Source organism: Cognatundibacterium jejuense (assembly GCF_014284255.1).
Classification (GTDB): Bacteria; Pseudomonadota; Gammaproteobacteria; order Burkholderiales; family Burkholderiaceae_D; genus Undibacterium; species Undibacterium jejuense.
In genome coordinates, this window is record NZ_JACOFV010000009.1 from 115,344 (window position 1) to 173,014 (window position 57,671).

At 45.9% G+C, this 57,671-nt stretch carries 45 protein-coding genes (2 of these 45 cut by a window edge); 19 read left to right on the forward strand and 26 right to left on the reverse strand.

Annotated elements, in window-relative coordinates:
- Positions 1 to 180: the end of an OsmC family protein gene (locus tag H8K32_RS11010; protein WP_186912548.1), read on the forward strand. Its footprint begins 282 nt before the window's first position; the window shows 180 of its 462 coding nt (coding positions 283–462); its start codon lies off the left edge, out of view; it ends in the stop codon at positions 178 to 180.
- Between the two features lie 6 nt (positions 181 to 186).
- On the forward strand, positions 187 to 825 hold the full coding sequence (locus H8K32_RS11015) for an FMN-binding negative transcriptional regulator (protein ID WP_186912549.1): 639 nt from the start codon (positions 187 to 189) through the stop codon (positions 823 to 825).
- Between the two features lie 23 nt (positions 826 to 848).
- On the opposite strand, the gene H8K32_RS11020 is transcribed toward H8K32_RS11015, so the two are convergent.
- The gene (locus H8K32_RS11020) at positions 849 to 1,307 is read right to left on the reverse strand and encodes a tautomerase (protein WP_186912550.1); all 459 of its coding nucleotides are present in this window, start codon (positions 1,305 to 1,307) and stop codon (positions 849 to 851) included.
- 95 nt (positions 1,308 to 1,402) lie between these two features.
- On the opposite strand from H8K32_RS11020, the gene H8K32_RS11025 reads away from it, so the two are divergent.
- Together H8K32_RS11025 and H8K32_RS11030 are read left to right on the forward strand one after the other, a co-directional pair.
- Positions 1,403 to 2,374, forward strand: coding sequence for a GlxA family transcriptional regulator (locus H8K32_RS11025; RefSeq protein ID WP_186912551.1), 972 nt, complete (start codon positions 1,403 to 1,405; stop codon positions 2,372 to 2,374).
- A 75-nt stretch (positions 2,375 to 2,449) separates the two neighbouring features.
- Entirely contained in the window at positions 2,450 to 3,055 is a 606-nt protein-coding gene (locus H8K32_RS11030; RefSeq protein WP_390312096.1) for an FMN-binding negative transcriptional regulator, read from the forward strand.
- 72 nt (positions 3,056 to 3,127) lie between these two features.
- Here the strand turns inward: H8K32_RS11030 and H8K32_RS11035 are convergent, their stop codons facing one another.
- The 8 genes from H8K32_RS11035 to aptA all read right to left on the reverse strand — a co-directional run bounded on the left by H8K32_RS11035 (position 3,128) and on the right by aptA (position 13,954).
- Positions 3,128 to 3,640, reverse strand: a complete 513-nt coding sequence (locus H8K32_RS11035; RefSeq protein WP_186912553.1) for a GNAT family N-acetyltransferase — start codon at positions 3,638 to 3,640, stop codon at positions 3,128 to 3,130.
- Positions 3,641 to 3,769: 129 nt separating this feature from the next.
- Positions 3,770 to 5,020 (reverse strand): Zn-dependent hydrolase, encoded by a 1,251-nt coding sequence (locus tag H8K32_RS11040; protein ID WP_186912554.1) that lies wholly within the window; start codon positions 5,018 to 5,020, stop codon positions 3,770 to 3,772.
- Between the two features lie 24 nt (positions 5,021 to 5,044).
- On the reverse strand, positions 5,045 to 6,472 hold the full coding sequence (gene hydA / locus H8K32_RS11045) for a dihydropyrimidinase (protein ID WP_186912555.1): 1,428 nt from the start codon (positions 6,470 to 6,472) through the stop codon (positions 5,045 to 5,047).
- An 84-nt stretch (positions 6,473 to 6,556) separates the two neighbouring features.
- Complete coding sequence (locus H8K32_RS11050) at positions 6,557 to 8,032, reverse strand: NCS1 family nucleobase:cation symporter-1 (RefSeq protein ID WP_186912556.1); 1,476 nt, start codon at positions 8,030 to 8,032, stop codon at positions 6,557 to 6,559.
- A 283-nt stretch (positions 8,033 to 8,315) separates the two neighbouring features.
- Positions 8,316 to 9,587 (reverse strand): NAD-dependent dihydropyrimidine dehydrogenase subunit PreA, encoded by a 1,272-nt coding sequence (gene preA, locus H8K32_RS11055; RefSeq protein WP_186912557.1) that lies wholly within the window; start codon positions 9,585 to 9,587, stop codon positions 8,316 to 8,318.
- A 1-nt stretch (position 9,588) separates the two neighbouring features.
- Positions 9,589 to 10,947, reverse strand: coding sequence for an NAD(P)-dependent oxidoreductase (locus tag H8K32_RS11060; RefSeq protein WP_186912558.1), 1,359 nt, complete (start codon positions 10,945 to 10,947; stop codon positions 9,589 to 9,591).
- Positions 10,948 to 11,085: 138 nt separating this feature from the next.
- Positions 11,086 to 12,585 (reverse strand): CoA-acylating methylmalonate-semialdehyde dehydrogenase, encoded by a 1,500-nt coding sequence (locus H8K32_RS11065; protein WP_186912559.1) that lies wholly within the window; start codon positions 12,583 to 12,585, stop codon positions 11,086 to 11,088.
- A 58-nt stretch (positions 12,586 to 12,643) separates the two neighbouring features.
- Entirely contained in the window at positions 12,644 to 13,954 is a 1,311-nt protein-coding gene (aptA, locus tag H8K32_RS11070) for an omega-aminotransferase AptA (protein WP_246447288.1), read from the reverse strand.
- Positions 13,955 to 14,152: 198 nt separating this feature from the next.
- Between aptA and H8K32_RS11075 the strand changes: the two genes are divergently transcribed.
- The 8 genes from H8K32_RS11075 (at position 14,153) to tsaD (ending at position 27,515) form a co-directional block, all read left to right on the forward strand.
- Positions 14,153 to 15,604: an aminotransferase-like domain-containing protein gene (locus H8K32_RS11075; RefSeq protein WP_186912560.1), complete on the forward strand. Its 1,452-nt coding sequence runs from the start codon at positions 14,153 to 14,155 to the stop codon at positions 15,602 to 15,604.
- Positions 15,597 to 16,241: a TetR/AcrR family transcriptional regulator gene (locus tag H8K32_RS11080; protein WP_186912561.1), complete on the forward strand. Its 645-nt coding sequence runs from the start codon at positions 15,597 to 15,599 to the stop codon at positions 16,239 to 16,241. Before H8K32_RS11075 ends, H8K32_RS11080 begins: the two co-directional genes overlap by 8 nt.
- 245 nt (positions 16,242 to 16,486) lie before the next feature.
- Positions 16,487 to 18,604: an EAL domain-containing protein gene (locus tag H8K32_RS11085; protein WP_186912562.1), complete on the forward strand. Its 2,118-nt coding sequence runs from the start codon at positions 16,487 to 16,489 to the stop codon at positions 18,602 to 18,604.
- 129 nt (positions 18,605 to 18,733) lie between these two features.
- Positions 18,734 to 20,293 carry a sensor histidine kinase gene (locus H8K32_RS11090; protein ID WP_186912563.1) on the forward strand — a complete coding sequence of 520 codons (1,560 nt, stop codon included), beginning with the start codon at positions 18,734 to 18,736 and terminating at the stop codon, positions 20,291 to 20,293.
- A gap of 94 nt (positions 20,294 to 20,387) precedes the next feature.
- On the forward strand, positions 20,388 to 21,968 hold the full coding sequence (locus tag H8K32_RS11095) for a response regulator (protein ID WP_186912564.1): 1,581 nt from the start codon (positions 20,388 to 20,390) through the stop codon (positions 21,966 to 21,968).
- 221 nt (positions 21,969 to 22,189) lie between these two features.
- On the forward strand, positions 22,190 to 22,753 hold the full coding sequence (locus tag H8K32_RS11100) for a substrate-binding periplasmic protein (RefSeq protein ID WP_186912565.1): 564 nt from the start codon (positions 22,190 to 22,192) through the stop codon (positions 22,751 to 22,753).
- A gap of 289 nt (positions 22,754 to 23,042) precedes the next feature.
- A complete protein-coding gene (locus tag H8K32_RS11105; protein ID WP_186912566.1) occupies positions 23,043 to 26,399 on the forward strand; it encodes a PAS domain S-box protein in 3,357 nt (1,118 codons plus the stop codon).
- Positions 26,400 to 26,486: 87 nt separating this feature from the next.
- Positions 26,487 to 27,515 carry a tRNA (adenosine(37)-N6)-threonylcarbamoyltransferase complex transferase subunit TsaD gene (tsaD, locus tag H8K32_RS11110; RefSeq protein WP_186912567.1) on the forward strand — a complete coding sequence of 343 codons (1,029 nt, stop codon included), beginning with the start codon at positions 26,487 to 26,489 and terminating at the stop codon, positions 27,513 to 27,515.
- Position 27,516: 1 nt separating this feature from the next.
- Here tsaD and H8K32_RS11115 read toward each other — a convergent pair whose 3' ends face one another.
- The 3 genes from H8K32_RS11115 to H8K32_RS11125 form a co-directional block, all read right to left on the reverse strand.
- The gene (locus tag H8K32_RS11115; RefSeq protein ID WP_186912568.1) at positions 27,517 to 27,975 is read right to left on the reverse strand and encodes a cache domain-containing protein; all 459 of its coding nucleotides are present in this window, start codon (positions 27,973 to 27,975) and stop codon (positions 27,517 to 27,519) included.
- A gap of 107 nt (positions 27,976 to 28,082) precedes the next feature.
- Positions 28,083 to 28,688 (reverse strand): glycerol-3-phosphate 1-O-acyltransferase PlsY, encoded by a 606-nt coding sequence (gene plsY, locus H8K32_RS11120; protein WP_186912569.1) that lies wholly within the window; start codon positions 28,686 to 28,688, stop codon positions 28,083 to 28,085.
- A 176-nt stretch (positions 28,689 to 28,864) separates the two neighbouring features.
- Positions 28,865 to 29,359 (reverse strand): aminoacyl-tRNA deacylase, encoded by a 495-nt coding sequence (locus tag H8K32_RS11125; RefSeq protein ID WP_343067986.1) that lies wholly within the window; start codon positions 29,357 to 29,359, stop codon positions 28,865 to 28,867.
- 376 nt (positions 29,360 to 29,735) lie between these two features.
- Between H8K32_RS11125 and H8K32_RS11130 the strand changes: the two genes are divergently transcribed.
- Positions 29,736 to 32,462 (forward strand): TonB-dependent receptor, encoded by a 2,727-nt coding sequence (locus tag H8K32_RS11130; protein ID WP_186912571.1) that lies wholly within the window; start codon positions 29,736 to 29,738, stop codon positions 32,460 to 32,462.
- 1,382 nt (positions 32,463 to 33,844) lie between these two features.
- The gene (locus H8K32_RS11135) at positions 33,845 to 36,445 is read left to right on the forward strand and encodes a TonB-dependent receptor (RefSeq protein ID WP_343067987.1); all 2,601 of its coding nucleotides are present in this window, start codon (positions 33,845 to 33,847) and stop codon (positions 36,443 to 36,445) included.
- 89 nt (positions 36,446 to 36,534) lie between these two features.
- Here the strand turns inward: H8K32_RS11135 and xerD are convergent, their stop codons facing one another.
- From xerD to H8K32_RS11160, 5 genes are all read right to left on the reverse strand, one after another.
- Positions 36,535 to 37,461 carry a site-specific tyrosine recombinase XerD gene (gene xerD, locus H8K32_RS11140; protein WP_186912572.1) on the reverse strand — a complete coding sequence of 309 codons (927 nt, stop codon included), beginning with the start codon at positions 37,459 to 37,461 and terminating at the stop codon, positions 36,535 to 36,537.
- Between the two features lie 3 nt (positions 37,462 to 37,464).
- The gene (locus tag H8K32_RS11145; protein ID WP_186912573.1) at positions 37,465 to 37,965 is read right to left on the reverse strand and encodes a methylated-DNA--[protein]-cysteine S-methyltransferase; all 501 of its coding nucleotides are present in this window, start codon (positions 37,963 to 37,965) and stop codon (positions 37,465 to 37,467) included.
- A 524-nt stretch (positions 37,966 to 38,489) separates the two neighbouring features.
- Positions 38,490 to 39,455 carry a TRAP transporter substrate-binding protein gene (locus H8K32_RS11150; RefSeq protein WP_390312098.1) on the reverse strand — a complete coding sequence of 322 codons (966 nt, stop codon included), beginning with the start codon at positions 39,453 to 39,455 and terminating at the stop codon, positions 38,490 to 38,492.
- Positions 39,456 to 39,602: 147 nt separating this feature from the next.
- Complete coding sequence (locus H8K32_RS11155) at positions 39,603 to 39,965, reverse strand: 5-carboxymethyl-2-hydroxymuconate Delta-isomerase (protein WP_186912575.1); 363 nt, start codon at positions 39,963 to 39,965, stop codon at positions 39,603 to 39,605.
- A 92-nt stretch (positions 39,966 to 40,057) separates the two neighbouring features.
- Positions 40,058 to 41,029, reverse strand: coding sequence for a pyridoxal-phosphate dependent enzyme (locus tag H8K32_RS11160; protein WP_186912576.1), 972 nt, complete (start codon positions 41,027 to 41,029; stop codon positions 40,058 to 40,060).
- A 46-nt stretch (positions 41,030 to 41,075) separates the two neighbouring features.
- On the opposite strand from H8K32_RS11160, the gene H8K32_RS11165 reads away from it, so the two are divergent.
- The gene (locus H8K32_RS11165; RefSeq protein ID WP_186912577.1) at positions 41,076 to 41,756 is read left to right on the forward strand and encodes a helix-turn-helix transcriptional regulator; all 681 of its coding nucleotides are present in this window, start codon (positions 41,076 to 41,078) and stop codon (positions 41,754 to 41,756) included.
- On the opposite strand, the gene H8K32_RS11170 is transcribed toward H8K32_RS11165, so the two are convergent.
- Positions 41,747 to 42,511 carry a sulfite exporter TauE/SafE family protein gene (locus H8K32_RS11170; RefSeq protein ID WP_186912578.1) on the reverse strand — a complete coding sequence of 255 codons (765 nt, stop codon included), beginning with the start codon at positions 42,509 to 42,511 and terminating at the stop codon, positions 41,747 to 41,749. The two genes, H8K32_RS11165 and H8K32_RS11170, sit on opposite strands and share 10 nt — an antisense overlap.
- A 235-nt stretch (positions 42,512 to 42,746) precedes the next feature.
- On the opposite strand from H8K32_RS11170, the gene H8K32_RS11175 reads away from it, so the two are divergent.
- Both H8K32_RS11175 and H8K32_RS11180 read left to right on the forward strand, forming a co-directional pair.
- Positions 42,747 to 44,735 (forward strand): sensor histidine kinase, encoded by a 1,989-nt coding sequence (locus H8K32_RS11175; protein ID WP_186912579.1) that lies wholly within the window; start codon positions 42,747 to 42,749, stop codon positions 44,733 to 44,735.
- A gap of 50 nt (positions 44,736 to 44,785) precedes the next feature.
- Positions 44,786 to 45,376: a response regulator transcription factor gene (locus H8K32_RS11180; RefSeq protein ID WP_186912580.1), complete on the forward strand. Its 591-nt coding sequence runs from the start codon at positions 44,786 to 44,788 to the stop codon at positions 45,374 to 45,376.
- A 77-nt stretch (positions 45,377 to 45,453) separates the two neighbouring features.
- Here H8K32_RS11180 and H8K32_RS11185 read toward each other — a convergent pair whose 3' ends face one another.
- The gene (locus tag H8K32_RS11185) at positions 45,454 to 46,536 is read right to left on the reverse strand and encodes a calcium:cation antiporter (protein WP_186912581.1); all 1,083 of its coding nucleotides are present in this window, start codon (positions 46,534 to 46,536) and stop codon (positions 45,454 to 45,456) included.
- A 170-nt stretch (positions 46,537 to 46,706) separates the two neighbouring features.
- Positions 46,707 to 47,285, reverse strand: a complete 579-nt coding sequence (locus tag H8K32_RS11190; RefSeq protein ID WP_186912582.1) for a GNAT family N-acetyltransferase — start codon at positions 47,283 to 47,285, stop codon at positions 46,707 to 46,709.
- Positions 47,286 to 47,423: 138 nt separating this feature from the next.
- Here H8K32_RS11190 and H8K32_RS11195 point away from each other — a divergent pair, with 138 nt between their 5' ends.
- Positions 47,424 to 48,107, forward strand: coding sequence for a MarC family protein (locus H8K32_RS11195; RefSeq protein WP_186912583.1), 684 nt, complete (start codon positions 47,424 to 47,426; stop codon positions 48,105 to 48,107).
- 15 nt (positions 48,108 to 48,122) lie between these two features.
- On the opposite strand, the gene cadR is transcribed toward H8K32_RS11195, so the two are convergent.
- Positions 48,123 to 48,551, reverse strand: a complete 429-nt coding sequence (gene cadR / locus H8K32_RS11200; RefSeq protein ID WP_186912584.1) for a Cd(II)/Pb(II)-responsive transcriptional regulator — start codon at positions 48,549 to 48,551, stop codon at positions 48,123 to 48,125.
- Positions 48,552 to 48,835: 284 nt separating this feature from the next.
- Between cadR and H8K32_RS11205 the strand changes: the two genes are divergently transcribed.
- Positions 48,836 to 51,184: a heavy metal translocating P-type ATPase gene (locus tag H8K32_RS11205; RefSeq protein ID WP_186912585.1), complete on the forward strand. Its 2,349-nt coding sequence runs from the start codon at positions 48,836 to 48,838 to the stop codon at positions 51,182 to 51,184.
- Here H8K32_RS11205 and H8K32_RS11210 read toward each other — a convergent pair.
- The 5 genes from H8K32_RS11210 to H8K32_RS11230 all read right to left on the reverse strand — a co-directional run.
- A complete protein-coding gene (locus tag H8K32_RS11210) occupies positions 51,154 to 51,474 on the reverse strand; it encodes a hypothetical protein (protein ID WP_186912586.1) in 321 nt (106 codons plus the stop codon). The two genes, H8K32_RS11205 and H8K32_RS11210, sit on opposite strands and share 31 nt — an antisense overlap.
- Before the next feature lie 51 nt (positions 51,475 to 51,525).
- Positions 51,526 to 53,064: a SpoVR family protein gene (locus tag H8K32_RS11215; RefSeq protein WP_186912587.1), complete on the reverse strand. Its 1,539-nt coding sequence runs from the start codon at positions 53,062 to 53,064 to the stop codon at positions 51,526 to 51,528.
- An 8-nt stretch (positions 53,065 to 53,072) separates the two neighbouring features.
- Positions 53,073 to 54,344: a YeaH/YhbH family protein gene (locus H8K32_RS11220; RefSeq protein WP_186912588.1), complete on the reverse strand. Its 1,272-nt coding sequence runs from the start codon at positions 54,342 to 54,344 to the stop codon at positions 53,073 to 53,075.
- 148 nt (positions 54,345 to 54,492) lie between these two features.
- Complete coding sequence (locus H8K32_RS11225) at positions 54,493 to 56,415, reverse strand: PrkA family serine protein kinase (protein WP_186912589.1); 1,923 nt, start codon at positions 56,413 to 56,415, stop codon at positions 54,493 to 54,495.
- Between the two features lie 341 nt (positions 56,416 to 56,756).
- Positions 56,757 to 57,671: the end of a putative bifunctional diguanylate cyclase/phosphodiesterase gene (locus tag H8K32_RS11230; RefSeq protein ID WP_186912590.1), read on the reverse strand. Its footprint extends 1,368 nt past the window's final position; the window shows 915 of its 2,283 coding nt (coding positions 1,369–2,283); the start codon falls outside the window, past its right edge; it ends in the stop codon at positions 56,757 to 56,759.

A 57,671-nucleotide genomic window follows, 5' to 3' on the forward strand; every position in this document is an offset into this window, starting at 1 on the left:
ATGGAAAAAAATGAACGCGGACGTCTCTACATAGCACGTATAGAATTGCGCCCTGCCACGTGCTTTTCGGGTGAGAAGATGCCCACGAAGGAGCAAATCGATGCTCTCCATCATTTGTCTCACGAGCACTGTTATGTCGCCAATTCCTTGCGCGCTGATGTAACGATTATTCCGGAGTAACTCATTATGTACATGCCTGCCCATTTTTCTGAAGAACGCCTAGACGTCTTACATGATCTCATCCATCAACACCCGCTTGCCAGCATGGTCAGCATGGAAGCAGATGGCATGACTGCCAATCATATTCCGTTCATCATTACGCCACCAACGACGGAAGCACCGTTCGGTAAATTACTCGGTCACGTAGCACGCGCTAATCCGGTGTGGCAAAATCGCGAACCAGTTCTGCTGATTTTTCAGGGACCATCGGCTTACATTACCCCTGGCTGGTACGAAGAAAAAAAGCAAACAGGCGCGGTTGTTCCGACATACAACTACGCCGTTGTTCATGCGCATGGAAAAATCAACGCAGTGGAAGACAGCACTCAATTTCTGAACTTACTCACACAACTCACCGAGCATTTTGAATCAACACGCCCAAAGCCATGGGCAGTCGCAGATGCACCACCGGAATACATCGAAAATATGATGGCGCAAATCGTGGGCATTGAAATCCCCATCACACGATTAATCGGAAAATGGAAAACCAGCCAGAATAAATCGACAACCAACCGTAGCCATATTGCGGTGCAATTACGTGAAGAAAATAATATGCACGGTGCCGGTCTGGCGAAAATGATGGAAGCTCAGTTGTTTGATGTTTAAAAAAAGAAGTTTACGGCAAGAAGCTATTCATTCTTGAGCAATGTCTGTAAATGTGAAAATCCCGCTGCTCTTGCGAAGTCCGGTAATCTCCAGACATTGCCATTGGCGCCCCATGATCCATCAGTGACCTCATGCAATACAATCGAAGTTGCGAGTTGCCGCTGCTCTTCTGGTGCGAGCGCGTTGATGAAGGCTTTATGTATGTCAGCAATATAAGAAGCGCGAGTAGCACCGTCAAGCACGCCTGCGGGCAGAAAAATCATCGCAATGCAAGGTATCAGCTGAGCGCTTAAATCGATACCTCCACAAGTCCAGGATCCGGTCGCTACCTCGTCGATCGTAATCCAGCATAAGAAGCGTTTTCTTTGATCGTCCGGAATTTGTTCAGCGTTTGCTGCGGCAGCATTAAGGCTTTTTACTAGTTTCGCTTTAGCGTCATTAGAAAATGCATTGTGAGGCAATTTGATGAGCATATTTGGCATATCGAGGCACCTGATGATGAATGAGACTTCACTTTAATGCAAAATCATGGAACAATGAAGATGTCCGATTTGACATTTATAAGGCAATTTCAGCCATGCATGATTTCACCGTTTTAGTTCTCTCTAATGCCTATGCATCCAGTGTTGCGATGACACTGGACATGCTCACGGTCGCAGCATCGATTGCTTCACCGCTTGGCGTTGCCATTCCTCGATGGCGAGTAGTAAGCACGGAATCCAATGAACTCGAGTTCTCGAATGGGCTTCGTATGTTTGTACAAAAGCTGCCTAAGCGCTATCGTCCTGACAATTCAATTTTAATCGTACCCGGACTAGGATTGGATAACCCTGAATCGGTGCAAGAGCGACTTAAACAAGCGGATAGTCAAAGTGCAATCGAGTTCATCAGAAAACATGCAAATGCAGGAGGCAGCATCGCTGCATCTTGTTCGTCCGTCTTTTTATGTCAAGCGGCAGGATTGCTTTGCGATCGAAAAGCAACGACCTCATGGTGGCTCACTCAGAAGCTGCAAGAATTGGAGCCCCGATGTCGGGTTGAAGCAGAACGCATTGTCATTGCCGACGGAAATATCATCACCGCCGGCGCCGCTTTTGCTCAGATGGATTTGTTGATCCACCTGATACGACTTCGGTTTGGCGCGCCCCTTGCGGACGGTGTCTCACGTGCATTGTTGATTGATAAACGACAATCTCAGGCTTTATTCGCCATGCCAGTCGCTTTTGCCAGTGGTAATGATTTGATCGCAAGATTAACAAAGCGCGTTCGGGACTCCTTACCGCATATCCCCACTGTTGCGGCTCTCGCTGCCGAGTCTTGCATTTCTGAGCGATCATTAAGCCGGCATGTAAAAGCAATGACCGGTTCCAGTACAAAAACGCTAATTCAAAGTGTTCAGATTGGCGTTGCAAGACAATTACTCGAATCCAGCCGACTCAACGTTGAACAAGTCGCTGAGCGCGTCGGATATGCAGATTCAACGGCCCTGAGAAGAACAATGTTTCGCCACCTTGGTGCAATTCCCAGCCAAATTCGTTTGACGCGCTAAAAATTCAACGCTGGTAAGATTTTTCTTCCGCACTTAACGTTGGCCATTTAATTATTCCTCCCTCAATAAACGGACATTTCGACCAGTATGGAGCAGATCTGCCAACATCCGCTCGCCAGCATAGTCAGTATGGAAGAGGATGGTATGACGGCGAATCATATTCCTTTGATCATTACGCCACTAAGCGCAGTTGCACCGCTCGGAACCTTGCGCGGTCATGTCGCTCGTGCGAATCCGGTGTGGGAGAATAAAGATCAGTTGCTATTGATATTTCAGGGCGCCAGTGCCTACATCCGGCCAGGCTGGCATGAGGAGAGAATGAAAACGGGTGCGGTGGTGCCGACCTACGACTATGCGGTGGTGCATGGTCACGGTCATTTACGCATTGTGGATGATCATCGGGAGTTCTACGGCCTGCCGACACAATTGACCGACCATTTTGAATCGAAAAGAAAATTACCCTGGTCGGTCAGCGATGCGCCCCGGAATTTCATTGATCGCCTCATGGCTGAAATTGTGGGAATTGAAATTCCACTGATCAAACTCGTCGGAAAATGGAAAGCGAACCAGGATGATTCGACTAGTAGTCGGAGTCATATCGCACTGCAGTTGCGTGAAGAAAATAGCACACAAGGCGGCGCAATGGCAGACATCATTGAGTCTCGGTTGTTTGAGAAATGAGCAGGCGAGAATAAATGCTCCGTCTTCCTCGCCTGCCATTATCAGTCAATACGTAGAATTGAGTTTTTCGGATCAACGAAACTCGTCAGTAGTAAGTACATAAACATTTGTTTCGGGCACTGACCTGGCAGTTTCCAGCCGCATGCCCAGCTTAGTCGCCACAGCAATCGAGCCCGCGTTGCCGGGCGCGATGTGTGCTGATATTTGCTTCGCACCCACCACGTCAAAACCAAACGCCAGCGCCACTTGCGCCCCCTCTGTCGCGTAGCCTTTCCCCCAACTTTCACGCCCGAGTACCCAACCGATCTCGATATCAACAGCGCCCTCGTGTCGCATCAAGCCGAGCCGCCCTATGATGGCCCCACTATCGCGTAACTGTACTGACCAACCACCAAATCCTCGCAATGCCCAGTGACCAATTTGTCGTGCCATCATCTCAAATACCTGGTCTGCATCCATTGGCCCACCTATATGAGACATCACTTCAGCATCGCCGTATACTGCGAGGTAATTTGCCAGATGGGAGGAATCCGGTGGTACCAACGCAAGCCGGGCCGTTTTGAGTGTTGGAATATGTAATTGCATCTCACTTTCTCTACAAAAATCAAAAGGTGACAAATAGCGTTTCAATTTTTATCTAATGCTGGAATGACTCTAATCAGATTAGCATTCAATGAGCCGCTATCGCCACTATACCGACGTTGATCAAATGGGCTAGACGACGGGTTGCGCGCGCTCTAGCATTGCATGTAATAACACGTTGCATCCAGCGCTTAGATGTTCCGCCTTAGCGTCTTCAATTTCATTATGACTGATACCGTCTTTACACGGCACAAAAATCATCCCTGATGGTGCGAGACGTGCGGCGTAAATTGCGTCGTGTCCTGCGCCTGACACTACATCCATTGTGCTGTAACCAAGCTCAGCGGTAGCCTTTCGTACCGCATCGACGCACTCTGGATGAAACGGGCAAGGTGGAAAATAGGAAACACGTTCTATACTGATTTTTAATCCAGAACTTTGGCTACTGCTATCGACGAAAGCCAGAATCTCATTGTGCATGGTATCGAGCAATTCAGATGATACGTTGCGTAGATCAATACTAAATTTCACTTCACCTGGAATCACATTGCGGCTGTTCGGAAACACCTGCACCATGCCAACTGTGCCGCGTCCATACGGTGGATAGCGATTTCCGATATTCACCACCTCTTGCATAATATGTGTCGCCACTTGCAAGGCGTCTTTGCGCAATCCCATCGGGGTCGGGCCTGCATGCGCCTCCATCCCTGTAACCACGCAGTCGTACCAAGATAATCCAAGAACGCCGGGCACGACACCAATCACTTTATCGGCATCTTCCAATACCGGGCCTTGTTCTATATGCGCCTCAAAATAGGCACCAATAGGATGTTGCCCTGGTTCTTCTGTTCCGAGATAACCGATACGTGCCAGTTCGTCGGCGACGGTCTTGCCGTCGATGTCCTTTGCAGCATACGCGTGTTCAAGTGTGAAAGCACCGCAAAACACACCTGAACCCATCATGACCGGCACAAAGCGAGAGCCCTCTTCATTCGTCCAGAAGGCGACTTCGATAGGTGCTTCGGTTTGTATCTGATGGTCATTCAAAGTGCGCACCACTTCTAATGCTGCCAACACGCCGTAATTGCCATCAAATTTGCCGCCCGTAGGTTGGGTGTCAATATGACTGCCGGACATCACTGGTGGCAATGCGGCATTGCGCCCGGCTCTGTGCATGAAGACATTGCCAATTTTATCCACGGCCACCGTCATACCTGCTTGTTTGCCCCACGAAACTACTAAATCGCGCCCTTGTTTATCCAGATCGCTCAATGCCAGCCGTTTGACGCCGCCTTTTGCCGTCGCACCTATTTGAGCCAGTTCCATTAACGAAGCCCAAAGGCGATCACCATTAATCCGTAAATCACGTAATGCTACAGCCATATTGCACTCCTCATTCGTCTTTGATTAAGCCTGTTTTTCAGATTCGCGCATTTTATTCAACGCGCCAAACATCGCAGAAAATGGTGGCCGTTTGACATAGTTACCCGCAGCCGTTTGCGCCATGAGTTGACCTAGTTTGTACACCAGTTTGCCATTGCTGATGGTATAGGTTGGTATGCCTTTGACAGTGCGCCCTTCAAAGACATTAAAATCACCTTTTGAAAATTGCGTTTTTGCCGATAATGTTTTGCTCGCATGCGCGTCCCATAAAACGATGTCTGCATCAGCACCTACCGCAATCACACCCTTACGTGGGTAGATATTAAAAATCTGGGCACAATTGGTGGACGTGACTTTAACAAATTCGGATGGTGTTAAACGACCTGTATTCACACCAGCATCCCATAACACCATCATGCGTTCTTCGATGCCGCCGCAACCGTTTGGAATTTTAGTGAAGTCGTTTTTTCCGGCAGCTTTTTGCTCGGCGCAAAACGTGCAATGATCGGTTGCTGTCGTATGTAAATTACCGCCTTGTAAGCCTTGCCAGAGTGCTTGTTGGTGGCTGCTGCTGCGGAACGGCGGGCTCATTACGTGACCTGCTGCATGTGCAAAATCAGGATGTTGGTAGACGCTATCATCGATGGTCAGATGACCCGCCAGCACTTCGCCAAAGACGCGTTGTCCGCTGGCACGTGCGCGGGTAATTGCATCGAGGGATTCGCGGCAAGAGACGTGCACAATATACAGCGGTGTATTGAGTACATTGGCAATCGCAATTGCGCGTTGAGCTGCTTCGCCTTCGACGATGGGAGGGCGCGACAGTGGATGTGCATCAGGCCCGGTCTGCCCTTTTTTCAGCAACTCTTGCTGCAACAGATACACCAGCTCGCCGTTTTCTGCATGAACGGTTGGCATGGCCCCAAGTTCCAAGGCACGGCGAAAGCTTTTAACCAAAATCTCGTCGTCCGCCATGATCGCGTTTTTATACGCCATGAAATGCTTGAAACTATTCACGCCATGTTCATTGACCAGCTTGCCCATATCAGCATGCACACTGTCATCCCACCAGGTAACGGCAACGTGGAACGAGTAATCTGATGCAGATTTTTCTGCCCAACCACGCCAGGTATGGAACGCTTCCATCAGACTTTGTTGTGGATTAGGAATCACAAAATCAATAATACTGGTGGTACCACCCGCAAGACCAGCGGCGGTGCCACTAAAAAAATCATCTTGCGTGACGGTACCCATGAACGGCAATTGCATATGCGTGTGGGGGTCGATTCCACCCGGCATCACATACAAGCCATCGGCCTCAATGACCTCGACGTCCAAAGGTGTTGGCAGATGCTCACCAACGGCAATGATTTTCCCGTTATCACACAGTACATCGGCACGGAACTCTCGGTCCGCATTCACTACGACACCACCACGTATCAAGATGCTCATCGCCACTCCCCGATTCTTTACATACTCAACAACTCAGATTGCCGTTACCCATTTTGGGTAACGGCATTTTCGACATAAACCCAATTAAGAATTAGCCTGTGCCACCATCGCAGTATTCGCTTTACTCATCATTAAACCGCAATACACAACGCCCGATAAAGCCAGACCAACAAACCAAGCATAGGTATAGACGGTTTTGAGGAGCTCAGGAATATCTGGAAAAGCTGCCGGAAATGCGGCATTCAAAAATCCGGGAATATTCGGTAACACACCAATAACAAACGCAATCACTGCCGCAAAATTCCAACCATTTGTGTATTGATAGATGCCTTGTTCCAGGTACAAATCATCGACCTTAATTTGCGTCTTACGGATAAAGTAGTAATCGATAATCAAAATCCCGGCGATGGGTCCGAGCAAGGCGGAATAGCCTATCAGCCAGGTAAAAATATAACCTTGCGTGGTTTCGAGTATCTTCCATGGCATCATCACCAAAGCGATACCAGCCGTGATGTAGCCACCAGTTTTATAAGAAATTAATTGCGGGTTCAATGCAGAAAAATCGTAGGCAGGTCCAACCAGATTGGCTGCCAGATTGACCGACACGGTATCAATCAACAAAATAACCAGCGCGATCAACACCGCGCCACCCGTCATGCGACTCGCCAGATCCACCGGATCCCACAAAGCCTTGCCGTACAGAACCACGGTAGCGGAGGTCACAATCACGGCTAACAATGCCAGCAACCCCATAGGTGCAGGCAAACCGATCGTTTGTCCTAATACCTGATCACGTTGCGATTTGGCAAAGCGGGTGAAATCAGGAATATTCAAAGCCAGCGTTGCCCAAAAACCGATCATCGCGGTCAGGGACGGCCAAAATGTGCTCCAGAATTGACCTGCTTTTTTACCACCTTCGATAAACTGCGACGGCTGATCCAGGATAGGGCCAAAGCTACCGGCTTTGTTATACACCCAACCCAGCAACACAAAACAAATCAAAATCTTCAACGGTGCAGTATAGGTTTCCAGCTTGCGTATCGCATCCATGCCATGAAAAATGTACCAAAACTGTATGCCCCAAAAAATCAGAAAACATACCAATTGCGCCGCATTGATGCCAAGACCAGCAATTTTGTCTTGTCCTAAAGGATGGCCGAGTAAAACGCCACCCAGGGTATAAATCATTTGCCCACCAAACCAGGTCTGGATGCCGTACCAGCCGCAAGCGACAATTGCGCGCATCAACGCAGGCAAGCGTGCACCTCGAACACCAAATGAAGTGCGCGCTAATACTGCGTAAGGAATGCCATATTTGGCCCCCGCATGACCGATCAGCAACATAGGAATCAACACAATTGCATTGGCAATGAAGACACATAACACCGCCTGATAACCAGACATGCCGCCTTCGATCAGACTCGCTGCCAGCGTATAAGCCGGAATGCACATGACCATTCCCACCCATAATGCCGCAAAGTGATACCAGCGCCAGGTGCGCTGTGCTTCGGACGTCGGTGCCAGATCCTCATTCCATAGTTGACTGCTTTCGGTATGCATATATTCCCCTCCAGATGGATGTATTGAAAAAACTTGTACCCCGGACTTACGTCTCAATAGACTAGCAAGCTCTATTCCAGCCAAAGGGCAGGCGTTTTTCTCTTTTTTTCAGGACTTTCACAAAATCGTCCTTGCCAGATTATGACAACTTACAAGGCGAATTTTGTATGTATCCGATTTTATTTTTTTAAGCAGAACGGACGCAATACCAGGCATGGTTTTGCGTCAATTCTGGCATGCACAAGATCAAACTCAAGAATCAACAATACGAAGGAAGCTATGATTAAGTTACTGCACGTGGATTGCGTGGGTCTTGCGTCCAGTTCATATACGATTTACCGGTTGCTTGCGGAACCATGGTGATACATTGTTCTACGGGACAGGTAATCTGACATAAATTACAACCGACGCATTCTTCTGCCTTTACCTCGTAACGACGGACACCTTCAGCACCGATCAATTGGGAAATCGATTGATGCGAAGTATCTTCGCAAGCGATGTAGCACCGACCACACCGTATGCATTTATCCTGATCAATTTCAGCAATGACTTGATAATTCATATCCAGATATTTCCAGTCAGTCGTATTGGTGACGGCTTTACCAGAAAAGTCGCTGATACGTTCATAACCTTTTTCATCCATCCAGCGTGACAAACCGTCGCTCATCTCTTTGACGATACGGAAACCATGCAACATTGCAGCAGTGCACACCTGCACAGAACCAGCACCTAACGCCATAAATTCAGCAGCATCGCGCCAATTTCCAATGCCACCAATGCCAGAGATAGGCAAACCTTGGGTTGCCGGATCGCGTGCAATTTCTGCCACCATGTTCAGTGCAATCGGCTTCACCGCACTGCCGCAATAGCCACCATGCGTACTTTGCGTACCGACGATAGGGCGCGCTACCATCTGATCCAGATCGATAGAGGTGATGGAATTAATGGTATTGATCAACGACACCGCATCCGCACCACCTGCCAATGCTGCACGTGCAGGAATGCGCACGTCAGTGATATTCGGCGTCAGCTTCACAATCACCGGTAAAGAGCAATATTTTTTACACCAACGGGTAATCATTTCGACGTATTCTGGCACCTGCCCCACCGCTGCACCCATGCCGCGTTCTGGCATGCCATGTGGACAACCAAAGTTCAATTCAATCCCATCAGCGCCAGTTGCTTCTACCAACGGCAGAACACGCTTCCAGCTTTCTTCTTCACACGGAAACATCAATGAAACAATCATCGCGCGATCTGGCCAATCTTTTTTGACCTGGGTAATTTCTTGCAGGTTTAATTCCAGGCTGCGGTCGGTAATCAGTTCGATGTTATTAAAACCGATGACTTCACGATTTTTTCCATAATGCGCGGAATAACGTGAAGAAACATTGACTGGCGCAGGATCTTCGCCCAGCGTTTTCCAGACAACCCCGCCCCACCCCGCCTCGAACGCACGGACGACGTTGTACGCTTTGTCAGTCGGTGGTGCAGAGGCCAGCCAGAAAGGGTTTGGCGCTTTGATGCCAGCAAAATTAATTGAGAGATCCGCCATGTCACACCTTCGCTTTCAAGTCGTTATTGATTGCCAGCGCTGCCAGCTTGCCATGTTGTACCGCTTGCACAGTCAGATCTTGTCCCGGCGCAATGCAATCGCCTCCGGCGTAGACCTTCGATAAACTGGTGCGATAGTGATCGTCGACCCAGATTTTGTCTTTCTCGCGCTTCACGTCGTGAGCAATCGGATCGTTAAGGCTTGCTGCATCGAGGCTTTGGCCGATGGCTTTGAAAACCGCTTGAGCGGGGATATCCAATGTTTCTCCGGTGCCTTGTAATTTTCCGTTGACCTCATGCGTCTTCTCAAAGCGCATTCCCGACACGTTGCCAGCAAAATCAAACAACACCTGCTGAGGTTGTGCCCAGGTGACGATTCTGACCTGATTGGCTTTGGCGATCTCTTGCTCATGTAAAGTCGCAGACATGTGTTGTGCGCCACGGCGATACACCAGTGTGACTTGCTGCGCACCTAAACGGGCGATTTGCACCGCCATATCGATGGCGGTATTACCAGCTCCGATCACGACGCACTGCGCAGGGACGGGTAATTGACTTAAGTCGTCGGACTGACGTAATTCTGCAATGTAATCCACCGCCGCCAGCAGACCCGGCGCGTCTTCACCAGTCAAACCTAACTCTCGGCTCGTCCCTAATCCCAATGCCAAAAACACCGCATCAAAGTCGCGCCGTAATTGTTCAAGGTGCAAATTGGCACCAAGTTTTTGTTCGTGCTTGACACTGATACCACCTACCTGCAACAGAAAATCAACTTCACGTTGTGCGCTGTCGCCGGTTAATTTGTATTTCGCAATCCCATATTCATTTAGGCCACCAGATTTTTTTTGCGCTTCAAAAATTACGACCTCATGACCTAAGGTCGCCAGCTTGTGAGCGCAAGATAGGCCCGCGGGGCCCGCGCCAACAATGGCGATTTTTTTACCGGTTGCTGCGGCACGCGGAAACGGATGCTGCGTAAATTTCATATGATCTAAAGCATATCGTTGCAACAGACCGATTTTTACCGGTGCACCTTCGTCATCGTGATTGCGCACACAAGCGTGTTCACACAAAATCTCTGTGGGGCAAACACGGGCGCAACTGGCACCCAAGATGTTTTGTTGCAAAATACCTTTGGCTGCACCATTGATATTGCCGACGGCAATATTCTGAATAAAGCTGGGCACATCAATTTCAGAAGGGCATATGCGGCTACAAGGTGCATCATAACAATACAAACAACGTTCGCTTTCTATTGCCGCCTGACGGCTGTTTAATGCAGGATGAAGATCACTAAACTGCGCGGCCAGTTCTTCTGGACGCGTATTTGCTGCGGTGAGATGTTTCAGGGCTTCCAACATGGGTGGCTCCAGTTAAACAATGTTCAGATACAACAAAAAATACAAACCCGTGTTACATGCATCAATGATCCATGCAACGAATAAACAAGCTGAAGGACGATAAAAAACAGATCGATCAAGCGTTTTCCAGATCGCGGATTATTTCATTTGCGGGAAAGAGAATTCCGCCCCTTTTGACATACTGTCTGGCCAACGCTGCATCACGGCTTTGACACGTGTATAAAAACGCACGCCTTCTGGGCCATAAATGTGATGATCGCCAAACAAACTACGTTTCCAGCCACCAAAGCTATGGAAAGCCATAGGCACCGGCAGTGGAACGTTCACACCGACCATACCGACTTGTATCATGCGTACAAATTCACGAGCTGTGCCGCCGTCTGCGGTAAAGACGGCAACACCATTGCCGTATTCATGTTGATTGATCAGTTCTGCGGCGGCTGCCATATTTGGTACCCGCACCACGCATAACACCGGGCCAAAGATCTCTTGCTGGTAGATGCTCATGTCTGTTGTCACGTGGTCGAACAGGCTACCGCCAGTAAAAAATCCTTGTTCGCATCCGGGTACCACGTGGTTGCGTCCATCAACGACCAGTTTTGCTCCTTGCGCAACGCCCTCGCTGATCAGGCTTTCGATACGCTGTTTGGCAGCATGGGTAATAACGGGCCCCATCTCGGCCCCCTCCACCAAACCATTATTGATTTTGAGTGTTTTTACACGCGCCGCCATCGCATCGACCAACGCGTCAGCGGCGGAACCTACGGCCACTGCGACTGAAATCGCCATGCAACGTTCACCAGCAGATCCGTATGCCGCCCCCATCAGTGCATCCACTGCCATACTCAGATCCGCATCGGGCATCACAACCATGTGATTTTTAGCGCCGCCCAAAGCTTGTACGCGTTTGCCATTGGCACAACCACGCGCATAAATGGCTTGCGCAATGGGCGTTGAACCGACAAAGCTGATCGCCTGCACATCGGGATGATCAAGCAAAGCATCAACCACAATTTTGTCGCCCTGCACTACGTTAAACACACCTTTTGGCAAACCAGCCTCTTGCAATAATTTTGCATGCAATAAAGAAGCCGAAGGATCGCGCTCAGACGGTTTAAGGACAAAGGTATTGCCGCATGCCAGCGCAATCGGAAACATCCACATGGGCACCATCACCGGGAAGTTAAACGGCGTAATGCCAGCAACGACACCTAAAGGTTGACGCATACTGCAAGCATCAATACCGCGAGCGATCTGCTCAGAATATTCGCCTTTGAGCAACTGTGGAATGCCGATCGCAAATTCAACCACTTCGATACCGCGCGCAACCTCACCGCGTGCATCAGCAAGGGTCTTACCATGCTCTTTGGTCAGTAAATGCGCAAACTCTTCGGTATGCTGTTGCAGCAATTGCAGATAGCTCATCAGAATGCGGGCGCGGCTGAGTGCGGGAGTGTTCGCCCACGCCGGAAACGCTTGCTTAGCAGCAGCAACGGCGATCTTCACTTCATGCTCAGTCCCCAGCGCCACGGCGCCTTGCACTGTGCCGAGAGCGGGATTGAAAATATCAGCAAAGCGATTGTCGATATTTTCATGTATTTCACCATTGATATAGTGATGAACTTGATATTGGCTCATGTTGTTATATTTCTCTTCAAAATCTTCGATGGTATTCTTTGCGCTTTACTGCAAAGCCTTAGGCAGCCGCTTTTAAAATTTCTGCCAGTTTTCCAAACAATTGATCGATATGCTGTTTCTCTAAAATCAATGGTGGTGACATTGCAATAATGTCGCCGGTGGTGCGAACCAATACGCCTTCGGCAAACGCTTTTTTATAGACCGCCATCGCGCGAGCACCGACCTTACCAGGGATAGATTCAAGTTCAATTGCACCGATCAGACCGACATTGCGCAGATCAATCACATGCGGCAAGCCTTTCAATGAATGCAGCGCATCTTCCCAATACGCCGTCATGCTTTGTGCGTGTTCCAGTATTTTTTCTTCTTTAAATACCTTGAGTGACGCTAAACCAGCGGCACATGCCAAAGGATGGCCAGAATAGGTATAGCCGTGAAACAGTTCTATACCTGCTGCACTATCCATCAAGGCATCGTAAATTTTCTGATGACTAAAGACAGCCCCCATAGGCACCACACCATTGGTCAGCCCTTTAGCAGTGGTCATCAGATCGGGACGTACATCAAAAAAGTCAGAAGCAAACGGTGTCGCCATGCGACCAAATCCGGTAATCACTTCATCAAAGATCAGCAAGATACCGTGCTTATCGCAGAGCTCGCGCAAACGCTTGAGATAACCTTTCGGCGGTAAGATCACACCAGCGGAACCGGACAAAGGCTCAACAATCACCGCAGCGATGGTTGATGCATCATGTAAGGTAACGAGGCGTTCCAATTCATCCGCGAGATGCGTACCGTATTCTGGCAAGCCGCGACTAAACGCATTTTTTTCCAGATTATGGGTATGTGGAAGATAATCAACACCACCAAGCAAATTAGCAAATTGTTTGCGGTTGGCTGGCAATCCACCGATAGACATACCGCCAAATCCCACGCCGTGATAGCCTCGTTCACGACTAATAAAGCGGGTACGCTGGGCCTCACCACGAGCCCGGTGATAAGCTAATACCATTTTCAAAGCGGTATCCACCGCTTCCGAACCGGAGTTGGTATAAAACACCTGTCCGAACTTGTTACCGCTGTAGTCAATAAGTTGTTCAGCCAGCTCAAACGCCGCCGGATGCCCCATTTGAAATGCTGGTGCGTAATCGAGGGTCGCCACGGCGTCTTGCACCGCTTTGACGATAGTCGGATGGGAATGTCCGAGCGGCACACACCACAGCCCGGCCGTGGCATCAAGTATTTCGCGCCCGTTTTGATCACGATAAAACATCCCAGAGGCAGAAGCCACAATACGAGGTGCTTCCTTGTAATCACGATTGGCCGTAAAAGGCATCCAATACGAATTGAGCTGTTGCTTGCTTAGCATGTGTTTCTCCTGAAAACAATTTACCAAGTGGTAAAAATATGTTGAAATCCTAGATAAGCATATGCACTGACGACATATACAGCCAGCAAAATTTCATCCAACCGTACAGTTTTTTTGAGCAATACAGTTTTGCGATAGCGGGATAGGCATCGATGTCGACGACAAAAAACCTGCATCTAACCAAAAACGGAGACCAGCATGGAAGTTGCAAATGAAAATATCGCCCATGACCACGATTCTGAATGGCCACAGCTAGCATTAGTGAGGCGTTGCCAGTCCAGTCTGGTAGAACAAATCGTTCAGGAAGTCACACGTCTGGTGCAGAAAAATCAATTACCGCTCGGTAGCAAAATGCCGTCAGTCAGGCAATTTGCCAAGTGCAACGCGGTGAGTACCTTTACCGTAGTCGAGTCGTATGAACGCTTAATCACGCTGGGCTTATTGATCTCGCGCCGTGGTTCGGGTTACTTTGTGAGTAAGCCTGCGGCGCACCCTATGCCGGTTGCCACAGCCAATACATCAAGCTTAACGACCGTTCTGGATGCACTGAGTCCGGATCTCTATTCCGGTGTATCGACAGCTTTACCGGTTGGTTCTGGGTGGTTACCGCCGGAATGGTATGGCGACGATATTTTGTTAGATGCCCTCAAACAATCAATGCGTATTCCGACCCAGCGTTTGCGTGGCTACGGTAATCCGCTGGGTTTCCCCAGCCTGCGCCAACATTTAGCGACGCAATTATCGCAAGAATTATTCAGTGTCGACGCCGAACAAATCCTGCTCACGCACGGTGCAACGCACGGTTTTGACCTGATTTTGCGCACCCTCTGCAAACCGGGTGACACGGTGTTTGTAGAAAACCCTGGCTACAGCAATTTACTGTCGCTAATCCGTCATCATGGCTGTATTCCTATCGGGATACGCAGAGATGAAAATGGTTTGGATGTCGAAGGACTGCTGGAAAAAGCCATCCTGCACCAACCTAAAATTATGTTCGTCAATACCGTGCTGCAAAACCCTCTCGGTACCAGCTTGAGCCAAAGTCATGCGCATCGCTTATTAGCCTTGGCTGAACAATTTGATTTCTGGCTTGTCGAAGACGATATTTACCGTGAACTCTGCCCCCGTCCAGAACCATCTCTGGCGGCAATGGATGGCTTACGGCGTGTTATACGAGTCGGTAGTTTTTCAAAAACTCTGTCGCCCACGCTAAGGGTTGGTTCGGTCTGTGCGTCTCCATCTCTGATCGGTGAATTATTACGCGTGAAAATGCTGGCAGGTCTCACAACCTCAGAAATTAACGAACGCGCAGTGCTCCATGCGATCAGTTCGCGGCTGTATAGACGCATGCTTGAGAAACTCAAACGGCAGCTAGACACGTCGCGCAACAACACGTTGGACGTATTGCTGGACGTCGGTATGACGCCGTTAGCCGAACCACGCGGCGGCATGTTCATCAGCGCCGGCTGGAAAAATTCAAATCTTGATGCCAGTCATATCACCAAACAGGCATTGCAAGCGGGCATCATTCTCGCGCCAAATGAATTTTTCTCGGCAGATGCGCATACTTACCCTTGGTTCCGCTTCAATATCGCGTACGGCAATAGCGAACAACTACGCAAATTCCTCGCAGGCGTACATCATGGATAAGCGCGTAGAGCCATCGCTAAGCCAACGCGACCAGATTGAGGCACGCATACTGCAATGTGCCACTGAGGTCTTTTCCGAGTCAGGATTTGCCGGTACTTCGATTGCCACGATCGCAGAGCGCGCAGGTATTTCCAAGCAAAATTTGTTGTACTACTACGCAAATAAGCAGGTGCTTTACCAGACCGTTTTAGATCAGGTGTTGGACCAGTGGTTAGAACGCATGGATATTCTGGCTGACGCCGATCAGGAACCTGAATTTTTACTACGTAGCTACATCCGCGAGAAGCTCCGTTTTTCTCAGGAGCAACCACATGCCTCAAGGGTGTATGCGATGGAGGTCATCAGCGGAGCACAAACGTATTCCGAAAGCATGAGGGAAAAAATCATTCCTTTTCTGAAAAAAGATATAGCGGTTTTCGAAGGCTGGATTGCCAAAGGAAAAATCGCTGCCGTCAATCCTACTCATCTTTTATTTTTGATCTGGGCAATGACGCAGTCGTATGCGGATTTTAGTACGCAAATGTGCCTGGTACTCGGTCATAGTCCGCTAAAACCGGAAGATTTTAATAATGCGGAGCAACTTATCAGCGAATTAGTTTTGCAACGCTTGCAATGTTTAGGCAAATTCGTCGACTAAGCTCTAAGATTAGGACTTACGCAAAACCACCCCAGCGGCGCTATAGCTCCTAGCCGTACCCTTGTACTGTCGTCGCCATACCTTGCCGGGACAATTTTGCGTAAGTCCTTAAGATCATGAAAGCACTTAAAGTTGTAATTTTTTAAATTCAACGAATGAAGCCACGCCAACTGATTTATTATAGATAGGTCCTTGCGGACGTTCATTCATTTGCTTTGATCAACCATGTCAGCAGCTATCAACCTATGCCAAATTTTCTTAAAGATCTTTTAAGTACCTTCAAACTCAGACGCATCGGTGTGCGCCTGGTTTTAAGCTATGGCATATTGCTCACTTTATTTATTGTTGTATTAATATTGCCTTTAGGGCAAATAAACAAAATGATGCGACTAGAGGATAAATTTGCGCACGAGGATATGCGTAAGTTACTGGTCGTACAGGAACTTGGATTGCTGACCGAAAGCGTCAGTAATGCCCTACCGCTACTGCTCACAGCCGCCAGAGATAAGCGCGAACAACAATACGGCTTGGTTGATGAAAAAAATAAAAAAATTACCAGCTTGATCGCAACATTAGAACGCACACTTGACGACCCTAGCCAACAAAATAATTTAAAGCTACTCAAACAACGTCGAGATGCGTATCAAAAAATGTATCTTGACCTCGTCAACCTGCTCGAAGACGAGGGGCAGGAAGCAGCGACCAAAAATTTTTACACTGAGGTAGAACCGTCACTCAACGCCCTGTTAGCGATCTCATCCAGACTATTGCAAAATGAACAAGATTTAATTATCGAACACCAAAACCAGTCCCAACAAGATCTAAAAAAGACCGGGATCATCGCCATTTTATTATCTATTCTTGCGGTTATAGTTGCTGCATTGCTTGCCTGGATCACGACCCGCAGTGTTGTGCGTCCTTTAGAACAATTGCAAACCCGAGCATTAAAGATTGCCGCCGGTGATTATCAAACGCAAATTCCAGTCAGCAACACAGAAGAAATCGCTAAAGTCGGATTAGCATTGAATACCATGTCAAACGCAATTGCTTCTCGCGAAAAAGACATTGAACACCTGGCTTTTTTTGATGGGCTTACTGGTCTGCCGAATCGAACTTATCTTTTAAAAACCATGGGGCAAGCCAATTTAAACGAGTACACGATTATTTTGATGGATTTGGCACGCTTAAAATCGGTCAACGAAACATTGGGGTTTGATACAGGGGATTCAGTCATTCTGCATGTAGCACAACGAATTCAACACGTGATCGCTACCTCTCACATAGACTCGGTGCCCTTATTGGTCAAGTTAGCGGGTGGATCATTTGCGGTGATGATTCCTAGCAGAAATCAAACTACCATCGAAGACATTTATTTGCGTATTGATCAAGCCAACAATGAGCCCGTCAAATGTGAAAATTACGCCGTCGATGTCGATCTGGTTTATGGCTTTGCATTGCAAGCAGAAGTACCCTTGCCTTTGATCCATTTGTTAAGAAATGCCGAAGTTGCCCTTTACGCCGCGAAGCGTAGTTCAAAGAAACTTGCATGGTATAGCGACGCTCAGGAAGCGTCACGATTAAGCCATTTGAGCTTACTGTCTGACCTACGGACTGCGGTCAAGTCCAATGAATTGCAGATGTGGTTACAGCCGAAAATAAAATTCTCAACAGCACAGGTTTATGGCTTTGAAGCCCTGGTTCGCTGGCAACATCCAGCACGCGGTTTTATCTCTCCTGCAGAATTTGTCCCCTTCGCTGAAAGCACAGGTTATATAGGCATCATTTCTGATTGGATGTTAGAAAGCGCAGTCATCAAACTAGCCGAATGGAAAAACATCCATCCAGATTTAAGCATTGCCGTCAATGTCAGTACGCATGACTTAAGAGACAAAAATTTACCTGACAGAGTCGCGAGTCTATTAACGCAATATAACGTTGATCCACACCATTTGAGGATAGAAATAACCGAGAGTGGGATTATGGAAGATCCGGACAGTGCCATAGAACTGCTCCACAGATTGCGGCAGACTGGAATTAGTTTGTCGATTGATGACTTTGGCACTGGTTATTCTTCACTTGCCTACCTGCAAAAGTTACCCGTCAACGAATTAAAAATTGATCGTAGCTTTGTCACCAATATTGATCAGTTAAGTGATACACAACGCCTGGTTAAAACAATTATTGAGCTAGGTCACGGACTCAAGCTCAGCGTCATTGCTGAAGGCATAGAAACGGAACAAGAGCGGGCAATATTACAACAGCTGGGTTGCGATTGTATGCAAGGCTATCTGGTAAGTAAGCCACTTTACGGAAAGCAACTACAAGATTGGCTGGACAAGAGTTTGCAGATAGATATAATTTAAAGAAGACAACATTTTCAGTGCGTCGTACAAAGAAGTGCAAATCTTTTGAAACTGGCACCAATCAACGCTTGCGGAGATCCTTTTCAGATTAAAGGCTGATCCAAAATTCGTAGAAAAGAAAGTGCAATTATGTATTCACTTCGATTCCGCTTGATTTCACTTTTTATCTTTGTCGTCACTGTCACACTGGCTATTTTTGGTATTTATGAATACGCCCATCTTTCTGATGAGCTTGAAAAAAACTTTACTGCCCATCAAAAAGAAGTCATTTCTCGTCTCGAGACATCGCTGCCATCAACGTTGTGGAATATGGATGAATCCACGGCAGAAAAAATCACCAAAGCAGAAATCCAGAATGTCGACATCAGTGCGGTAGAGATACGTTCTACCGAAATGCCAGACGCGAGTTTTGTCCATGTCACTAAATCAGGAAATAGCAAACAAAACGGCCCGATAAGCAAAGAATTTAACCAGTATCAGATAAGTGCCAAATTATTTGCAGAGATCACCAAACGAGATGCGTCTAAAGGCAACCACAAACCTCAAGCTCTGGGTGAAGTAATTGTCACGTTTTCTCATGACTATATCGATAAGAAGTTACGTGAAAATCTGACCCTGACATTGGTACAGATATTTATCCTCGACATCATTTTGATTATTGCATTAACACTGAGCCTTAAAGTTGTCTTTGACCCAATCAGATTATTACAAAGCGCCCTGTTTGAACTAAGTTCTCACGATGCAGAAGCAGTGACTGAATTACCTGAGTCTAAAAGCCAGGAATTCGGAAAAGTGATACGAGGTTTCAATCTCGTATTGCGTAATTTAAAAAATATTATTGTTTTACAACGTCAGGCTGAAGAAGCAGCTCACGCAGCCGCCAAAGAAACAGAAGAAGCTTATATCAGTCTCAAAGCTGCGCAAAAATCTCTTCTGCAAGCAGAAAAACTGGCCAGTCTGGGTAGTCTGGTCGCAGGCATTGCACACGAAATCAATACCCCAGTTGGTGTCATCGTGACCAGCGCATCAGTGCTGTCCGAAGCCAGCCAGGAAATCAATAAAAATATGGCCGGTGGCAACATTCGCAAATCAGACATGACAGCTTTTCTCACAACTGCGACCGAGAGCACACGCTTAATCATGAGTAACGCGGCACGCGCAGCCCATTTGATACAAAGCTTCAAACAAGTTGCGGTTGACCAAACCAGCGAACAGCGCCGCGAATTCGAATTAATTGAATTTTTAAACGACGTCACTACCAGTCTTAATCCTACATTAAGAAAAGCACACGCAAGTATTGATATAACAGGTCATAGCGACATTCATATGGATAGCTATCCCGGACTACTCGCACAGGTGATCACAAATTTGACGATGAATGCCGTTACGCATGCGTTTTCAGAAGGAGCGAACGGAAAAATTCACATTGATGTGAGTTTGTCAGAGCCATCCGTCTACATTGATTTTCGGGATGAAGGTCACGGCATTCCCGAGGAATTCCTCGACAAAATTTTTGAACCCTTTTTCACGACGAAACGCGGACAAGGTGGAACGGGTTTAGGTCTCAACATTGTTTTCAATATTATTACCAAGCAACTTTGCGGTACGATCACTGTACAAAACCATCCCGACAAGGGGGCATGGTTCAGAATCTGTATCCCTCGCGTGACAGAACAATTGCAAAAATGAAACGCCCTCGAAAAAATTGACAGTATCACCTGAAAATATCGGTTTTAAGGTTTAATATACTTGTAATCTCTTTACAGCAATGTTAAGGCGTATCATGACAACGATCAATGACGACGAAGATTGGCTCAAAGAAGATGATGCTCCAGTGAGCTTGAGATCAAACAATTTTTGGCGACTTTTAATTGTTGATGATGAGCCTGACATTCATGCCGTCACCCGCCTTGCACTCAATAAAATGAGCTACAAAGGTCGTGAAATAGAAATACTTTCGGCCTATTCCGGTAACGAAGCATTTGAGATACTGTCAAAAGAATCCGATATCGGCATGATCTTGCTCGATGTCGTCATGGAAACCGAAGATGCAGGATTGATTTTAGCAAAACGGATACGTGAAGAATTGCATAACGATATCGTGCGTATCATTTTACGTACCGGTCAGCCAGGGCAAGCACCAGAACAAAGCGTCATTGTCAATTATGACATCAATGACTACAAACTTAAGACTGAGCTCACCTCTCAGAAAATGTTCACTACGGTCATCTCATCCTTACGCGCATACGAAGGTTTGAAAACGATAGAAGCGAATCGCCGTGGTTTGGATAAAATTCTTGAAGCCGCAAGCAACCTGTATCAATTAGACTCACTCAAGGAGCTGGCATCCGGCGTGTTGACACAAATCGGCGCTATCCTCGATTTTGGCACTGATGGTGTTTTATGTGTCATGGAGTCTTCTTCCGCAAAAAAAGACCTTAATCCACTGGTCATTGCCACAACCGGAAAATCGACTGAGATGTTAGGTGAAACAAGCTTGCCATCCAATCATCCCTGGACGCCAATGATACGCAAGGCGTTCGAAGAGAAAAAAAGTTTATTTACAAATGAAGTTGATGTTCTGCTGATACAAGCATCGCATGGCCATCAATTCGCAGTTGCGTTTACGCCATTGTGGCCATTGAGTGAGCTCGAATGCAGCTTACTCAGTGTGTTTTGCGACCGCATTGCTGCAGCATTCGATAATTTGCATGTATTTAATCTGCTCAAATCAACACAAGAAGCCACAGTCATTGCGCTTGCTGATCTTGCTGAATCCCGTGACGCAACGACAGGTGGACATGTACGACGCGTATGCAGACTAACAGATGCAATCGCTGCCGAATTAAAAGCGGCAGATAAATTACCACCAGAGGCTGATTCCGATTTTATGGCCTTTGTCGGCATCGCCAGCATATTACATGACGTTGGAAAAGTAGGCATACCAGACGCCATCCTTTTAAAACCAGGAAAGCATACCCCAGAAGAACGCATAGTGATGGAAGGGCATGCTTTAATCGGAGAAACCGTTTTGGCCAGAGCAGCCAAAATGGTCGAAGGTGCGAATAGCCTCAGCATTGGCGCCCAAATTGCAGGCGGCCATCATGAGCACTATGATGGCAATGGTTATCCTCGCCGATTGAAAGGCAAAGAGATCCCGCTCGCAGCACGGATCGTTGCGGTCGTCGATGTATTTGATGCCTTACTACACGCCCGCCCTTACAAACAGCCTTGGCCCTTACCAGATGTCATTGCTTATCTCAAAGAGCGCAGCGGTACGCAATTTGATCCCGACATTGTCTGGGCAATTATTAATTTTGTTGAGACAAACAATCCGGACTGGATTATTGCTGAAGGCCATTAAATCCGAGAAATAAATTTAAAAGAACATGATCACCCCGCTTGTCGTGCTGTTGCCATGTAATTTTCGTCATGAGAACCATCAAAACACTGATCTGTTTTTTTATCGTCCTGGTTTCGTCGGGAGTTAATTGCGCTGAGCTGTTAGTTTTACTGAATGAAAAAAAACATAACTCTGACAGCGCAGCATCAGAACAAAGTTTTCAAATGGAGCTGGGCGAATTATTGGCGGAACGTACCCATCGCGTGGCAAAATTTGTAATGCGTCCGCGAAAACGTCTTGCCAACGCATTAGAGATGAATGAAGCTGATATTTTATGTGGCTATTTACCCGAATGGTTACCTGGAAATTTAGACTGGAGCGTGGGCTTTGTCGATGTTGGCGATTTGCTCGTAACAACATTACGTGTTCCTGCACCGGCAAATATTGAGGATATTGCGGGTCTTACAATTGGCACAGCAATGGGCTTTACTTACCCGGAAGTTGAGAAAATTCTTGGCAACAAATTTGTACGTGATGACGGTCCTGGTGCAGAAGCAAATTTGCGGAAGTTAGCCGCAGGCCGATTTAATTACGCCATCATTAGCATGGCGACCCTGAATTATCACTTACGTGTGAACGATTTACATCTCAGCATTCACCCGCCACTCACTATCTCCAAATTTAAAAGCCAGTGCGCACTAGCAAAAAATGGCACTCTGCGAGTGAGTGAAGTCAACAAAGTAATCTCAGATATTCAACATGATGGCAGCCTTGATAAACTTCTTAAAAAATATAATTATCACTAGAACCGTGTAATATTATTCAATGTTTTATTCGATTTTTTATTCGATGTTTTATTCAATATAACTTTGAATCTGATGCTGCACGAAATGCAAAGAGTAAAGTTTGATTTTTAAAATAATAGTACTATGCAGGTTCTTATTGACGCATAGCAAGTGATCCCTATTTGAAACAAAAATAAAAGTAGCGAATGAAACCCATTTTTTAATAATGAGAGATATTCGGCATTAACTTACTTTTTTGTATGTCTAGTCCCTATGCAGCTTGTCATTTTTTTAAATAAAGTTACTTTCTATGCAATTGCCACGGCTTCCTGATGACGAAGAATATCGCGTAACTACCCTTCAGGAATGTGGACTCCTCGATACCCCACAAGAACAACGTTTTGACCGGTTGACACTGCTAGCCAAGCAAATATTCAACACACAGATCGTCTTAATTTCTTTAGTTGATGCCGATCGTCAGTGGTTTAAGTCCAGGCAAGGCTTAGAGGTATCTGAGACTAGCAGGGACATTTCTTTCTGCGGTCATGCAATTTTATCGGAAGAAATTCTTCACATTCCGGACGCACGCAATGATCTGCGTTTTTTTGACAATCCTCTGGTCGTCGGTGCCCCGCATATACGCTTTTATGCAGGAGCTCCTTTACATGCAAAAAATGGGCAACGTATAGGAACACTGTGCATCATCGACCCTGAACCAAGAACACTGAGCCAGGACGAGCATATATTACTGCGCAATCTTGCCGATTGCGTGGAACATGAGATCGGCAATTTGCAATCGCAAAGACAGCATAATGCCCTGCTGACGCTCACCAGAATTACCTCGCTGACCTTTCAGGATCCGCAAATCTTGCTACGCGAAACATTGGCACTTGGGTGCCAGTATTTAAAACTGGCTACTGGTGTCATTTCGCAATTTCAGGGTAATGAAATCATTATTCAGGTCTATCATTCGAGTATTGGCAACGTCAAAGAGGGGCAGCGCTTTCTGAAAGAATTCACTTACTCAGACCTAGTCCACAAAGATCATGACGTGATTCATACGACTAACGCAAGTCAAAGTGAATTCAGCCGACATCAGAGTTATCAGCAATTCAAACAAGAAACCTATATTGGCATTCCATTATTTTTAGAAGGAAGACGCTATGGCACCTTAGGTTTTTCAGACCCAAAAGCCAGAGCGCACGCATTCACTGAAGTTGAAATCGAATTTGTGAACGTGTTGGGAGATTGGGTGAATGGCACAATTAAACGTCAAGAACTCAATCGCTCATTGCAGCGTCAACAAAGTCTTAACGACGCAGTTGCAAAAGCACAATCACAATTTATCAAAGGTAAAGATCGCGGCAAAGGTTTCGATACACTGTTAATTAACAGCTTGAGGCTTACCCGAAGTGAATATGGATTTATCTGCGAAGTTTTGAAAAATCGCCACGGCGTTGCCTATTTAAAAGCCTATTCAATCTGCGATCTATCATGGGACGATACGACGGTAGAACTAAACAAAAGAGCTGTGCAGCAAGGACTTGAATTCCACGATCTGGATTTATTATTTGATCCCAGGTTGGATAAGAAAGCACCTGTTATTTCAAATAACCTGGCTTTTGAAAGACAAGTTGGTGACTTACCTGCTGATCATCCGCCGTTACGACATTTTCTAGCAGTACCCATACAGCATGATGGAGAAGTCGTTGCCGTCATGGGTATCGCAAATTGTCCGGATGGTTACGATAAACTGTCAGTAGATTTTCTTCAGCCAGTCACCATCACCATAGGACAATTGGTGAATGCAGCCAGAATCCAGCGCCAACATTCACAAAGTGAACAAAGGCTGGCTAACATTATTGAAGGAACAAATATCGGTACCTGGGAGTGTCATATTCCTTCTGGCGTCACGATATTTAATGAACGCTGGGCTGAAATGTTAGGTTATAGCCTTGCTGAATTAAGTCCTACGACGGTCCAAACCTGGCTGGATTTATGCCATCCGGACGATGCAAAAATTTCTGCCGAAATGATAGACAAGCATTTCAATGGCGAATTACCGTACTTTGATCTGACCAGTCGCATGCGTCATAAAGATGGTTCCTGGGTGTGGATCAGAGATCGTGGTTGCGTTGTTAGCTGGGATGAAGATGGAAGACCTTTAGTCATGTCAGGCAGCCATCAGGATGTCACCCAGGAGCGTATTGCTGAAGAAAAATTAGCCCATGCCTATGAACTGCTGGAACAATCAAACGCCGCCGCCCGCATTGGTACCTGGGAATATGATCTGTTTACCAGACAGGTGAACTGGAGTAGTGTCACCAAACAAATTCATGAAGTAGAAGCCGACTATCAATGCAATACCGAACAGGCACTGAATTTTTATAAAGGAAAAGATAGCCGGGACCATATACGTCATTTGCTGACTGAGGCCGGCACATCTGGCTCCCGTTTCGATGCCGAATTTAAAATCGTAACCGCCAAAAAAAATGAACGCTGGGTCAGAATCATCGGACTGCCTCAGTTCAAAGAAAATTCAATCCGTGGCATTTATGGCACGCTTCAAGATATCAGTGATAGCAAGGCCAATGCTCAGGCGTTGCGGGATCAGGTAGCTCACACGCAGGCGATTCTTGACAATGTACTTGATGGAATTATCACCGTGAATCATCTTGGTTTCATTGACGCCTTTAACTATGCGGCTGGCAATATTTTTGGCTACAACAAAGACGAATTAATTGGCAAGCATTTTAGTATTTTATTACCGGCTAATGATGACCAAAACAAATCTACCTTTCCTTTTAGAATCGATAATGTTTCTAAGCTGATTGGTGTGTCACAAGAAATCGATGCCCGTAGGAAAAACGGCAGCGTTTTCCCGCTTGACCTATCAGTTTCTGCAGTTAAGCGACAAGGCCGCGCTTTGTACATTGGACTGATGCGCGACATCACCGAGCGCAAACGCCTTGAACTGATTAAAAATGAATTTATTTCTACCGTCAGTCACGAATTACGTACTCCATTAACATCGATATCTGGTGCATTGGGGCTGATACTCGGTGGTGCCACTGGAACATTGCCAGAGAGTCTGACCCCTTTACTCAATATCGCTAGCAAAAATAGCCAGCGCTTAACCTTCCTGATTAATGATCTATTGGATATGGAAAAATTAAGCGCAGGTAAGATGCATTTTGATATGCAAGACTATGCGCTGGCACCATTGTTGACGCAGGCAATTGATACCAATGCTACTTTTGGTACACAAAGAGAAATTCATTTAAACCTGCATCAACCTATTCCTGACATTATTATTTCTGTTGATAGCCAGCGTTTTATGCAAGTCATGTCAAATTTACTTTCGAATGCGATTAAATATTCTCCAGTCAATGAAACAGTCGATATCCGGGTAAGTCTGAATGATGTACGTGTTCGTATCAGCGTCAACGATCACGGCAAAGGCATCCCTAAAGAATTCCGCGACCGAATTTTCCAGAAATTCGCCCAGGCAGACTCCTCTGATACCAGAGAAAAAGGTGGCACTGGCCTGGGATTAGCGATTTCCAGAGAATTGGTGGAAAACATGGGAGGAAGAATTGGATTTGACTCCGTCCTGGGACAGGGAGCGAATTTCTATTTTGAACTACCAATCGTCGCTAAAGAATAGAAATTTCCGTGAAACGCACGACAAAGTTATAATCCCGACTTGCGCAGTCTGATTGCGTCTTCACTTAATTTCTCAAAAAGTAGCTTCATGATAGTTCTCGGCGTTGAATCCTCCTGCGATGAAACAGGACTGGCCCTCTATGACACAGAACGTGGATTATTGGCGCATGCCCTACATTCACAAATTGCCATGCATCAAGAATATGGCGGTGTAGTGCCTGAACTGGCTTCGCGCGACCATATCCGGCGCACTCTTCCTCTCTTACATCAGGTCATTTCAGAAGCCCAGATTCAAAAGCAAGACATTGACGCGATTGCCTATACCCAAGGGCCGGGCTTGGCGGGTGCATTGTTGGTTGGTGCTTCATTTGCATGTGGCTTAGGAATGGCACTGGATAAGCCTATCTTAGGAGTTCATCATCTGGAGGGGCATCTGCTCTCCCCTTTATTGGCGAGTCAGCCACCGGAATTTCCCTTCATTGCCTTGCTGGTTTCCGGCGGACACACGCAATTAATGCGCGTTGATGGAGTAGGACAATACCAACTGCTAGGTGAAACTCTGGATGACGCAGCAGGTGAAGCCTTTGATAAGTCCGCCAAATTACTCGGACTTTCATACCCTGGAGGGCCAGCGATTTCTAAGTTGGCTGAATCTGGTGACCCTGCGATTCATCAATTTCCACGCCCGATGTTGCATTCCAAAGATTTTAACTTCAGCTTTTCTGGATTAAAAACAGCCGTCCTTACTGCTGTCAAAAAATACCCACCTGACATGAGCGAGTCTGACAAGGCCAATGTCGCACGCGGTTTTGTTGACGCCATCGTAGATGTTCTTGTTGCCAAGTGTGTTACGGCAATGAAGCAAAGCGGACTCAAGCGTCTGGTGATTGCAGGCGGGGTTGGCGCAAATCGCCAATTGCGCTTAGCGTTAAACGCGGCGGCTGCAAAAAAACGTTTTCAAGTGTTTTATCCTGAACTCGAATTTTGTACCGATAACGGTGCGATGATTGCCTTCGCAGGTGCAATGCGGCTGAAAAAAAATCCCACATTAGCAACGCGGGATTTTGCTTTCAATGTCAGACCACGCTGGCCACTGCACGAGTTGACTGCGGCGTAAGCTAGTTTTTTTTATAAAAACCACAGCCGACAATCACTGTTTCATATTTTTCTATATACATTGATTTCGGCTCTATTTGCTTCGTCACCGGGTTCACAAATTTGTAATCTTGCCAGCCACTGCCCTTCTTATTCGCAATTTCAATGCGCTCTCTGATGAAGTACTTTCCATCAGCATCCTTCAAATCAATCATATTTTTACCGATCATTTTCGGGTTGATCTGCGCCAGATTTTTAGCATTTAAATCATAAACAACAACGTATAAATCGCGATCCTGATAACCACCATCTTTTTTATTGATGTCTGCGATAGTATTTTCGATACCTTGCTTTTTCATTGATTCGATTGCTTTTGCGACTAATGCCTTGGCCTCTTCAGCAGTACCTTGTTCAGCAGCGAGTGCTGACAAATTTATGCAAGCAAATAGAATTACTACAATATATTTCAGTGTCGCAGTCATGAACCAGCCTCCTCAAAAAAATCAAAGAATGCCCATTTACCAGTTCATCATAGTAAAAATCACAAATTAATAAAGTAGTAATTCCACAAAACCAATATCATCTCGATTTATTTCTTTTTACTGCCTAGCCGACTCTCTTTGCCTGCCATCAAATTGGCAATATTTTGACGATGGCGATAGACCAGCAAGCCACTCATCACAAACACCGCGAGTAACTTAACGTCCGGGCCAAACAGCAAGCCGTAATACAAAGGTGCAAAGATGGCGGCAATCAGCGCTGCCAACGATGAGTAACGAAATGCAAAAGCAATAACACCCCATGTCACCAAAGTCGCCAACCCCAACCAAGGATTAATCCCGATCAGAACACCTGCCGCAGTCGCCACACCTTTACCGCCAACAAATTTAAAAAAGACTGGCCATAAATGTCCGACAAAAACGGCGATCGATACCGCTGCGATGCTGCCATCATCCAGATTAAACTGGTTTTGATATTTCATCGCCAACCATACTGCAAACCAGCCCTTCACCGCGTCGCCTAGCAAGGTCAGTACGGCTGCTGCTTTGTTTCCGCTACGCAAAACATTGGTAGCGCCAGGATTTTTAGATCCATAGGTTCGTGGATCAGATAAACCAAATAATTTGCTGACAACGACTGCAAAAGATACTGAACCAATCAAATAAGCCAGTATTGCCGCCAGAATAGTATTCATTTTTTCCCTAAATAAACGTTGGTAAGATAAAGCTCTTGCCTGGCAAAAGTTTTCAAATTAATTATTTACATACAAAAAGCGTTGGCATTTTTTACTTACTTTTTCGTTTCAAACAATTCAAGTAGGTAAAAAATGTTTGAACTCAGCAGAATGTCGCAATGCTAAGTTACAAGGAGTTACTCATCGATTGCGCAATCGACAGGGCTTGCTTTTAAGCAAATTTCCAACACAGATGGAGCGATTCCGACCAAATACCCTCGTCGGCCGCCATTAATATATATCTTGGGCAACGCAAGGATCCCACGCTCAACATAAACTGGCATCACTTTTCTTGTCCCAAACGGGGACGTTCCGCCAATCAGATAACCGGAATGCTTTTGGGCTATTTCCGGTTTGCATGGCTCTATCGATTTGCACGAAATTTGCCGCGCCAGATTTTTGGTCGATACCTTGCGATCGCCATGCATCAGCACGATGAGTGGCTTAGCTGCTTCATCTTGCATTACCAGCGTCTTTACCACGGCATGCTCGTCGACCCCTAACTCCCGCGCAGATACCGCCGTGCCACCATGTTCTTCGTATGAATACGGATGCTCAGAAAACTCCACCTTATTTTTGCGTAAAAACTGCGTTGCGGGCGTTTCTGATACGTGTTCTTTTTTTGCCAAAATTAGTTCCTGCCAATACAAAAAAACGAAATCGAATTATATCTGCGTAAATTTAATAGCAGCATTTTTTGTCAAGTAAAAGTCAAAAATTTGATACTCATTCAGATTACCAAATCTACTTTTGGAAAATTATTTTCATCAATTGTCACTCAAATGCAACATGACGCCTCATTTCATATATTCATATATTTCATTAAATGTCTCGTTTATGCATAATGTAACGATCTTTGATTAATATTTTAAGTATGCCAATAAAAAAAGCCAGAGAAATAACACGCACAATGGCATAAAAACGAAACAAAGATAAAACGCTATAGTCGCTCTTAAAGAGCGGCTTTTAGCGACTACAAATAATTTCACAATACTTGGAGAAGTCGTGATGGTGTTCAAAGAAAAAGTTGGCGTTACGTCCGTCAAGCTCGCGTTAGCGATGTTTGCAGGTACATTTTGTGCGGTTAGTTACGCGCAAGAAACAAATGAAAATGTTCAAAAAGTAGAGATTACTGGTTCGAATATTAAACGAATTTCAATCGAAAACATTTCTCCTGTAACAACCTTTACAAGAGAGCAAATTGCTCGCTCAGGCGCAACTTCCGTTCTTGATATTATTCGTCATTTGACAGCTGCCGGAGGCAATAGTGGCGAATTCGCAAGTTCGAGTTCGTTCCGCAATGGTGCGACAAGCGTCAGCTTGCGCGGCTTGCCAACACTGGTATTATTGAATGGCAATCGCTTACCTAACTCTGGCTCAGACAGCTATAGCGGCGTAACTTCAGTTGACCTGAATAGCATTCCACTGGCTGCTATTGAACGTATTGACGTCTTAAAAGACGGTGCCTCGGCGATCTATGGTACTGACGCAGTTGGTGGTGTTATCAACTTCATCATGAAAAAAGACTACCAAGGCTTTGATGTAGATACGAGCTACGGCAAAACAACATACAACGATGGAGATATTGCAAAGTTCTCTGTGTCAGGTGGTTTTGGTGATCGTGCGAAAAGTAACTTTAACGTAACTTATGGCGCGTCCTTCGAACAAGCAAAAGCAATCCATGGAGTTGACCGTCCTTGGGCGAACAAAACAGATTTCACATCTATGCCTGGTGGTCTTTTCCAGGGCGGCGTTTATGGCGCAAAAGGAACTGATCCCGGAACATTATCAACGGGCGGGTCCCAACGTATGCCGGATCCAGAATGTTCCGCCAGCCACGTAAAACCATACCCAGATGCACCAGAATGGTTTGCGGCGCCAAACCGTAATGCTTGTATGTACGCTCAAGCTGAATCTCAGGATTTAGCACATCCATACACGCGCTATAGCGGAGCAGCGACAGCAAATTACGATATTTCGGCAACAACAAGTTTGTTTGCAAACCTGTTTTACAACCACTATGACGCGAGAATTATTGGTTCTCCAGCATGGATACAAAATGCTGACAGATCAAGCGTCTTGACAGTTGCAGCAAACAACCCTTTTAACACCTATGGCAAAACAGTCAAAATTCGCCGACTGTTCCCTGCAGCAGAAGGTGGTACAGGTACAAACGTCGATACCACCTGGTTAGTCGGTGGTATGAAGACACAAATCGGCGACTGGGATTTGACAGCAACTATTGGACATAGCTCGGAAGATGGTAATACCCGTGTTTACGGTTCGTTCATGCACGATAAGCTGCAGCAGTATGTAACGCAAGGATTGTTTAATCCGTTTGGCGGAAATCACAACTCGGCACAGGTCATCAACGACTTGACAGCAGACCAGTACACGAACACGAAAACAAAAACTGATTTTGCAAAATTAGTTGGTTCGACCGAGTTTGGACAATTGCCAGGCGGTAAAATTGGTGCTGCAGTCGGCGCTGAGTATAAACGTGAATCGCTTGCTTACGATCCATCTCAAGCATGGAGAGATGGTGCTATCGGGATCTATTCGACACTCAAGGGTATCAACGGATCTGAATCTTTAGGCGCTGTATTTGGCGAATTAAATTTACCGATATTGACGAATTTAGAAGCACAAGCAGCTGTTCGTTACGATAGATATCAACTGGCAGGTAATACAACCAATCCTAAGGTTGGATTACGTTGGACGCCAACACAAACATTGATGATTCGTACTAGCTATAGTACAGGTTTCCGTGCACCAACTTTATCTCAACGCTTTAATGAAGGTCGTGGCGGCTTCGCTAACGTCAGAGATCCTAAGCGTTGTGTACTCGGCGACGTGTATTTTGACGCATCATGTAATGGTTCTGCACTCTCTTTGATTACTGGTACAAAAACTCTGAAACCAGAAACTTCAAATCAATTTAATTTGGGCTTCGTTTTTGAACCGGTCAAAGATCTCAGCTTTGGTATGACTTTCTGGAGCATCAAATGGAAAGACAAAATTGACAATCTCGACAATGACACAGTTCTGGCAGGTGAAGATGGTGCCTTTAAATCAAGTGTTTCTCGATACGATGTAACACCAGAAGATCAAGCTGCCTATAACAGTTTAACTGCAGCTCAGCGCACAGCTCTTGGGCCGTTGGTTGGTCGTCTGAAGCAGTTGTCAGTTGGCTTTATCAATCGCAGCGAAGTTTCCACATCTGGTATTGACGTCGACGCTTCCTACAAACTGAAAACCGCCAACTATGGTAACTTCACTTTGTCGGGTGATGCAACTTACACAATTAAATACGATCAATCTTTATTGCCGTCTGATCCACTAATCAATTGTGCAAACAATATGGGTTGTGAAGCGGGTCAATACGGAAATCCAGTGTTGTTGGCAAAGCTTGGCTTGAATTGGGAGAAAGACGTTTGGAGCGCTAGCACAGGTGTGAATTTCACTTCACATTACCATGTTGACAGAACACCTTCTGCAACAATAAATCGCTACTACGACTTATACAATAAAGGTTACATGATCCCAAGTATGACGACAGTTGATGCATCCGTCTCTTATGCTGGATTCAAAAATCTTGTTTTACGATTTGGTGCTAATAACCTGTTCAATCGTGACCCTGCATTTGACCCATCATCAAATGTAGGTTACGACAATAGCTATGGCGATCCACGCGGTCGTTATGTATATGCAGCAGCGTCCTACCACTTCAACTAAAAACGATATTTTTTTGATTTAAGCAGGTAAAGGAAAGCCCCGCAATTAAGTTAATTGCGGGGCTTTATTATTTCAATAAAATTTTCTATATCGACACTGCTGGTAGTATTTTTATATATGCGCCCGATGAAGTTTTCTTGAAGTTAAGCATGTAAGCACAGATGATTGTGTCCATACATCGACGCCTCCCGTTTGCAAGTGAAATCTTCAAACTCTGAGTAACGGTGTCAATTGCAGCCATACATTCGGGCTTTGGTGCGGTCGAATAATTTCCGCTGCTGACGCATGATGAAATTCACGGTTGGTATCTCAATGACTTGGACGTGCTGTTTGCACATGGACGCAAGCGAGTTACGGCCATCCCAATTTGACTTGTTTTGTCATCATTTAGATTGCCCAAGTCATCGGTAATACTCCCTTTCTATCAAATATTTTCTGGTCCGTACCGACATTGGTATGCACAGATGATTTTATCCAGCGCATAACAATGTCGGTACGGAATATCTCGCCGCTTTATAACATGACCCAAATGCGTCTAGCGTTCTTTGCTGCCAGAGCGCAAACCGCCATGACGATCTACCTTGGAAATGAGCTCCTCTATTTTGCTAAGATGCATCAACAACTCGTCTACTATCCCACATAACAGGTTATGGTGCGGCTGACGTCCGAGTTCCGGTAGTACACGGTGAACGTTTCCTCAAAGCCGCTCCGGATACGGCAAAAATAGAGTGTATTACTTATGCCTAAGAAGGGTATGGATGGCGAACATTAAAAAATAACGTCGACTTCTGGACACGCGTAGAAAAATTTCTGCAAGAAAATACAGCTTTGAAATAATATCAATACATTAAGATACATGCATGCTTCATTATTGTGCAAATAGAATATAAATGTCTGAGTAAAGTAATTTATTCAGGCATTTTTCTTTTGAAAGAGTTTATTTCATCAATTTATGGAAAATTATTTTCATTTCATGTCATAAAAATGCAACATTTTGAACATATTGAGTAACAAATTATTTCACTTTTGTTGATTTCTTTTGCATAATGCCCCTCTTGCTCTGAAAATGCACACGCCCAGATTACCTTATCTGGAGCTACGCAAAAGTAGCTCTCTTCCCCCCTGCTTTTCTATATTTTCAACAATAAATCTCCGGATTTTTGGGCGCTATGCGCGAGCAAGCTGCGAACCTTTGTTTGCATCTGATTCATCATGTTTAGGAGAACTTGGTCATGGTATTAAAAGAAAAAGCCGTTGTGAGATCGGTACGTTTTGCTTTGAGCGCTTTAACTGGCACATTACTTGTTGCTGGCATTGCTCATGCATAAGAAACTAGCGATGCTGTACAAAAAATTGAAATTACAGGTTCCGCTATCAAGCGCATCTACAAAGAAGGCGCTTTACCTGTACAACAGTTAAATAAAGAAGTTATTGCCCGTTCCGGTGCAACGACGGTTGCTGATTTGATTCAAAAATTACCAGCGATGCAAGGTTTTACACCTACAACAACCGCTGTAGGTACAAACTCAGGTGGCCGCGCTTCTGCCTCTATTCACAACATCGGTGAAAGTTACACCTTAGTATTATTAAACGGTCGTCGCGTAGCACCTCAAGGCTCAGGCTCCGCAGTCAACCTCAATGCGATCCCGATGAGCGCGGTTGAAAGAGTAGAAGTATTGACTGATGGCGCATCAGCACTCTACGGTTCAGATGCAATCGCCGGCGTGGTTAACTTTATTCTGAAAAAAAATGAACAAGGTGGCACCGTAGAAGCGGGATACGACTATCCAACAGAAGGTGGCGCAAAATCGTACAACGCCAGCCTGACTTACGGCTTCAGTAATTTGGAAGAAGACCGCTACAACGTATTGATCAGCTATCGTCACGATGATCAACAGCAATTGAAAGCGACAGACCGCGATTTCGCTAAGACAGCTTATCTGCCTTTCGTTGCAAATGGTCACAATTACTTGTTTGACAAAACCAGTGCTTACAGCTCACCTGCAAATCTGGCAGTGACGTTCAAAGACAAGACAATTTCTGGTGTTAATTTCAATCCTTACCTGTTGCAAAACGGTAATTGCCCGGCAAATCACGTCATCGATCCGACAAATCCTAAGGCTTGCAAATTTGACTATGCTGCGACACTGGAAATTGTTCCTGTATCAAAGCGTGACAGCTTATTTACCACTGCCCGTTTCAAGGTAAATCAAGACTGGACACTGTTCTCAGATGTCGCTCTTTCTCGCTACGATCTGACAGCGCGTATCGCTCCAAATCCTGTTCCTGTCACAATTGCACCAGGTTCCGCCTACTACAACAGCTATGTGCTGCCATACTTAACGCAAGCACAAATCGGCTCAGTGAAATCAGTGACTGCAAACTACCGCATGTCAGACTGGGGCACTCGCAACGACAACACCATTACCAACTCCAAGCATTTTGTAGTTGGAGCAGAAGGTGAATTTAAAGGTTGGTCGATCAACAGTGCTGCAACGTATTCACAAAACTCCATCGACGAAAATTATACCGGCGGCTATGTATTGGACGGTGCTTTCCGCGACATGATTAAGAAGGCAAGCTTCAACCCATTTTTGCCGGTCGGTCAGCAAACAGATGCGACTAAGCAATTGATTCAAAACTCTTTATTCAATGGTCCATTGCGCACCGCATCTACGACACTTAAAGGTGTAGATACGCGCGCATCTAAAGAAGTATTCGAGCTTCCAGGTGGCAATGCAAGTGTTGCAGTTGGTGCTGACTACCGTGAATATGCCTATTCACAATCGTCATCATCTATCGTCGCTAGTGGTGCGGTTTACAATCTCGCAGCGCCACCAAGCTATGACATGAAGCGCTCAACATACGGTGTCTTTGGTGAAGTTCTAGCGCCAGTCATTGATAAAGTTGAGCTGAGTGCAGCAACTCGTTTTGATCAATATTCATCGATTGATGACGGCATTAACAACGTTAAAGTCGGTCAAGGTAATAACGCCGTTACTTACAAGTTATCTCTCAGATATCAGCCTAGCAACAGCTGGTTAGTGCGCGCTTCTTACGGCACTGGCTTTAAAGCACCGGCAATGCTGGACATTGCCCAGCCATTGGTACGCGCTGGTGTAACTGATAACCAGGCATGCCCATTCCCAGGTTCTGCGTATTGCAAACCAGGTAACGCGCAGTACGATAACTTGTCTGGCGGCAATGCAAATCTGAAACCAGAAAAATCCAAGCAATTCACCATTGGTGCACGTTTTGAGCCAAGCTCTTCGTTCTCTATCGGCGCTGATCTGTGGGATGTTCAACTGCGAGATCAAGTATCTGCTGTGAGCCAATCCATTGCATTTGCTGATCCTGCCAAATACGCGCAACTGTTCACACAATCCACAGAAATCGCAACGGGAAATACTTATTGGGCGTTTAAAAACTTATCGATCAATATCGGTAAATCGCACAACCGTGGTATCGATTGGGATATGACTGGTCGTAAGAATCTGGGATTCGGTACATTGACTGGTACGATTAACGGTACGTACATGTTGGTCTCTGATTTCACTTTGCCTGGTACTGACAATTCCTGGGATACCGATTTGGGTAAATTTGGTGTCTACAACAATGTTGGTTTCCGCAATCTCGTTTCAGCTACAGCCACATTGGAAACCGGTAAATTCTCCAACTCTCTGAGTTTGACATACCGTTCCGGCTATCAGGATCAACCTGCAAACGTGACGAATTTGGATACAAAGTCTGCTGAATCGATCACCTTGCACGTGCCATCTTACACCACGTTTGACTGGCAAGGTCGCTACAACTACAGCAAAACTGTAGAACTGCGTGCTGGTATCAAAAATCTGTTTAACAAAACACCACCAATGTCTCTGCAAACTGCAGGCGCTTATGCTGGTCAACAAACAGGTTACGATGCACGTTATGCAGATTCGGTGCTGCGCACGATTTACGTAACAGGCAAATACAAGTTCTGATTGTTATCGTAAAACTATTCTGAAATATAAAAAACGGCCGTCAATGATGGCCGTTTTTTCTTTCTTTTTCGCAGTTTCCAATATGGATGTTAACCACGCGGATGATGCTCAGCATGGAGCTGTTTAAGCCGCTCTCTGGCTACATGCGTATAGATTTGTGTTGTAGAAATATCGGCATGACCTAACAGCAATTGCACCACTCTTAAATCAGCGCCATGATTGAGCAAATGCGTCGCGAACGCATGGCGCAAGGTGTGGGGGGACAGATGGATGTGAATGCCAGCGTGCGCCGCATATTTTTTGATGAGTATCCAGAACATTTGTCGCGTCATGGCGCCACCACGCGCAGTGACAAATAATGCATCGTCAACCTGACCTTGCAAGATGGCAGATCTCGCTTCTTTCAGGTATTTTTCAAGCCACTGACGCGCAAGCTCACCAAAAGGCACTAAGCGCGTTTTATCGCCTTTACCGGTGATACGTAACACGCCATCATTGAGACTGACTTCAGTCGTTTTTAAATTCACCAATTCTGAGACACGCAATCCGCAAGCATATAATAGTTCCAGCATGGTGCGATCGCGTAATCCCAATGGGCTATCGTCGGGTGCATTCAACAATGCTTCCACCTGAGCTTCGCTCATGGTTTTAGGCAACCGTAAGCCTTGTTTAGCTGATTTGAGCTTACTACATGGATTAACGGCAACCAGATTTTGGCGTACGGCGAGTAAATAAAAACGTTTTAAGACACTCAGACGTCGATTGGCAGACGTCGCTTTTGACGTCGTATGTTTAGATGCAATGTAAGCGCTGATATCGGCGTGATCAACCTGATACAAATCCTTCGCCAGTTCGACATGCAACCATTCTGCGAATAAGCGCATGTCGCGGCGGTAAGCCTCTACAGTATTTTTGGCTAATCCGTCTTCTAACCATAAAACATCGCAAAATTGGTCTATCTGCCCCGCCACCTCATCAGGCAATACCACGGGCAATGCATTTGGACTATTTTTCATGGATCACAGGTAACCAGTCACACCTTCATGCGCAAGTAGCCAGCGTTTCACGCCAAGGTGAAATCCAGTTTCATCATCATGATGAGCAAATCCCCCCAGACCACCTGCCGCAGTGACCCGATGACACGGGATGACCAGAGGATACCAGTTAGCGCCACAAGCCTGGCCTACTGCGCGTGGTGCGGAGCAAATATGCTTAGCAATTTGACCGTAAGTAACAACTTCACCACGCGGCACCGCTGAGATCGCTTGCCAGACGCGACTCTGAAACGCAGTCCCCACCGGCTTTAAAGGTAGCTGAAATCGAAAATCGGCATTATCGAAATAACGATCAATTTGCTCTGCAACCATTGCAGAAACTGGATCCGATGGCGTTTTTTCTTTAAAACGTGGCGGCAAATAGACAAGTTCTGCGAGCTTTTGGTCCTCTACCCGGATTCCTATCGCGCCAAAAGGGGCGTCAATAATCGCGGAAAAAATGGCGGCTTCTTGTTCGGACATCATCTGCCTATGATTCTAAAAGGCTTTAGCATAGCGGATATGCACGTTTCCTGGGAAAAAAGCGTATTTCTCTGCAGGACGAAGATTGAATTTAAATTGCTTTTGAGAATGCTTAAAATGAATCTGGTAGTGCAAAAAAGAAAAAGGCGCATCATCAGATGCGCCATTAAAACATATCTCGCGTTTTCGGCTGTTTAGTTTTTGTGTAAACACATTAACTCAGCTTGTAATAAAAACGCGCGTCTCCTCAGTGTACGGCATGAATACCGTTTTTTTGCACTACCGCCTTTTAATCCTGTCTACTGCAAATTTCAAATCTGGACAGAATATAGCATGCAAAAATACCAGTGACAAAAAAAACGCAGCAAAAAATCATAGATGTTGCATATATGTAAAAGATATTTACAAAATCTGAAAATATGGTAAACGATTTTTTATTTTAAATACGCACTTATCAGGATACCGTAAGTTAGACTTCGTCGAGAAAAAATAGTGTTTTTATTGTAATTTTAAAAATTACTCTGGCTCTAATCATAGCCAAATTTCGCTGCCTCTTTGTTAATGTTAGCAACCAAATCTTTGCCTATCCGTTGCTCAACTTCTTTCTGAACTGGTAATAAAGCTTTGCGCCAGGCGGCTTTCTCCTGATCGTTCAACACATAAACTTTGGTTTTACCCGTTTTTTTGACAGCTGCTAACGCCTTATCATTTTCTTGCTGCGCAATGGTATTTGCATACATAGTCGCTTCTGCCATCGCCTGATTGAGTTCGTCGCGAATATCCCCGGGTAAGCCATCCCAAAATTTCTTATTTACAATGACGGCATATCCAAGATAACCATGATTCGTGATGGTCATGTGCTTTTGGACTTCATACATCTTTTGGGTGTACAAATTGGACGGCGGATTTTCTGTTCCATCGACAAAGCTGCTACGTAAGGCCTGATACACCTCTGAAAACGCTAGCACTTGTGGCGTTGCACCAAGTACCCGCATTTGCGTATCCAGAACTTTGGATGATTGAATCCGTAGCCTTAAGCCCTTGATATCAGAAGGTAAATGAATCGGCTTATTCGCTGAGAAATCTTTGAAACCATTATCCCAGAAGGAAAGACCGGTGATTCCTTTGGGTTCGAGTTTTTTGAGCAAATCCTTTCCGATTGGTCCCTGTGTCACGCTATACAAGACATCCTTAGACGGAAAAATATAGGGTATGTCAAACACTTCAAATTCTTTGATTCCAAGCGGACCAAATTTTGCCAATGACGGCGCCAGCATTTGAACTGCACCAAGCTGTAGGGCTTCTAATTCTTCTTTATCTTTGTACAACGTGCTATTCGGATAGAGCTCAACCTTGACCCGGCCATGCGTGGCTTTTTCTGCCAACTCTTTGAAACGTTGTGCCGCCTGCCCTTTGGGGGCATCGCTGGCGACAACATGGCTAAATTTGATGACGATGGGAGATTGCGCAAACGCAGAAACCTGCAGCAACATCGCAGCGATGGAAAAAAACAGACTTTTTCTTATTTTCACAACCGTCTCCAATGTCATTGCCAAGAACATTGGCTTGTTGATTATTCAGAAATAAAACTTATTCATCAAGTTGTGGAAAACCACAAGCACAAATATTTATTCGACCAATCAAGTGCCGATACTCGCTTTGATATAAGAGTCTCGCTCGATTTCCTGAATTTCGACGCACAGCTGCACATGTAGATTCGAGTGCAATTTGCAGAGCTGCTTAAGTACTAACAATATACTTTCCGAAAGTACCCGCTTCGTTTCATTTGATCTGCCACTTAAGATCGCAAGTTTTACGTGTACAAAGCCTCGAACTTGATGTGATATGCCGACACGAAATGAAGCAATTTTGATGGCACGACTTTTAATGTCAATCTCTTCAAATTCACTTGAATTTGCAAGCTTTCTATTTAACGTTAGCAATACCTTGTCAGCATTAAAATGGAGTAAGTTATCTGTGTATTCGAGTGTGAGGTGAGGCATATTTTTCCTAAAATAAATTGCTCCCTTTTCGTCGTCCCTGAATATCTTCATTACTAAGAACGGAAGCTAAGTACATGAGCTAACCAGAGAATTTAAGAGTGCGTCATGGCAACCGCAGCGGGAAAATCGATATTTCCACCAGACAACAAGACGCCAACACGCTTCCCGTGCATATCACTACGCTGACGCATGGCAGCTGCAGCCGCCAGACATCCAGTAGGCTCGACCCAAATTTTCATCTGCTCGACAAAAAATCGCATTTGCTGGCGTAGTTCATCATCGCTAACGGTTTCTATGTCATCCACGTGGCGCTGGATTAACTCGAAATTCAACTTACCAAGCTGCAACGTTCTTGCGCCATCTGCAATCGTGTGTGATCCATCAAGCCTGGTAAGAATTCCCGTACGCAGCGAGATTTGTGCATCATTTGAGCCCACCGGCTCGACACCAATAACACGGCATGACGGAGATAAATGATGAGCAGCCAATGAGATTCCACCAATCAGTCCACCACCACCAATAGGAACAAACAAAACATCTAGTGAACCCACTTCTGCAAATAACTCCACAGCCACCGTAGCTTGTCCGGCAATCACATCAGCAGAATCAAATGGTGGAATCAGCGTCATTCCCTGTTGGTCGACATAGTACTGAGCCAATAGTTCTCTATCTTCTTTTTTTCTGTCATACAGGTGAACATTTGCGCCCCATGCCCGCGTCGCTTCAATTTTGAATGTCGGCGCATCGCTGGGCATGACCACCGTAACCCTAAACCCCAGAATTTTTGCAGCAGCAGCCAGCGCCTGGCCGTGATTGCCCGAAGAGAATGTCACCACGCCATGCGCTTCGGGAGTTCTCCGTTTTAAATTGCGCAACGCATGCAAAGCCCCTCTGAACTTAAATGAGCCAGTGCGCTGAAGATTCTCGCATTTGAAGTAAAGCTGCGCCTGCGTCAATTCATCTGCGGCCGAATTGGTCAATACAGGCGTATTATGGGCATGCCCTTTGATGCTCTGAACCGCATCAAGTATGTGTTCAAAGTTGACATCGGTTTGATTATTCATATATTTTGTTCGACTTTAGCTACGACCATCATTTTGGTTTAATTTCATGGAGTCCAGTATTTCTTCTACTATTGATTTCACTCACTCTGACAACGGTAAAGAGCTACTCATGCGAGAGCTGGCCAAAGTTGCCGAAGCGGTTGCCAAAACACTTGAGCCATTTTGTGAGGTTGTTCTGCACGACTTATCTGCGACACCTCCCAAGATTGTCTCCATTCATGGTGCGATCTCCGAAAGAAAGGTCAATGATTCGACGACAGAAATGGGGTACGCACGGATTAACAATCCCGATTTTCCAGATGTCGTGCTGAATTACCCCAATACTTTGCCAAATGGTCGCCCCACTAAAAGCACATCAATCGGCATTCGAGACAACAACGGGCAATGCATCGCATCATTGTGCTTGAATGTTGAGATCGCGGAACTCAGCAGCCTGCATCTCATGCTAGGCAAACTATGTCAAACCGATACAGAGGCCGCTCCGGTCAAAGAAAGTCTGGTAGCACGTAAGCACTCGCTAGACGAACTGGATGCGGCCGCGCATGCGTTTGCAAAACAGTATAGTAGGCTTCCTCACGATCTTGATATTTCGACAAGAAAAAATCTTATTCTCGACATGGCTAAAATAGGATATTTAGGTCTTCATGGCTCTGTCCCCAGGTTGGCCAAGCTGCTCAACGTTTCAAGAGCGACTATTTATGCCGCGTTAAAATCATCTCAAACATAATACTTAATGAACATTGCAGCAGTACTCAGCCCCATCAGAGAAACAAAAACCAGACGTAAACGTTTTGCGCTGACTTTCAAAACGAGGCTGGCTCCAAATTTCCCTCCCGCGAATGACCCAATCCCCATTACGATCGCTAGCTGATAGTTGATGTTGCCTATCATTACAAACAAGGCAAGTGCGGCACAGTTGGCGGCCAGGTTGAGCGGCTTGGTCCACATGGTGGCCTGGTGAATACTTAACTTCATCCACTTCATCAGAGCAATGGACCAAAGTGTTCCGGTTCCTGGTCCAAAAAAGCCATTATAAAAACCAATTCCGGCTCCCAAACTGGGCAAAACTCCCCGCTTTGGCACGCTACTTTCGTCAGCTTTTAATCCAGATCGCATCCCAAAAATGTAATAGATTAAGATACCAAGCAGTAGCCAGGGAATAAACTTTTCAAGTGCATGTAATGGAAAACTACGAAGTGCTAACACCCCTAGCAGGGCCCCAGTACAGGTCAACAAAAGCGGCAACAGCAAGGGCTTTAAACTCAATCCACCACGTCGAAGAAAATGCCATGTAGCCGAAAGCTCCCCGATAGCTGATTGCAGTTTGTCGGTTCCTAACGCCTGAAAAGGCGAAGCACCAGCGAGTAACAACGCTGGAACGGTGATCAAGCCACCACCGCCAGCAATCGCATCGGCGGTACCTGCGACAAACGCCATTGTAGTAAGGAGCGGATAAACAATGAAACTCTGAGGTATCAGCATGAGGTTCTTTCTTAAGTAAACCTACACTTGCAATAATGAGTTAAATGACTGGGTTGCCAGATAACAACGCTCATTTATCATACCAAAATATAACTAATTGTCAAACTATGACAATTAGTTATAAAGAGTAAATTTCCTCTAGCTTCAGAAATCAAATTTGAAGGAAGAAAAATTACCGTGCTACTCTGCCGTAAGGCGCTAGTGCGCCAACGACTTGTCCATTAAACTGTCAGGCATGAAAATTTTCGAAAAACCCCGAGCCTGGTCAAAAGAGAAATGGCGCTGGATCATCCCTATCCTGCTGATTTCGTTGTTTCTCGCCACATTGATCTGGTTACCGCTGCAAGCACAGCGTATGGAGGCTAATGAGCGGCAGGAGCAATTGATCGCCGATACCTTGTGGGTCGAACATGCGATTCAGTTTCAAATCGACCGTAATGACGAAATGTTGCGTCAGATCGGTTCCGATATTATGAGCATGGGCTTAAAACCCGCCGAAGTCGCCGAGCGTTTTGACCGTCTGCGTAATAGCAACCATGAGATCTCAAGCCTGGCATGGTTTAACCATGAACATGTTTTGGTTACCTCCAGTGCTGAAGAGGGTCCTTCAGGGAAACATGTACCGGATATACCCTATCAAGAATCAGGTGCACTTGAATTTGATATCAGGACTCGCTGTTTCACACCTACTCTGGACGATCAGTTACCTAAATCGGAAAAAAACTCGTATGTTATCAATTGCCAGATACCACTAATCAAAGGTACGAAACATCTAGGGCGCATCATCATCACCTATCGTGCGAGTGGCATTTTAGAAGAATTGGTTCCTTGGTGGTTTGCTCAGGACAATCAGATTTCTCTGGTCGATATTGACGACAAGGTTTATGCCACCCGCGCTTCGGCTGGTTTGGGCAAGAACGTTTATACACATAACCGGACACTGGACCTACCTGATTTACCTCTGGTATTACATACGAATAGTAATAAGAGTGAACCCAAACTACTCGCAAATTTACTCGTCTCAGTGGTGATCGTTTTGTCTCTGGGACTCATCTGGAGTCTGGCGGCACTGTGGCGGGATATTAATCGTCGGCTGGCAACCGAAGGCGCACTGCGCCAGCAGGTAATCTTCCGCACCGCGATGGAAAACTCCCTGGTTACCGGTTTGCGCGCCCGCGATATGCAGGGTCGACTAACCTATGTGAATCCGGCCTTTTGCAATATGGTGGGATTCCCGGCAGATCAAATCATCGGCAGATTGCCGCCTATGCCATATTGGGCTCCAGAGGCGTTCGCTGAATACAAACAAAGGTTTTCAGATTTATTAGCGGGTACTGTTCCAGCCAATGGATTCGAAACCATTTATCAACATGCCAATGGCACCAAAATTTCTGTATTAATTTATGAATCTGCTTTGATCGACGAGACAGGTAAACAAACTGGCTGGATGAGTTCTATACTTGATATTTCAGAGCTCAAGCGAGCGCAAGAATTAAGCCGACAGCAAGAAGAAAAATTACACGCCAGTGCCCGTCTGGCGACGATGGGCGAGATAGCCTCGATGCTGGCTCATGAACTGAATCAACCATTGGCGGCAATTTCGAGTTACACCACCGGTGCCATGAATATTGTCGAAGCGGATAATGCCGAGAAAAATTTACTGCTAGGTGCCCTCAGCAAGGTCAACGCTCAGGCGCAACGTGCAGGACAAATCATTCGCAGCGTCCATGAATTCGTCAAAAAACGCGAAGCCACGCGAGAACAAGTCGATATTTGTGAACTCATTCAAAACACATTGCCATTAATAGAATTACAAGGACAAGCCTCGCATATCCACATTCAATGGCTGCCTACCAAAAATCTGCCTCCAGTATTAGCAGACCACGTGCTGATTGAGCAGGTACTGTTAAATCTGACACGTAATGCTATTGAAGCGATGCAAGATACCCCGACGGGGCACCGCAATTTGCGGATACAAGCCAGTATGGATGTTGATAATGACCACGTCGTGGTTGAAGTAAGCGATCGTGGAACAGGTATACCAGCAGCGATTGCAGAGCAATTATTTTCACCCTTCTTTTCAACCAAAGCATCCGGTATGGGAATGGGACTTAATATTTGCCGAACTGCAATAGAATTTCATGGCGGTAAACTGACTCACAGCGATAACCCGGCTGGTGGTACTATCTTCCGCTTTGTTCTTCCTGCATTTTATGGAAATTAAAATGAAGTTACTGCAGAGCAAACAGTGAATTTATACGGCCAGGAGACACTATGCTACACATTATTGACGATGAAGATGTCATTCGCGATTCATTATCGTGGTTGGCACGTTCACGCCAAATTGCCGCGATGACCTATAGCAGCGGTGAACAATTTCTGACCGCGCTCGATCAGCCGCTACGCTTTGATTCTGCGGGTGACTGTATTTTGCTTGACGTTCGTATGCCGCAGTTAAGCGGAATCAGCTTATTTGATTTGCTCTCCGAAAAAAAATTGACCAAGCGGCTGCCTGTGATTTTTCTAACCGGGCATGGTGATGTCCCGATGGCGGTAGATAGCTTAAAACGTGGGGCGTTTGATTTTTTTGAAAAACCGTTCAACGACAATAAACTCATGGATCGCGTTCAGGAAGCGCTCGCCTTATCACGCGAAGCTGGACTTGCCGCTGCGGTTCACGACCGACTAGAGAGCCTGTCGGCACGTGAAAAAGAAGTCTTAGATTTGATACTGCAAGGAAAGATGAATAAGGTCATTGCTGATCATCTGGGCATCAGCATGCGCACAGTAGAAGTCCACAGGGCGCATATTTTCGACAAAATGCAAGTCAAAACAGCGGTTGAGTTGGCTGGTATTCTGAAATAATCACTTCCACTGATCATAAAAATAGAAATGCGGCAGAGCCAAAGCTTGCCGCATTCTTAAAAACTATGAAACCAGGCTTATGGAATGATCGTCGTGAACAAATAAACCGCGAAAATCACCAGATGTATCGTCCCTTGCATAATAGTAGTCCGACCAGTTCCCAAAGAGATGGTCGTAATCATTAATGACAACAACAGCAAAACCGTTGATTTTGCATCGATACCCAGACTCAACTGCCAGCCAGTAACTAAAGATATCACTGCCACCGCAGGAATCGTTAAACCAATGCTTGCCAATGCTGAGCCCAAAGCCAGATTAATACTCGTTTGCAGACGATTGGCACGCGCGGCGCTCACTGCAGCAATGCCTTCTGGCAATAAAACGATCATCGCGATAATGATCCCGACTAAAGCCTTAGGTGCACCAACTGCGGCTACCGCGAATTCCAGATTGGGTGCCAATGCCTTGGCTAACAAAACCACCGCCACCAGACAAACGATCAGCAAGCCCGCGCTACTCCATGCAACTTTATTCGATGGTTTAGGAGCATGGACTTCTTCATCACTAGCAGCCACTTCCGGTAAAAAGTAATCTCGGTGCCGTACAGTTTGCACCAGCACAAAGGTACCGTACAAAACCAGTGACACCACCGCGATGAAAGCCAACTGACTTGCGCTGTAATAAGGTCCGATGACTGTATCTGTGAAATTCGGCAACACCAAAGTCAGAACCGCCAGTGCTGCCAAAGTCGCCAGCGAAGTGCTCGCGCCTTGCAATCCAAAACTTTGCTCGCCATGGCGTATTCCACCAAACAACAGGCACAAGCCGATGATGCCGGTCAGGATGACCATGATCGCCGCAAACACCGTATCGCGCGCCAATCCGGCAGTCGTCTCGCCGCCGGAGAGCATTAGTGAAACAATTAAAGCGACCTCAATCAAGGTCACTGCTAGCGCCAGCAATAAGGTGCCGAATGGTTCACCAATTTTGTGAGCGACCACTTCAGCATGATAAACAGCAGTAAGCACGCCACCAAATAATGCGACAGTTAATACGATCGCATATAAGCTCCCAAGGTGGAGCAATGCGCCACCAAGCGAGATCCAGGCAAAGACAGGAATAAAAATCGACCAGCGGGGTAAAACAGGTTTAATAATCATGTTCACTTTCTTTTAAAGGACTTACCCAAAACTACCCCAACAGAATTAGGGCAATGAGTCTTACGAATAACAATGCAGGGACAATTTTGCGTAAATCCACTATTCAATATTTTAAACACAGCAGGTTTCATTCTAGACAAGCAATTTTAGCTGGGTTCATGCACATCAGACTATTCCAATTGCGTATTGTTCAATAAATCATGGTCGTCCGTTGCCAATCGCGCATATAGATGCAAATTTATATAAGTATCCTGCTTCAATTCTGCCCCACGAAGTACGCCTTCTCTTTGAAAACCTACTCGTTGAAGTAATTGCTGACTCACAATATTTCCATCCTGTACTCGGGCTTGCAAACGATGTATTTTCAGATCTGAGAAGCAAAACAGTATTAAGGTTTGCAAACACTCACGCATGAAGCCCTGGTGCCAATATTGAGGCAATAACCAAAACCCCAGTTCCGCTGAATGATGTTGCTGTTCCCAATCATGAATGCCGCATGCGCCGATCAATTTTGATGGAGCATCTGACAGGCAAATTCCCCACCACATGCCAATACCATGATCAACGATGAATTCAAACCAATCCATCAAGGATTTGGCCTCGCCTGAAGTTTGATAACTGCTACCATAAAACTGAACCACGTTGGGATCTGACATTCCCTTAAAAATGAAGGCTTGATCAGTTGCTGAGATGCGGCGCAAATGAAGGCGTGGCGTGCTAAGTTCCGGAAACAGCTTAAGTTTATGCATAAAGAGATCAAAAAATTAAATCAAATAATTGCATCATTTAAATCCAGTCTGGCGTTGCAGAAAATTTGCGCCAAGTTTCGCGCCAATGTGGCGGAAGGGACTTTATAATCATGTGCTAAGTTTTTATTGGAGTTTTACATGAGTGTTGCGATAAACGCATTTTTAAAGGCCTTGATTGTCGTGCCCGTCACGGTTTTACCTATTTTAAATCCTATCGCGATTGCTCCTATCTTTTTATCGATGACCGGACCAATTGATCCAGCACTTTCGAATCGACTCGCTAAACGGATTGCGGTGAATTGTTTCTTTTTACTTTTGGGCGCGGTTTTTATCGGCTCTTATGTACTCGATTTTTTTGGTATTTCGATTCCGATTGTTCGCGTTGCCGGTGGTATCGTGGTCGGCATGGCTGGCTGGAAGTTACTCAATGACCAAAGCCAGGATAAATTACTCAATTCTGTTGCAGCCACCCATGGTGGACACTGGAGCAGAGATGAACTGCGTCGCCGCAGTTTTTATCCATTTAGTTTTCCGCTCACAGTCGGACCAGGAACAATTGCCGCTTCAGTGACACTTGGTACGCAAATGCCGCACCAGCCAGTCGATTTTCTGGTAATTAGTATTGCCTCAGCGATCGGTGTGCTATTGACCAGCATTGTCGTGTACTTGTGCTATCGCTTTGCTCGTAATTTGGAAAAGCTTCTGGGTGAAGTGGGGGCAACGGTTTTAATGCGCTTATCAGCATTTATCTTGCTGTGTATCGGTATTGCAATCGGCTGGGCAGGCATATCTGATTTATTCTCTGAGTTAATAGCGCAATAAAATCTGATAATTTCATTATCCGTCGCTATGGCAAGCACACGCTTCGCCATGCGCGGCGGAAACCAATTCAGTCAAAATCCCACATTCTTTGCCATGATGCCTGTTGTCACACTGGGCGCGTAATTGGCTCAATTGTTTCTCTAAAGCCTTCATACTTTTTAATCGTGCTTTGACACGGGCAATTTGTTGGTCGATCAAAGAATTAATATCACCACAATCCTCTGCCGGACGTTCAATGAACGACACTAGACGCCGGATATCAGCAAGAGGAATATCCAGTGCACGGCAATGACGAATAAAAGATAAGCGCTCCAGATGCTCGACAGTGTAGCTGCGGTACCCGTTATCCTCGCGCGCTGGCGCGGGCAAGAGCTCTTGCTTTTCGTAATATCGTATGGTCTCTAAATCAACGCCAGTGGCATTGGCTAATTCGCTGATGCGCATGCTTTACTCCAATCACAGTACTTAAAAAAGTGCCGCCTCTTAGGGTGGATGCAACCCGCGCAGTAATTGAGTTTGCACGGTTTTGGAGGATTGCACCCGCTCTTACACTATTGCAAATAACAACGAACACTCCTCTCCCCCGAAAGCGGTAGAAGGGTTCATCAGGCCAGCACAAGTACAAGAATATTATTTTTACATCATTTAAGGAATTTTTAAATTTCTACTTGACCCTGTAGTCACTCCAGAGTCTACACTAGTTTTAAATTCTCAGATTTGGAACTACCATGACACAGAAAACTGCTTGCTGCGGCCACGATCACGCCCTTCCTACCCATCCACTGGAGCAGCAAGATCACCATGACCATGCAGAACATGCAGGACATGATCACGCACACCCCCTTGAACACAAACATGCCCACAAACGTGGTCACGCTTGCAGTCACGATCATGACCACAGTACCGCTGTAGCTTCTGAAAAAGCGGTAGTTCCTGCTGATGCAAAGCGTCTGCGCATGCATATCGCGGATATGGATTGTCCAACAGAAGAAGCATTAATCCGCCGCTCGCTGACTGGTATGCCACATGTTCTGGGATTGGATTTTGATTTATTAAACCGTATTCTTACGGTGCATCATTACCAGCAAGATGTGGCTGAAATTCATACCAAATTAAAAGACCTTGGAATGTCTGGTACAGAATTAGCGGCAGGAGAAAGCGCCAGCGCACCTGCTGCGCCAGCCAGGAGTCGTTACTGGAAATTGGCAATTGGTGGGAGCGCAGCAGCGGCAGCAGAAATCACAGCCTGGTTCACAGGTAGCGACACCTCTATTACTGTCGCCTTGCTGGCACTCAGTGCAATCCTTGCGTGTGGCATTCCCACGCTCAAAAAGGGTTGGATTGCCCTGCGTCACTTTACATTAAACATTCATTTGCTGATGACCGCTGCGGTAATTGGCGCAATAGCGATCGGCCAATGGCCGGAAGCGGCCATGGTGATCTGCCTGTTTGCTATTGCAGAAATGATAGAAGCAGCCAGCCTGCTGCGCGCACGTGATGCCATCAGCGGTTTGCTGGCTCAAGCACCGGAAACTGCCTTAGTGCAACAAATTGACGCTAGCTGGAAGCCTGTCGCAACCACAGAGATAGCAGTCGGCAATTTAGTGCAATGCCGCCCTGGCGATCGTATTGCTTTAGATGGCACCATAGAAAACGGACAATCGAATGTTGATCAAGCGGCCATTACCGGTGAAAGTATTCCGGTAGAAAAGCGCATCGGTGATATTGTCTATGCAGGTACCTTAAACCAGACGGGCGCAATCCAGATTCGCGTTTCTGCGGCGGCCAATTCAACGATGTTGGCACGCATTGCGCAATCGGTGCAAGAAGCACAAAGCCAGCGTGCGCCCATGCAAGGTTTTGTCGATAAATTTGCGGCGATCTATACACCAGCGGTATTTACTTTTGCTTTATTGATGGCAATCGTTCCACCTTTAGCACTGAATCAGGGCTGGCATGAAAGCCTTTACCGTGCGTTGGTATTGCTGGTCATTGCCTGCCCATGCGCCCTGGTGATTTCAACCCCGGTGACAATTGTCAGCGGCTTAGCACTTGCGGCACGGCGCGGCATTGTGGTCAAAGGTGGTTTATTCCTGGAGCACGGTCGCAAGTTAAAAACCTTGGCATTTGATAAAACAGGCACACTCACCGAAGGCAAACCACGTCTAACCCGTGCGATGAGCCTCAGCAACGCAACTGATGCAGAAATCCTGAAACTAGCAGCTAGCCTTGATGCGCATTCCAGTCACCCGCTCGCGCATGCTTTAGTAGAAGCATGTACGGAAAAACTGGAACAAGCAGATAACGTCAGTTTGCTGGAAATTGGCCGGGGCCGTGGTATTACCGGGCGCATTCACAATGTGCAATACCAGCTCGGCAATCGCGCACTGCTCGATGAGTTAAACATTGCATTCAGCGATGAAAAACGACAGCAACTGGATCAGCAAGTGCAAGAACTGGAAAAAACTGGCAACACCGTCATTTTTTTATGCGCCAATCATATGGTCCTCGGCTTACTGGCGATTGCAGATCAAGTCAGAGCAAGCAGTAAACAAGCGATTGCCGAGTTACATGCGCTGGGTGTGGCAACCCTGATGCTCACTGGCGATAACGACCATACAGCACAAGCAATCGCTGCACAGACTGGCATCACCGATGTGCGTAGCCAATTGCTGCCGCAAGACAAGCTAGAGGCCATTAAGCAATTAGCAGATCAAGGTGTGACTGGTATGACTGGCGACGGCATTAATGACGCCCCAGCACTGGCAAGGGCTCATATAGGTTTTGCGATGGCGGCAGGCAGCGACACCGCATTGGAAACGGCTGACGTTGCTTTAATGCAAAACGATTTACGTAAATTGCCGGAATTTATTCGTATTTCAAACAAAACCAGTGCGGTTTTATGGCAAAACATTATCTTCGCACTGGCTGTAAAATTTGTATTTTTTGCGCTGGCACTGAGCGGCCATGCGAGTTTGTGGATGGCAGTTTTCGCCGACACCGGCACCAGCTTGCTGGTGGTGCTCAATGGTGTACGGCTACTGACTTATTCAGATTCGCTGGATTCAGCGCGCTGAGGGGATTCGTTAATCATTAACGCGTGTTCGACCTGGCTAGACTCATCACCCATGCGGCTTTGCCAGGCGCGCAAAAAGTAACCAATCTCCTGAGAAGTTGGCGTGGTATGCCAGATCACCATCAAAGTTCCTTTGTGATCATGCAATTTCGCCAGCTTTTCTATGCACGTGGTGTTGTGATCCAAGTCAGCTAATCCAGCGGCATATCCATACACGCGGCTCAGACGCTCAAGGCGATCTGGTTCCGTTTCGCTATTCGTTGCAGAAATCTTCGGGTAATCCAAAAACATAATGCTATCTCCGTCGTGTTGGTGTGCGCTTTATTCTATCCGAAGCAACTGCTAACGGCTACGTTTTTCCCATTTGCATTCTTGGCGCGCCAACACTTTATTTTGTTGATCGACCGTTTCCAGATAAATATCAAAACCCCACAGGCGAGCGACATGTTTGAGCATTTCACCCGTTTGTGCGTTAAGTGGACGGCGTAAATATTGCATGTGACGCAAAGTTAGTGCTCGGTCGCCTTGCATATCCACAGACCAAACCTGAATATTTGGCTCACGATTACCTAGGTTATACTGGCCAGCTAACTGCTGCCGGATATAGCGATAACCATTTTCATCATGAATCGCCGAAATTTCCAACTTATCTTTGCTATCGTCATCCAGAATCGCAAAAAAGTGAAAATCACGAATCAGCTTCGGTGACAAATACTGCGCAATAAAGCTCTCATCCTTAAAGTTACGCATTGCAAACTGCAAGGTCTGTTTCCAGTCACTACCGGCAAAATCAGGAAACCATTCGCGATCTTCAGCAGTAGGATTTTCACAAATTCGCCGGATATCACGCATCATGGCAAAACCCAGCGCATACGGATTGATGCCATTAAAATAGCGGCTTCCGACAGGTGGCTGGTACACCACATTGGTATGGCTTTGCAAAAACTCCATCATAAAACCATCACCCACCACACCTTCATCGTACAACTGATGCAAGATCGTGTAGTGCCAGAACGTTGCCCAGCCCTCGTTCATGACCTGAGTTTGTCTTTGCGGATAAAAGTACTGAGAGATTTTACGGATAATGCGCACAATTTCTCTTTGCCATGGTTCCAGTAATGGCGAATATTTTTCAATGAAATACAGTAGGTTTTCTTGCGGTTCGGACGGAAAACGTCGCTCTTGAAAACTTTCCTGCACTTCGGCCCGACGTGGCAGAGTGCGCCATAAATCATTGACCTGCGACTGAATATAATTTTCTCGTTCTGTCTGGCGTTCACGCTCTTCCAGTAAAGAGATGCGAGCTGGCCGTTTATATCGGTCGACCCCATAATTTTGTAACGCATGGCAGGAATCAATAATCAATTCGACCGCTTCTGCGCCATACCTTTGTTCGCATTGTGCAATGTAGTTTTTTGCAAACACCATGTAATCGATAATGGCATCGGCGTCTGTCCATGTACGGAACAGATAATTGCCCTTAAAAAAAGAATTGTGACCATACGCCGCGTGAGCGATCACCAGCGCCTGCATCGTCAGGCTATTCTCTTCCATCAAATAAGAAATACAGGGATTGGAATTAATCACGATCTCGTAGGCAAGACCCATTTGCCCACGCTTATAGCTTTTTTCTGTCGATAAAAAATGTTTACCGAATGACCAATGGTTATACGACACCGGCATGCCCACTGATGCATAGGCATCCATCATTTGCTCAGCCGTGATTACTTCAAGCTGATTTGGATAGGTATCGAGACCAAAATTTTCTGCCACCCGCTTGATCTCTTCATGTGCTTTTTCAATTAACTCAAACGTCCATTCAGATTGTTCGGGCAAGGCATTCGGGTGTTTTACTTTGATTGAGCCATGTTCTGTGTCCATGATGAACCTCAATTTGGCTGTTTTTTAAAGAGCTCTCGGAATACAGGATAAATATCAGCCGGAGACTCTATTTTCTGCATCGCAAAATGTGCATGTCGTGTAGCCACCTGCTCATATTCCAGCCACAAGTTTTGTGGTTCCCCTTCAGTGATCTCGACATAGGCATAATATTGCACCAGCGGCATGACCGTATTGATCAACAACTCACGACAAGTCTGCGAATCGTTATCCCAGTTATCACCGTCAGAGGCTTGTGCAACATACACATTCCAATCACTGGCAGCGTAGCGCTCCTGAATGATTTTCGTCAGCATATTCAGTGCGGATGAAACGATAGTCCCACCCGACTCACGCGAATGGAAAAACGCATCCTCATCCACCTCTTGTGCTGTGGTGTGATGACGAATAAAAACAACTTCAATTTTTTCGTAAGCACGGGTCAAAAACAAATACAGCAGAATGAAAAACCGTTTTGCCGTATCTTTTTTTTGCTCATCCATAGAACCGGAGACGTCCAACAAACAAAACATCACACACTGGCTCGCAGGCTTCGGTACCTTAATCCGATTGCTATAGCGTAAATCAAACGGATCAAGAAATGGAATCGCCAGCAAGCGTGTACGCAGGTGATGAATCTCTTGTTTCAGTTTCATCACACGTTCATCGGTCATAGGCACGTGTTCGTCCAAGAGTTTGGACATTTCTGCTTCGGCTTCTTTTAAGCGGCGTGAAGATTTTCCACCAACCGCAATCCGACGCCCCATCGCTCCGCGCAACGAACGCAACACATGCATGCTTGATGCCGTGCCTGAAGTTTTATATCCGGCACGTTGGCTTTTGAAATCGGTAGTAGAGGTCAACTGCGTCTTGACCATATTCGGCAATTCCAGATCTTCGAAGAAATAATTCATAAATTCTTCGCGACTCAACTGAAATACAAAATCGTCTTCAGCAGGGTCTTCGCTATTGCCGCCCTGACCTTTACCACTGCCACCACCGCCACCTTTGGGACGAGCGATCTGATCGCCTTTTTGATACTCTTCATTGCCTGGCTGCACACCTTCCCACACACCTCCATGCGAATGACCAAAATTAGGTTCGTTAACATCCTTCACTGGAATCGAAATGCTTTCTCCGCTTTCTATATCAGTGATCGAACGTCCCTTCACTGCGCGAGCAACAGCTTCTTTAATCTGCCCTTTATAGCGACGTAAAAAACGTTCGCGATTCGGAGCAGATTTATTTTTACCTTGTACACGTCGGTCAATCAGATGAACCAAAATGCTCTCCCGTTTGCCCTTAACATGCGTCAAAAAATGATCTCATCGAACCTAAGAGCCATCGGCGGATGCAGAGATCAGCTGCAGGCAGCTTCTGCATCCTTTTTCATACCTTATCGATAGCTATGTCCTTATTTTGTTGACCGATTTAAGATGATTTTCTGACGCGCAAATACCATTCACACAGCAACCGCACTTGTTTTGCGGTATAGCCTTTGCTCACCATGCGATCAACAAATTCCTGATGTTTATTCGCATCGTCAGCGCTGGCTTTGGCATTAAATGAGATGACCGGCAGTAATTCCTCCGTATTCGAGAACATTTTTTTCTCGATCACAGTACGCAACTTTTCGTAGCTGGTCCAGGTTGGATTTTTACCTGCATTTTGCGCCCTGGCACGCAGCACAAAATTGACGATCTCATTACGGAAATCTTTAGGATTTGATATACCCGCCGGTTTCTCAATTTTTTCCAGTTCATTATTGAGCGCATCGCGGTCAAAACTTTCACCGGTGTCTGGATCACGGAATTCCTGATCTTGTATCCAGAAATCAGCAAAGGTCACATAGCGATCAAAAATATTTTGTCCGTATTCCGAATAACTTTCCAGATACGCAGTCTGAATTTCTTTACCGATAAATTCAGCATAACGCTGCGCCAGATATTCTTTGATATACGAGACGTATTTTTGTTCAATCTCGGGCGCAAACTGTTCACGTTCAATTTGCTGCTCAAGCACGTACAACAAGTGAACCGGATTGGCTGCCACTTCGGTATTATCGAAGTTAAATACCTTGGACAAAATCTTGAACGCAAAGCGAGTAGAGAGCCCATTCATGCCCTCATCGACACCTGCATAGTCAGCATACTCCTGATGCGACTTGGCTTTAGGGTCGGTGTCTTTCAGATTATCACCATCATAGACCAGCATTTTGCTGAAAATACTGGAATTCTCAGGCTCTTTCAGACGTGACAACACCGCAAACTGTGCCATCATTTTGAGGGTACCTGGCGCACAAGGTGCGGCGCTCAATGACGATGTACGCACCAGTTTTTCGTAGATTTTTATTTCATCACTGATACGCAGGCAGTAAGGTACTTTGACGATGTAAATACGATCTAAGAACGCTTCGTTATTTTTATTGTTTTTAAAGGTTTTCCACTCTGATTCATTCGAGTGAGCCAGAATCACACCTTCAAATGGGATCGCACCGAAGCCTTCTGTGCCTTTAAAATTGCCTTCCTGCGTCGCCGTCAGCAAAGGATGCAGGACTTTGATCGGCGCTTTAAACATCTCGACAAATTCCATCAAGCCTTGATTGGCAAGGCACAGGCCACCGGAATAACTATACGCATCAGGATCATCCTGCGCATATTCCTCCAGCTTACGGATATCGACCTTACCCACCAACGATGAAATGTCTTGATTGTTTTCATCACCAGGCTCAGTTTTTGACACGGCAATTTGTTTGAGCACCGATGGATAACGACGTACCACGCGGAACTGATTTATATCGCCGTTAAATTCATGCAAACGCTTGACTGCCCAAGGGCTGGGAATACCCTTCAGATACCGGCGCGGTATACCGAAATCTTCCTCCAGCAAAGCGCCATCTTCCTCTTCGCTAAACAAACCCAGTGGTGACTCGTTGACGGGTGATCCCTTGATGCAATAAAACGGGATTTTTTCCATCAATACTTTGAGCTTCTCAGCTATCGATGATTTACCACCACCGACTGGACCTAGCAGGTAAATAATTTGCTTGCGCTCTTCCAATCCCTGCGCAGCGTGACGGAAATACGACACGACTTGTTCTATGACTTCTTCCATGCCATAAAACTCGCGAAACGCCGGGTAAATTTTGATGATTTTGTTGGAGAAAATACGTGACAGCCGAGGATCATGCCGGGTATCGACCAATTCCGGATCGCCGATAGCGGCTAACAAGCGTTCAGAAGCACTGGCGTAGGCAAGCTTGTCTTTCTTACAGAGCTCAAGATACTCCTGCATCGAGTATTCTTCTTCACGAGTCCGTTCGTACCGTGCTGCGTAGTTGTCAAAGATATTCATCCCGACCTCCCTGGTTAAGCAATCACATGCAAATACCGAATAGCACTGGCGAAACATATGGACTTATTTGGGTATGCCTGCCAGCACACTACGAGCTTAGTGTAGATGAATTTAGAAAATTATGTTGGTTAAAATGATTCATTTCACAAAATCACAAAAAATCGCGATAATAGAATGATGTGCTGTGTAATATTCTGTGTAATTTTCCGCGCGATTTGCCACCTGAATATCTCAAAATAACAACCACAACAAAAGATTTCACATGCGTGACCTATTTTACTTTGTGATACTTAAATTCATAAAAAACATCGCTTAAACATCACGTAATCAAGAAACCTTCATCAATTGATCCCCACCAGGTAACTGCTACGTAACAGCGTATTCATACTATTTACATCCAGCGGCCGATAATAGTAATAGCCTTGGAATAATTCACACCCAACTTCTTTCAGAAACGCAACCTGCGCCTCGTTTTCCACACCCTCAGCAACTGTTGTACAGGCAAGTATTTTTGCCAGCGAAACGATCGCTTTAATGATCATTTCGCTCTTACGGTTATAGCCAATTTGTGACACAAAAGAGCGGTCAATTTTGACTGTATGTGCAGGAAAATGGCTGAGCTTTGATAAAGACGAATAACCGGTACCAAAATCATCGATAGCAATACGATAGCCTCGATTTTTCAATGCATGCAAGTGCTTGATCGACAGCGTTTCATTTGCGCTTAAGCCAGTTTCCGTGATTTCGAATTCTAAAAATTGGGGTTCAATGCGATAGCGTTGACAGGATTCGGCGATTAAATCTAAAAAATCATCCTGGTTAATGTCGCTCGCTGACAAATTCAAAGCGACCACTGGACTATCACCAAACTCGTCCAGCCATGCTCTGACCTGAGCACAGGCGTGATCGATCACAAAGTGACTGATTTGCTGTATCAAACCTGAACGCTCTGAGATTGGTATAAATTCTACTGGTAGCACCTTACCAAGAGTTTGCGATTTCCACCGCAATAAGGCCTCAACGCCAGCAATTTTGCCGTCACTGGCGACCTTGGGTTGATAAAGCAAATAAAACTCGCCATTCGCCAATCCATTCACGACACCGACCTCAATTTCTACGTTTCTGATGATCTGTAACGCGTCATCTTCATCAAACAAGGTAATGCTTTGATCATTGGATCTGCGCGCCGTATCCAAAGCGACTTCACTACGTCGGATAATTTCATCAGGATCGGTGTCCTCAGGGCGAAAAATTGC

Coding starts and splice junctions, on each gene's coding strand:
- H8K32_RS11015 (WP_186912549.1), top strand. CDS start 187: ATGTACATGCCTGCCCATTTTTCTGAAGAACGCCTAGACGTCTTACAT.
- H8K32_RS11020 (WP_186912550.1), bottom strand. CDS start 1,307: ATGCCAAATATGCTCATCAAATTGCCTCACAATGCATTTTCTAATGAC.
- H8K32_RS11025 (WP_186912551.1), top strand. CDS start 1,403: ATGCATGATTTCACCGTTTTAGTTCTCTCTAATGCCTATGCATCCAGT.
- H8K32_RS11035 (WP_186912553.1), bottom strand. CDS start 3,640: ATGCAATTACATATTCCAACACTCAAAACGGCCCGGCTTGCGTTGGTA.
- H8K32_RS11040 (WP_186912554.1), bottom strand. CDS start 5,020: ATGGCTGTAGCATTACGTGATTTACGGATTAATGGTGATCGCCTTTGG.
- hydA (WP_186912555.1), bottom strand. CDS start 6,472: ATGAGCATCTTGATACGTGGTGGTGTCGTAGTGAATGCGGACCGAGAG.
- H8K32_RS11050 (WP_186912556.1), bottom strand. CDS start 8,032: ATGCATACCGAAAGCAGTCAACTATGGAATGAGGATCTGGCACCGACG.
- preA (WP_186912557.1), bottom strand. CDS start 9,587: ATGGCGGATCTCTCAATTAATTTTGCTGGCATCAAAGCGCCAAACCCT.
- H8K32_RS11060 (WP_186912558.1), bottom strand. CDS start 10,947: ATGTTGGAAGCCCTGAAACATCTCACCGCAGCAAATACGCGTCCAGAA.
- H8K32_RS11065 (WP_186912559.1), bottom strand. CDS start 12,585: ATGAGCCAATATCAAGTTCATCACTATATCAATGGTGAAATACATGAA.
- aptA (WP_246447288.1), bottom strand. CDS start 13,954: ATGCTAAGCAAGCAACAGCTCAATTCGTATTGGATGCCTTTTACGGCC.
- H8K32_RS11075 (WP_186912560.1), top strand. CDS start 14,153: ATGGAAGTTGCAAATGAAAATATCGCCCATGACCACGATTCTGAATGG.
- H8K32_RS11080 (WP_186912561.1), top strand. CDS start 15,597: ATGGATAAGCGCGTAGAGCCATCGCTAAGCCAACGCGACCAGATTGAG.
- H8K32_RS11085 (WP_186912562.1), top strand. CDS start 16,487: ATGCCAAATTTTCTTAAAGATCTTTTAAGTACCTTCAAACTCAGACGC.
- H8K32_RS11090 (WP_186912563.1), top strand. CDS start 18,734: ATGTATTCACTTCGATTCCGCTTGATTTCACTTTTTATCTTTGTCGTC.
- H8K32_RS11095 (WP_186912564.1), top strand. CDS start 20,388: ATGACAACGATCAATGACGACGAAGATTGGCTCAAAGAAGATGATGCT.
- H8K32_RS11105 (WP_186912566.1), top strand. CDS start 23,043: ATGCAATTGCCACGGCTTCCTGATGACGAAGAATATCGCGTAACTACC.
- tsaD (WP_186912567.1), top strand. CDS start 26,487: ATGATAGTTCTCGGCGTTGAATCCTCCTGCGATGAAACAGGACTGGCC.
- H8K32_RS11115 (WP_186912568.1), bottom strand. CDS start 27,975: ATGACTGCGACACTGAAATATATTGTAGTAATTCTATTTGCTTGCATA.
- plsY (WP_186912569.1), bottom strand. CDS start 28,688: ATGAATACTATTCTGGCGGCAATACTGGCTTATTTGATTGGTTCAGTA.
- H8K32_RS11130 (WP_186912571.1), top strand. CDS start 29,736: ATGGTGTTCAAAGAAAAAGTTGGCGTTACGTCCGTCAAGCTCGCGTTA.
- xerD (WP_186912572.1), bottom strand. CDS start 37,461: ATGAAAAATAGTCCAAATGCATTGCCCGTGGTATTGCCTGATGAGGTG.
- H8K32_RS11145 (WP_186912573.1), bottom strand. CDS start 37,965: ATGATGTCCGAACAAGAAGCCGCCATTTTTTCCGCGATTATTGACGCC.
- H8K32_RS11150 (WP_390312098.1), bottom strand. CDS start 39,455: ATGTTGCTGCAGGTTTCTGCGTTTGCGCAATCTCCCATCGTCATCAAA.
- H8K32_RS11155 (WP_186912575.1), bottom strand. CDS start 39,965: ATGCCTCACCTCACACTCGAATACACAGATAACTTACTCCATTTTAAT.
- H8K32_RS11160 (WP_186912576.1), bottom strand. CDS start 41,029: ATGAATAATCAAACCGATGTCAACTTTGAACACATACTTGATGCGGTT.
- H8K32_RS11165 (WP_186912577.1), top strand. CDS start 41,076: ATGGAGTCCAGTATTTCTTCTACTATTGATTTCACTCACTCTGACAAC.
- H8K32_RS11170 (WP_186912578.1), bottom strand. CDS start 42,511: ATGCTGATACCTCAGAGTTTCATTGTTTATCCGCTCCTTACTACAATG.
- H8K32_RS11175 (WP_186912579.1), top strand. CDS start 42,747: ATGAAAATTTTCGAAAAACCCCGAGCCTGGTCAAAAGAGAAATGGCGC.
- H8K32_RS11180 (WP_186912580.1), top strand. CDS start 44,786: ATGCTACACATTATTGACGATGAAGATGTCATTCGCGATTCATTATCG.
- H8K32_RS11185 (WP_186912581.1), bottom strand. CDS start 46,536: ATGATTATTAAACCTGTTTTACCCCGCTGGTCGATTTTTATTCCTGTC.
- H8K32_RS11190 (WP_186912582.1), bottom strand. CDS start 47,285: ATGCATAAACTTAAGCTGTTTCCGGAACTTAGCACGCCACGCCTTCAT.
- H8K32_RS11195 (WP_186912583.1), top strand. CDS start 47,424: ATGAGTGTTGCGATAAACGCATTTTTAAAGGCCTTGATTGTCGTGCCC.
- cadR (WP_186912584.1), bottom strand. CDS start 48,551: ATGCGCATCAGCGAATTAGCCAATGCCACTGGCGTTGATTTAGAGACC.
- H8K32_RS11205 (WP_186912585.1), top strand. CDS start 48,836: ATGACACAGAAAACTGCTTGCTGCGGCCACGATCACGCCCTTCCTACC.
- H8K32_RS11210 (WP_186912586.1), bottom strand. CDS start 51,474: ATGTTTTTGGATTACCCGAAGATTTCTGCAACGAATAGCGAAACGGAA.
- H8K32_RS11215 (WP_186912587.1), bottom strand. CDS start 53,064: ATGGACACAGAACATGGCTCAATCAAAGTAAAACACCCGAATGCCTTG.
- H8K32_RS11225 (WP_186912589.1), bottom strand. CDS start 56,415: ATGAATATCTTTGACAACTACGCAGCACGGTACGAACGGACTCGTGAA.